This window comes from Serratia sp. PL7, from assembly GCF_945957435.1.
The window spans coordinates 115,343-173,013 of record NZ_CAMFLB010000013.1; the positions used below are offsets into that span (position 1 = coordinate 115,343).

The window sequence follows — 57,671 nt, forward strand, 5'->3', positions numbered from 1 at the left end:
GAGCATCGAGTTCGGCGAGAAAATGAATATTTCCGGATCGATGTGCAACCGTTTCTTCGGCCAGGGCCAGTTAGAGAACGGCGTGCTGACGGTGAAAAACCTCGCCACGACCCGCATGATGTGCGCAGATCCACAACGTAACCAATGGGATCAAACCATCGGCACGCTGTTGGCTAACGGTGCAAAAGTCTCGCTCAATGGCCAACAGCTGACCCTGAGCGGCAGCGATCACCAACTGGTGTATACCCTGAAAGACTGGGTCAATTAAGTTGGCATTACCGGGCTAGCCATTAGCCCGGTACAAACTCAACGGGCACAGGCTCCACGGCCCAGCGCTGACTCTTCGCACTGTTTGCCGTTCGGCATCTGACACATTCTGAGCGTATCGCCGTTGAGCGAATGGGCAATGGTGGTTACTCCGCCCACGCTGGCACAGCTTTCGCTGGTAGGTATCGCACCAATATTGGCACTGGTGGCGATCTGCTGTGGTTCTTGGTTGTTATTGCTGCTGCAGGCAGCCAAAGAGAGTATGGCGCCGGCAAGCAGCCATTTTGCTGTGATCATTATTCGTACCCCTGAACCGAAACGATGCTGTGTAATTTTGCCATTGCTGATAACCCGAGCCACTGGAACGATGGGCCCGTTTGGTTATCTTTGATGTCCACCCGTTGAGCTTCAAGTTGCCGCCTATTCATTTCTTCAACAAGCGGCAACCGGAAAGACAACTTTAGTAATCTAGCTTGTTAGCTTAATAATAGAAATATGATTAGCCATTAATTTGGCTTTTTTTTGACCTGAAAGCATTTTGCTCCCGATCAGTGCCCTGCCGACTTGGACAGCAGATTAATTACCAACACCCCGGCAATAATCAGCCCCATGCCAACCACCGCAGGCAAATCCAGCTTCTGCTGGTAAATAAACACCGCGGCAATCGACACCAGCACGATCCCCAACCCGGACCAGATGGCATAGACAATCCCCAGCGGCATGGTTTTTACCACCATCGAAAGCCCCCAAAATGCTACCGCGTAACCCAACACTACAAACACAGATGGCCACAAGCGGGTAAACCCTTCAGAGGCTTTCAACAAGGTGGTGGCGATCACTTCGGCGATAATCGCCATAGCTAAATAGATAAATGCGGTCATTTTCAACTTCTTCTTTCTGTTTCGCGATACATCAATATGATACGCGGAGATTAAATTAGCGTTACATCGCCGCAACGCTTTACCATTACGCTGCAAATAGTAATTATTTTTTAACGAAATATCACCTTACATCCAGATTTTGTGCGCCACACAAATGCGATAAAGCACAAATAACCCCCTCTGTTAGACTTTGCTGATGATTATAAGAAGCTGACTTTTGCAGCTTTGTGAGCACAGAAAGGTACTGCAGATGATAACTACAGATGGTAATAACGCTGTCGCTTCCGTGGCTTATCGCACCAGTGAAGTGATTGCCATTTACCCAATCACCCCAAGTTCGACCATGGCGGAACAAACCGCTGCCTGGTCCAGTGACGGCAGGAAGAACATTTGGGGCGACGTGCCCCACGTGGTGGAGATGCAGTCCGAAGGCGGAGCCATTGCTACCGTGCACGGCGCGTTGCAAACCGGCGCGCTTTCCACCTCCTTCACCTCGTCCCAGGGATTGCTGTTGATGATCCCTTCGCTGTATAAGCTGGCCGGGGAGCTAACGCCATTCGTCCTCCACGTTGCCGCTCGCACCGTCGCAACTCATGCATTATCCATCTTTGGCGATCACTCCGACGTGATGGCCGTACGCCAGACCGGTTGCGCCATGCTGTGCGCCAGCAACGTGCAGGAAGCGCAGGATTTTGCACTGATCGCCCAGACGGCCACGCTAAACAGCCGCTTGCCGTTCATCCATTTCTTCGATGGATTCCGTACCTCGCATGAAATCAACAAGATCGCCCCGCTGAGCGACGAAACGCTACAGCAGATGATGCCGCAGGACGCCATCGACGCCCACCGTAGCCGGGCTCTCTCACCGGATCATCCCGTCATACGCGGTACGTCAGCCAACCCGGATACCTATTTCCAATCGCGGGAAGCGACCAATCCGTGGTACGACAATACCTACCAACATGTGCAGCAGGCGATGGACAAGTTTGCTGCCATCACCGGCCGCAGCTATCAGCCGTTTGAGTATTACGGCCACCCGCAGGCCGAGCGCGTGGTGATCCTGATGGGGTCAGCCATCGGCACCTGTGAAGAAGCTATCGACCACCTGCTTACGCGCGGTGAAAAAGTGGGCGTTCTTAAAGTCCGGCTTTATCGTCCCTTCTCCGCCAAACATCTGCTCGCCGTTCTGCCGGAAAGCGCACAAAAAATTGCGGTGCTTGACCGTACCAAAGAGCCGGGTGCTCTAGCCGAGCCTTTATACCTGGATGTGATGACTGCGCTGGCAGAAGCCTTTAGCCGTGGCGAACGCGCCAGCATGCCGAGGGTGATTGGCGGGCGCTATGGGTTGTCTTCCAAGGAGTTTGGCCCAGACTGCGCGTTGGCCATTTTCCGTGAGCTGATGCTGGATAAGCCTCGCCCACGCTTTACCGTGGGCATTTTCGACGATATTACCGGTCTTTCACTACCGCTCCACGAAGAAACTCTCCCTCAGCGGGCCTCACTGGAAGCCCTGTTCTACGGTTTGGGTAGCGATGGTTCGGTCTCTGCCACCAAGAACAACATCAAAATCATCGGCAACAGCACGCCGATGTTTGCCCAAGGCTACTTTGTCTACGACTCGAAAAAGGCCGGCGGCCTGACCGTGTCACACCTGCGGGTTAGCGATAAGCCGATCAATTCGGCGTACCTTATCGACCGCGCCGACTTTGTCGGTTGCCACCAGTGGCAGTTTATCGACAAGTATCAAATGGTGGAGCGGCTAAAACCTGGCGGCATTTTCCTGCTCAATACCCCTTATAGCGCGGATGAAGTCTGGTCGCGCCTGCCGCAAGAGGTCCAGGCGATCCTGCATCAGCGCCAGGCAAAACTGTATATCATCAACGCGGCCAAGCTGGCGCGCGAATGTCATTTGGGTGCCCGCATCAATACCGTGATGCAGATGGCCTTCTTCCATCTGACAAAGATCCTGCCGGGTGAAGTGGCGTTGCAGGAACTACAGGGAGCGATTGCCCGCAGCTACAGCAACAAGGGCCAAGAGGTGGTCGAACGTAACTGGCAAGCCTTGGGTGCCACGCTGAGTGAGCTGACGGAAATCCCACTGCGCCCACTCGACAGCAACAGTCCAATACGTCCACCGGTGGTTTCCGACGCCGCACCGTATTTTGTCAAAACCGTTACCGCTGTGATGCTGGCCGGGCTGGGCGATACCCTGCCGGTTTCGGCTTTCCCCCCAGACGGCACCTGGCCTGTGGGCACCACGCAGTGGGAAAAACGCAATATCGCCGAAGAAGTGCCGATCTGGCAGCCGGACCTGTGTACCCAGTGCAACCACTGCGTCGCGGCCTGTCCGCATTCAGCCATTCGTGCCAAGGTGGTTCCGCCAGAAGCCATGGAGTACGCCCCTGCCACGCTGCAATCGCTGGATGTAAAATCCCGTGATATGCGCGGTCAGAAATATGTATTGCAGGTCGCCCCTGAAGATTGCACCGGCTGTAACCTGTGCGTAGAGGTTTGCCCGGCGAAAGATCGCCAGAATCCGGAAATCAAGGCGATCAATATGGCATCTCGCCTCGATCACCTGGCAGAGGAAAAGGCTCATTATGACTTCTTCCTGCAACTGCCAGAGATCGACGCATCGCAGTTGGAACGTATCGATATCCGCACCTCGCAGCTGATTTCTCCGCTGTTTGAATATTCGGGTGCCTGTTCCGGCTGTGGCGAAACGCCATATATCAAGCTGCTGACCCAGCTGTATGGCGACCGGTTACTGATTGCCAACGCCACCGGTTGTTCTTCTATCTATGGCGGTAACCTGCCCACCACGCCTTACACCACCAACGCCGACGGCCGTGGCCCAGCCTGGGCAAACTCGCTGTTTGAGGATAATGCCGAATTTGGTCTGGGCTTCCGCCTGACGGTGGATCAGCACCGCCGCCGCGTATTGCGCCTGCTCGACACGTTGGCACCGCAATTACCCGCTCAGTTGGTGGCCTCATTGCAAGCAGACGAGATCGCCACCGGCCCGCGCCGCCAGCAGATCGCCGAATTACGTAGCCTGTTGGCTAACGTGACAGGCAACGACGCTCGTCAACTAGCCACCGATGCCGATTATCTGGTGGATAAGTCTATCTGGCTGATTGGCGGTGACGGCTGGGCTTACGATATCGGCTTCGGCGGTCTGGATCATGTGCTGAGCCTGACGGAAAACGTCAACGTGCTGGTGCTGGATACGCAGTGCTACTCCAATACCGGCGGGCAGCAATCCAAGGCCACTCCGCTGGGGGCCGTGACCAAGTTTGGTGAGCACGGCAAGCGCAAGGCCCGTAAGGATCTTGGCGTCAGCATGATGATGTACGGCCATGTGTATGTTGCGCAGATCTCGTTGGGTGCGCAGCTTAACCAGACGGTGAAAGCGATTCAGGAGGCAGAAGCCTACCCTGGCCCTTCCCTGATCATCGCCTACAGCCCTTGCGAGGAACACGGTTACGATCTGGCACTGAGCCACGACCAGATGCGGCAGCTAACCGCGACCGGCTTCTGGCCGCTGTATCGCTTCGATCCACGTCGTACTGCGGAAGGCAAAGCTGCGTTGGCGCTGGACTCCCGGCCACCGAACAGTGAGCTGACGGCGACCTTGAACAAGGAACAGCGTTTCCGCCGCCTCAATACGCAGCAGCCTGAGGTTGCCGCTGCGTTGTATGAAGCAGCAGAAAAAGAGCTGAAGGAGAAATACGATTTCCTTAGCCTGCTGGCAGGAAAGTCGGAGAAGGCAGGTTCGGAGTAGGTATGTTGAGGGCGCGGGAACGCGCCCTTTTTTGCTCTGGTTCACTATGTTGAGGCGTTGTATGTGCTACGCCCATCCAAATGATCGTGGCCACCTGAACACTTACGAACTGTTTTTTAATATCAGCGAGCAAGTGTATTCGCACTCTAAGAGCCAGAAAAAGCGCTTTGCGGTTTCCCTTATGTAATCACACTGTTTTTGACGTGGAATGTCGAAGTGTCTTGGGAACATAACATGTAAATAACCATACTCCTCATCAAAGCAATCAACGAAATCGCTTCGGACTCCATTCCAATAGTTAACAACTCGACTTAACATTGGGCTGTCAAATTCATACCAGCGATCGAACGTGTCGATTAACGTGCCCCAAACGACGTTTTCATCCTCAGACCAGGCCAAAATCTTAAAGCACCGTCGAAAATAGTAGACCGTGGCCTCCAAACTATCCGGATAGGGCTTACCGATATCTTTAAGATATGCTGCAAAGTAAGTTTGCACCTCTTCCCTGACTAAATCTTTGTCTAGCCCTAGTGAAGCCAATATCAGCAGATTATCAGAGTATTCTCCAGCTAATACCCTCTGTTCAGCCCAGTCAGTGAAGTCACGTAAGTTTTGAATGGTAAAATCAGGACGCGTCTTTGCAAGGAGATCCTTTAAATCTGTTGAGTTGCCAACCACAATCTGTCCTTGAATGGCTATGAACCTTGAACTGACATTACCACAGCTCAAACGAATAATGACCAAATCCTCCCAGAGAATGCTAAACTTGCCCGCTAAAAGTGTTATACCGCCGTAGCGCCCCCAAATGAGAACGAGCACGATTTAAATGTCAGAAAATCAAACAATTAGCCAAAAAGCTCAGTACAACCTGAATGTAAAACAGACACCATCAAAACTCATTGATAATTAATAATTTATTTTTATCGTCGCATTACCTTCATGATTGAAATACACCAAGCAATAGTGAACTTGAGACTTAGTGTGATCATTACTCAGCCTTGTTTGTCAGTTCAATGACCCGATCGACCGACGCTATTGTGGTTTCACGGTGGGCAATGATCACCCGCGTAATGCTGAGCGCCTTTATTGCCTGATTTACCACCGCTTCACTGTCCTTGTCCAGAGCACTAGTGGCCTCATCCAGGAACAAAATTGCCGGTTTCTTGTAGATTGCACGGGCAATAAACAGCCGTTGCTTTTGCCCGCCGGACAATCCTTCACCCAGTTCCCCTATCAAGGTTTCGTATCCCATAGGCATGCGCATGATCACGTCATGTAGATAGCTGGCACGGGCACACTCCTGCATCCACGCATCATCCACCTCGTCCGCAAACCCACAGATATTTTCCCGGATCGAACCAGAGAACAACTTGTCGTCCTGCATCACGCAGGCGATCATCTTATGGTAGTTGTTGATACCAAGCTGCTGAATATCGATACCGTTCACCTCAACACGACCAGAATCAGAGGGGAACAGCCCGCACAGCACTTTCATCAACGTGGTTTTGCCTGATCCAGATGGGCCTACGATGGCCACACTCTCGCCCGGCGCAACAGTCATCTCTAGGGCATCAAAGATGACCGGTGACTGGCTGTCGTAGCGATAGCTCAGATCATGGGTTGTCAAGCTCACCGATTGTAGTCCCGGCTCGTAAGGGAGATCGGGTTTGCGATTTTCTCGCGGATGCAGAGCAATATCGGCAATGCGTTCGTTATGCAGGCTCATCATGCGCAACTGCAGTAAAAACTCCGTCAGCGATCCAATGCGGTCAGAGAACTGCCCCCGGAAGGCACCGAACGCTACGAACATCCCGATGGTCATCTGGTTATCGATCACAAGGCTGGTTCCCAACCACAGGACGGCAACCTGATCACAGGCGGCAACCAGAGTTTTGATGCCGCCAAACAGCATGTCCATTTTGGTAACCCGGATACCCGTATTGATAGTGTCGATTTCGAGGTTGAGCCAGTGGGCAATGCGGCGTTTCGCCATGCCCTGCATCTTGACGGTGGCGATGCCGTAGAGCGTCTCCATAAAATACGAACCGGCCCGGGCATTTCTCACCAGAACCTCCTCGGACAGTTGTCGGTAATACCCGTAGGTCAGCATGCGCATCAGTACGTAGAATGCGGTGAAAGCGATCACTACCCAAGTTAGCCAGCCGCCATACAGCACTATCATCACCAGAACGCCAATGACCATGATGGAATCCATGATGGCGCCGACAATACTGCTGGTGAAGGTGCTGCGCAGCTCATCCAGTGAGCCGAAGCGTGACTGAATATCACCCAACTTACGCCGCTCAAAGTAGCCCAGAGGCAAGTGCAATAGATGGGTAAACAGGCCAGACAGCCACTGCACATGGATGAGCGTCGCCATCACCAGTCCGGACCAGGCGCGTACCATACCGATGGCAGCCCGCAACAGAATGAATATCATCAGTCCGACGCAAATGAGTGCCAACAATCCGCGATCCCCGGCGGGAATGGCGTGATCCATAACCAGTTGTGTGCCGACCGGCATCACCAGATTGATAGTTTCGAACACTAGAGACAAACAAAAGATCTTGCCAAGCGTCCTATTGAGGCCATGCACGCTGCCAATCAGTGTGCGGAGGCGAATTCGGTGGCTGACACTGTCTGCGATGAATTCGCTGCCGGGCCACGCTTCGAGCGCCACGCCAGTGAAACTGTGCGACAGCTCCGTAAGACTGACGGTCCGGTGGCCGCGCGCTGGATCATGCAGCACCACATGGTTGCGTTTGACGCTAACCAGCACCACGAAGTGGTTGAATTCCCAATGCAATATGCAGGGTATTTTTAGGGCGCCAAGCTCGTTCAGATCCAGTGACAGGGGGCGGGTGGCCAGCCCCAACTGTTCGGCGATACTGGTCAGCCCGGCCAGCGTGGCGCCACGACTCGATAGGTTGAACTCCCGGCGCAGCGCTATCAGGTCGATGTTTTTGCCGTAATGGCCACAAATCATCGCCAGGCTGGCGAGTCCGCACTCCGAGGACTCTGTTTGGTGAACCATCGGAACCCGATGACGCCACCGCAGGTCCAACTGGCTGACTAGCTGTTTGAAAGCGAGCTTACTCATTGACCGGCCCCGTCGCGCTGTGTGTCATGTCGTAGAACGGTGACAACATCCATTGATAAATTTTCCTTTTCTCGAGAAATAGGGTGCTTTGTGCTTTCATGCCGTTTTCCAGGCTAAGATGCTTACCGTCATAGTCAATGGCCTGTTTCTCCGGTCTGACGATAACCTTGTAATACGGCTCGGAGGCGGTCAACGCGGCTTTTGGAGCCCCCTGGTAAGTCAGCATTTCCTGCGGCGAAGCCGGGGCTTTAGAGATGACGGACACAGTGCCTGCGAACTGGCCAAATTTCTCCGCAGGAAAGGCGTCATAGCGCAGATTGACCTGATCACCGGCGTCAATATAGGGAATGGCGTCGTTGGGCACCCAAAGCACCAGAACATAGTGATCGATTTCGTGCGGGACCACCTGCAGCAGACTGTCACCGACGTTAACCATTTGGCCGACCGTGACGCTTAGCGAGTCGATGCGACCTTCGGCCAAGGCACGGACGATGATTGCCCCGCCAGCATCGATGTTTAGCCGTTCCTTTTGCAGCTCGTAACGCTGCAGCTGCATCTGGTAAATCTTGTTGTCGAATTCGGCGGCCTGGGTGTAGATCTGACTTTCCAGCGCGGTGATCTGCAAGGCGTTTTGCTCGTTTTGGCCGGACAAGCCCAGCAGGTTGTTCTGATGCTGATAATACAGCGCCACCTGGTTGGTAAGTTGATCCTTGTTAATCAATCCTTTGGTCTGATAGTGCCGGTAGTTCTCCATGTTATCTTTCATGATGCGAATCCCTTCCTGAGCCAGTCGGAGTATCTCCGTAGAGCGCGCGAACGCGGTGATATACTGCGTCTTTTGTTTTTCCAGCATTGCGAGTGTGACCTGCTTGCTGCTTTCCAGTCGGCTGACAATTTGCGCAATACGCGCCAACTGGCCATCGATATCCCGGCGCTGGTTGTCGCTGACCACACCGCTGTGGGTACTCTTGCTGACATCGATCTGGTAAATGGGCGCACCAGCGGTGATCACCTGTCCCTCTGTGACGAATTGTTTGACCACCACTCCCTGGACGGTGGAATAGACGTTGGCGGCGCGCGGATAGGTGCTGATCTCGCCGGTCACATTGACCCGCCGGATATAGGTGCCGGCGATAATGAATGAGAGAAACGCAATGAGAAAAAATAGGCACATTCCCAACATGAGCCAAAAGGAAATACCGGGCAACAGCAATGCCCGGCCGCACCATTTTATTTTATGATTATCAATCGCTTCCTGGCGAAACACCGTTTTCTTCCTTAAAAAGATGGAGATAGCATCAGCAGCCATATATCGCGCATTCGATATCGCATATCAAATCCAGGTTATTTCAATGGTGAAAACACCAGCCGAACGCCGTATAGCACAGAAGTGAACCCTATTGAGATAACGGAGTCTTTGCAAAAGATAGACTTGCCGTGCAATATTCTCGCTGTCCCTAACGAACCCAATAACGGGCGCAGCATGCTGCGCCCTTGCATGGTGAATCGGTTAATATATTACCGCCAACTATTTTGGATAGTAGTGGTTTACTAGGCGAGATACCAATTTGATCACAACAAACGTACACGCGAGTGAAACCAAAATTTTTGAAATATCTGATGGAGCAGCATACCACCATGATGGCCATACTCCGGCCCCATTTAGTAATGCATTTGACAAAAACAGGGATAGCAAAATAGAAAGAATATTTACAAGTTTCTTCATGAAATTGGCCTAAACGAGTATAACCGACATATTTTATTTAAAACGTAAATTTTGGCCGACTACCAAGAACATGAGCCGCCAGAGCCAGAACCGCAGTTGCTTCCACCTGTCCCCCCTCCGTTACCGTTGCCTCTATTTGGGGTATCGAGACACCCAGAGTTAATTCCGCCATTGAGCGCATTCGCTAGTGCAATGCCGGGGCCACCGATGGCACCTGTTATTGCACCACCAACTACACCAGTGAAACAGCCTGGATCAGCATATTTATCATAAAACCCACCAGAGCTATTCCCGTTCCCTTTGTTACTATTGCCATTGGTCCTACCACCGTTATCAACACGATCGCCGCCATTATTCCCCCGGCCACCAGAGATAGTACCTAATAATGATGGATCAATAATTTTCATAAACAACTCCTTTTGATTTAATGATGATACTGCCCTATGTAAAATTGCGTAAAGCGATTAATTAGTAACCTACATGTAAGTACTTTTCAATAACTTTGATTATAAAATTTAATACTTATTGAGTTAGCATTAACTTTTATAGATGTGAAATTTTATTTTATGATTCAAAATCAATGCATTATCTACCAACCGTATTATCATAATGACAATACTACTTTATGTTGTTAATGATTAGGGGCACAAAAGATAGATTTCTTTCGTGAATGATAAGGAAAGAAAGTATGGACGGGATCTCTGCCAGCCTTGAGGATTATTCCTTGGATCCTTCGTCCTGTTCCATATCACCCGCTGTGCGCCGGTTCCAATTTAGGTACTGGATCTTCTACCGCAGGCGTGCCAGCACGCAGATCGATGTAATCCGGTATGTGGCTACGTATAGCCGTAAGTGAAATATCAGAACTCCACGGAACAGGCTGAAGCCTTTGATAAATGGAGTTATTCGGCTTTATGGCATAGTTCCCTGGTAATGCCTGGTCAATTCGAAATCCGGCGTTTTCGCCTCCTTTTATGCCAAGAGCCAAAATATCAGTAAGAACACGAGTCTCGTTCGTCAGTATGCACTTAACATTTTCATCCCCAATAGCCCCCTACACTTAGGTACCGACTATGGGAAAATAGATAAGAAATAGACAGCTAAATCATGAGGAAGATTCACCTGGGTATTTGCCCTGCGCGCCCCAAAAAATTCCTCATCCAGCAGCCGCGCAATACACCAAGCGTTATAGCACTGCTCGTCTGTTAGCGGCTTAACATCGCAGTGAGCCTCAGCTAGCCCAAATCGATCACTTGTTTGGATGGTGTGCATCGGTGCCGCTACATCAATCCCATCTTTTTCATTGCCGACATACTTCTGCAGGAAAGCTTGAACATCGCCTGTGTGCTGACTTCCAGACGTAACCATTGGAGCTGGTTCCGTGGTTTTCCTGACGTGCTTGTAACTGCCGTATAACTGTACCAAGTACGACATGAAAATCGCGTGATGATCGACTTGCGTAATAGTGTCCATCGGCTCATCTATGCCCAGGACTGCGCCAGTGTAGCTGCCTCCGTAATACTTCAGTTACAGTCCCGAGCGGAACGTCAACCTTATGGCCAGTGCTGTTGCATCCCAAAATGGAGGTTACCTTTCACCACCGTGAATATGGAAAAACTGAAAGGCAGCGGCTACATTTCGTTTTTAGGCCACGCCCGGCCAAAGAACAGCAAAAAACAGACTATTAGCTGTCGTCTATCGGTGCGCGCTGGAACGCCGCTGTAAAACGCGCTGGTATTCGGCGTCGTAATCCGTACCATACGCGACATACTTTCGCGTGCTGGCTGTTATCGGCCGGTGCCAACCCGTCCTTCATCGCGGATCAGATGGGACACGATAATGCACAAATGGTCTACGAGATATACGGAAAGTGGATCGGAGAGATGAACGGGGAGCAGGTGAACATGCTAAATGACAGGCTGGCTATCTAGAATATTTTGCCTCAATTTTGCCCCTTTTGATGTTTCACGGAAAATATAATGCAAGAAAATCAATCAATTAACCCTAAAGAGCAGTACAACCTGAACAAACTGCAAAAACGCCTGCGCCGCAACGTGGGTGAAGCTATCGCCGCCTACAACATGATTGAGGAAGGCGATCGCATCATGGTTTGCCTGTCCGGCGGGAAAGACAGCTACACCATGCTGGAGATCCTGCGCAATCTGCAAAAAAGCGCTCCGGTGAACTTCTCACTGGTCGCGGTGAATCTGGATCAGAAACAGCCCGGCTTCCCCGAGCACATCCTGCCAGCCTATCTGGAAAGCCTGGGTGTGGAATATAAGATCGTTGAAGAAAACACCTACAGCATCGTGAAGGATAAGATCCCGGAAGGCAAAACCACCTGCTCCCTGTGTTCACGTCTGCGCCGCGGCATCCTTTACCGTACCGCCACCGAGCTGAGTGCCACCAAAATTGCCCTTGGCCACCACCGTGACGATATCCTGCAAACGCTGTTCCTCAACATGTTCTACGGCGGCAAGCTGAAAGGTATGCCACCCAAGTTGATGAGCGACGATGGTAAACACGTGGTGATCCGCCCGCTGGCCTATTGCCGTGAGAAAGACATCGAGCGTTTCTCGGTAGCGAAAGCATTCCCGATAATCCCGTGCAACCTGTGTGGCTCACAGCCAAACCTGCAACGCCAGGTGATTGGCGATATGCTGCGCGACTGGGACAAACGCTACCCAGGCCGTATCGAAACCATGTTCAGCGCCATGCAGAACGTGGTGCCTTCGCATCTGTGCGATACCGAACTGTTTGACTTCAAAGGTATTCACCACGGCAGCGAAGTGGTTGATGGCGGTGATTTGGCATTTGACCGTGAAGATATTCCACTGCAACCGGTGGGTTGGCAGCCGGAAGACGCAGATGACAACGGCTCGCCCGCGTTTGAACGCCTGAACGTACTGGAAATCAAATAGTCCTTCTCTCCGCCTGTGCCCGCAGGCGGAGGTTTTTCCCCCGCTAAATGTTAGATCCTGTTCACAATTCACGCATAAAGTGCCTGACAGTGCGGTTTTAACCTTATACTGTTTATTTATACAGTCAAAGGAGACCAACGATGAATATCACCCCCTGCCTTTCCCACGTCTCGCTGGGAACCAACAATTTCGATGCCGCCGCACAGTTTTATGACCGGGTTCTCGGTGCGCTAGGCTGCCGTCGCGTGCTGGAACACCCTGGCGCTATCGGCTATGGCCGAGACTATCCTGAATTTTGGTTGCAACTGCCGATAGACGGCAAACCCGCAGGCACCGCGAACGGCGTGCATATCGGCTTCTTCGCCACCAGCAAGCAGCAGGTTGATGCGTTTTATCAGCAGGCGGTAGCCGCTGGGGCACAAGAAGACGGTGCTCCGGGCTCACGGCCACATTACGGTGCCGCCTATTACGGCTGTTTCGTCCGCGATCTGGATGGCCACAAGATAGAGGCCAGCTTCTGGGACGAAAGCGCGGCTTAACGCCGCCCCACAGAAGCCGGAGGCAGGTGGGGATCTTGCAGGTTAGCCGGCCGTTGAGCGCATGGACAAGCGATACGAGCCCCCAGGGACGGATTCACGGCGTGTCGGCGTTCTGCACGATCCCCGCCTGTAAGCACTATCCGGTGAAGCGACTTAGTCCGAACGTGAATAACAATAGTGGAAATCTTCACTCAAGCGTTTGAATGCAGGAAGGATTAGCCGAAGGGAAAAAGCATAAAAAAATGCCGGTGGTTAAACCGGCATCGTATTGAATTAAATGTGCTATGCAATAATTCTAAAAATAAGTAAATAAAACAATTATGGAGCGCAACGCCCATCGCTTGACGTTGCATTCACCTGCAAGAGCAAGAATGCCGTAGTTCGCGCGAGCAAATGTTGATACTGCTCAACTTTACTCGCGTTTTCGCCACTATTTGTCGTTATAGCCAGCGGCTCCGCCTCAACCACCAGGCAACGCCCCCAACCAAAGCCAACAGCATGAAGCAGAAAGAGGCAAATGCCAGTGGGCTACCGCTGCCAGGGATCCCTCCAAGGTTGACCCCGAACAGCCCGGTCAGGAAAGTGGTAGGCAGGAAGACCATCGCCATCAGCGACATAGTGTAAGTACGGCGGTTCATGGCGTCGGCCATCACGGTAGTGATCTCATCGGACAGGATCGCCGTACGGGCAATGCTGCCATCAAGATCATCTAATCCGCGCCCCAGGCGATCGGCAATGTCCTGCATGCGGCGACGTTCGTCATCATTCATCCACGGCAGGCGGTCACTCGCTAAACGTGAGAAAACATCGCGCTGTGGTGCCATGTAACGGCGTAGCACAATCAACTGTTTGCGGATCAGCGCCAATTGCCCACGTTCAGGGATTTGCTGCTCTAACAGCGCATCTTCCAGATCGATGATCTTGTCGTGTAGATCTTCGATGAATTCACTGGTGTGGTCGGTGAGCGCATCAGCGATTTCTACCAGCCAGTTACCGCTATTAATCGGCCCCTGGCCATTGCGCAATTCATTGACCACCTCATCGATCGAGTAAACCTTGCGATGGCGGGTGGATATAATCATCTTATCGGTGATGTACACGCGGAACGTCACCAGTTGGTCTGGCCGTGAGTCCGTGTTGAAATTGATGCCGCGCAGCGTGATCAGCGTCCCGTCGCCCAATCGGGTGACGCGTGGCCGCGTGCTTTCCCCCGCCAGCGCTTCTCTGACCAGATCGGGCAGCAACGGTGTATTTGCCAGCCACTCGGCGCTGGCCGGATGGGCATAGTCCAGATGCAGCCAGCATGGTTCCTCGCTGGTGATCTTATCGTCATCCTCAATTGGCGTGGTGCCACCCTTGCCGTCGAGTTGATAGGCATAGACCGCGTCGGGCACCTGCAGTTCGCGCCCCTCAATGACATCCATTAAAAACCCTCATTATTTTGCCGTTGATACAGAGTCTAGCGTTATTGCCTTAGGGATAAAAGTGGCACCGCCATAACGGGATTTTAAAGTAAAAAGCCCCCGCGTTGGCGAGGGCTTGGGCAGGCGTCAGGACTCTGAACATCAATGTTTCAGAATGTACATTTCCTGGCTGTAGGCGACATCTTCAGGGTTAGTGATTGGGTAACCCTTCACCCAAGGCTTGATCAGTCGCCCGTTGGTATATTGATAGATCGGGGCGATCGGAGCCTCGGCCGCAATCATCTGCTCGGCCTTGTTATAATCGGCGGTTAACGCCGTTGGATTAGTCTCGCGACTGGCGTCGGCCAACAGACGGTCGTATTGCGGGCTGTTAAATTTGGCGATATTCCCGGTGTGTGAAGAGGTCAGCAGCGACAGGAAGGTCGAGGCCTCGTTGTAATCCCCCACCCAGGAGGCACGAACCACGTCGAAATTGCCGGTGTTACGGCTGTCGATATAGGTTTTCCACTCCTGATTTTGCAGTTTAACGTCAACACCCAAGGTTTGCTTCCACATTGACGCCACCGCAATGGCAATCTTTTGGTGACTCTCTGAGGTGTTATACAGCAGGGTCAATTTCAGAGGATGGTTCGGACCATAACCCGCCGCCTGCATCAGCGCCTTGGCTTGCTCGTTCAACTCTTCCTGGGACTGTTGCTGCAGCAGGCTGGTTTCCGGCTTAAAGCCCGCAGTGACATCCGGCGTGAAATGGTAGGCCGGCTTCTCGCCGGTACCCAGCACTTTCTCGGCAATGATCTTGCGATCGATAGCGTAAGACAAGGCTTTGCGCACTCTTACGTCATTGGTTGGCGCACGTTGGGTATTGAACGCGTAGTAATAGGTGCCGAGTTGATCAGGCGTGTAAACCTGGTCTGGGATATCCTTCAACAGCTTTTGGTACATGTTTTTCGGGAAGGATTCGGTAATATCGATGTCACCAGCCTGATAACGCTTGGTGGCGTTGGATTCCTGGTTAATGGGTACAAAGGTCACCTTGGTTAACACGGTGTGTTTATGGTCCCAATAATGGTCGTTCGGCACCAATACCAGCTTTTCGTTAACCACTCGCTCTTGCAGTTTGAATGCGCCATTACCTACCAGATTGCCCACTTTGGTCCAATCGTTGCCGTATTGCTCAACCACGGCTTTTGGTACCGGGAACAGGCTGAAATTGGCCGTCAGGCTGACAAAATAGGGCACAGGCTTGTTCAGCTGCACTTTTAGCGTATGGTCATCCACTGCCACCACGCCAAGCTTATCGATGGGCAGCTTACCGGCGATAATCTCTTCGGCATTCTGGATCCCGGCTAGCTGAGCAAACCAGGCAAACGGCGACAGGCTTTTCGGATCGACCAGCCGTTGCCAGCTATAAACGAAGTCTTTCGCCGTGACAGGGTCACCGTTGGACCAGCGGGCATCTTTGCGCAGCGTGAAGATATAGGTCTGGTTATCCGCGGTCTGCCAGCGCGTAGCGACACCGGGGATCACTTTACCATGCGCGTCCTGATTCACCAGCCCTTCAAACAGATCGCGTGCCACCTGCGCTTCTGGCAGGCCCACGGCTTTAATCGGATCGAGTGACGCCGGCTCATCTTTGATGTGCCGGACGATCTCCTGTTTCTCCGCCAGAGCGGTACCTGGGGGAACCTGAGCAGCCATAGCACCACTAATACCCGCGCTGATGGTGAGCGCGCAAAGCGTTAAACGAAAACTCGCCAGAATTTTTCTTCTCGTCATGTTAGATATGCCCCAGTTAACCCCATGAATTTTTTATCATATAGCACAAAGATGCCCGCCACCTATAGCCTGGCGTAACAAGAATGTAAAAAGTGGATGTTTGATCCAAAAAAAAGCCCGCCGCCATTATCGGCACTGCGGGCTGTTTGCTTAGGCAGGATCAGTCGTAAAGATGAATACTGGCGATCTTATAGCTGAACTCTTCCCCTTCTTCTTCATCGAAAATGGTGAAATAGCCTTTCTCTACCAGCGGGTTGAGCTGGATGTCGGTCTTTTGCAACTGGCGTGATTCGGCGTCGTCAAAACCATAGTCGAGGAAGAACTCCCCTTTCTGATGATCCACGTGCAAGGTGAACGGATAGTTGGATTCGTCCCCACGCCCATCGTCATTTTTCACTACGCCAAACCACTCACCCTGACGGATCTGGTTTTCTGCATCCACGCCGCACAGTAGGGTGATGGTGTCTTTTTCGTTTTCGCTGTAACACGCGACTATTCTGGCAACTGGCATGATAAATCCTCTTTGTCGTTAGCACTCTGCCGATAGTATAACAATAGACATCACTTTATTCGCTTAACAGACTGGGAAAGATGAGCGAAAGCGTAATACACTCAATAACATCACAATTATTTCTGACTTTGGCTTAAAGGGAAACCCCATGACCCAACACAGACCGCGCAGTGAGCGTGGCCAGCTGGCAGTTGCAGGTGAAACTTACGGTAAATCGATGTTAGGCGCCCCGCTGCTGTATTTCCCAGCGGCCAAAAGCGGCCCGGATACCGGGTTGGTGATTGCAGGCACCCATGGGGATGAAACTGCCGCGGTAGTGACGTTATCCTGCGCATTACGCAGTATCGCCCCCGTCCAACTGCGCCATCATGTGATCCTGGCGGTCAATCCAGATGGTTGCCAGCTTGGGTTACGCTCCAATGCCAACGGCGTCGATCTGAACCGCAATTTCCCGGCGGCCAACTGGCGCTCTGGCGATACGGTCTACCGTTGGAACAGTGCGGCAGAGGCTCGTGACGTGCGGCTCTCCACCGGCGGCAGGCCCGGCTCAGAACCGGAAACTCAGGGATTGTGCCATTTGATCCATCGCCTGAAGCCACGCTGGGTGGTGTCCTTCCATGAGCCATTGGCCTGTATAGAAGATCCGGAAAGCTCCGCTTTGGGCGTTTGGCTGGCACATAAGTTTGCCCTGCCGCTGGTGACCAGCGTCGGCTATGAAACGCCAGGGTCCTTCGGCAGTTGGTGTGCCGACTTGTCCTTACCCTGCATCACCGCCGAGTTCCCGCCGATCTCAGCCGACGCCGCCAGTGAAAACTATCTGGCCGCCATGGTCGAGTTGCTGACCTACGCTGACTAGCGTGAAAGCTCAATAGCGCCGCACTCAAAGGCCAAACCTGGCACGACGTCTTTTGCCAGCCAGGTTGGGCCATCGAGATCCACAAAACGGGCGCCGGGCACCAACGGCAGCGCCGAAGTAATGGCTCTTGAGGTACAGAGCATACAGCCGAGCATGATCTCGAAGCCCTGCGCCCGCGCCTGTGCGGCAAGCTGTAACCCTTCGGTCAGCCCACCGGTTTTATCCAGCTTGATATTGACCATCTGATAGCGCCCCGCCAAACGAGGCAAATCGCCGCTGGTATGGCAACTCTCGTCGGCGCAAATCGGTAATGGATGGATGAAGTTTTCCAGGGCGCTGTCGTCGCCGGCCGGTAAGGGTTGCTCCAGCATCGCCACGCCTAAATCCGCCAGCAGTTGGCAACGCGATGCCAACCCTTCCGCTTGCCAGGACTCATTGGCATCAACGATCAACGTCATCTGCGGCACCGCCGTGCGGATCGCCACCAGCCTTTCGCTGATCAGGTGATCGTCTAGCTTGATTTTCAGCAACGTCGCGCCCTGTTGTTCCAGCTCTTTAGCGGCAAACGCCATCGCTTCCGGCGAGCCGATGCTGAGCGTTTGCGCCATCACTATGCGTTCCGGTGCGGTAATGCCGCTCAATTGCCACAGATCTTTGCCAGCCAGGCGGCATTCCAAATCCCACAATGCCGAATCGACCGCGTTACGAGCCGCCCCTGCGGGCATCAGGCGTTGCAACTCCTGCCGGGTCACCCCTTGTGCGATGGCCGCAGACACGTCGGCCAACTGCTCCATCACTGAGGTTTCGCTCTCGCCATAGCGCGGATAAGGGGTGCATTCACCGACACCACGCATACCCTGCTGTTCAATCTCGACCACCACGACTTTGGCTTCGGTCCGGCTACCGCGTGCGATCACAAAGGCGGTATGCAATGGCCAGGCTTCAGGGTAAAAACGCATGCTTCTCATAACGGCTCCCGAGCGAAAAAAGCGCATAAAGTCAGTCCACTATACCTGCAGTTTATAAACTTTATCTATCCAAGGTGCGATTGTTGCCTTAAACTGCTTCGAGATTGTGAACCCGGTGTTAATCGGCTTCACATCTTTGTATAAACATCGTTGAAAGGAACCGAGCAATGACTCAGACCGTACATTTTCAAGGCAACCCTGTCACTGTAGCAGGCAAACTGCCACAGCAGGGCGAGCAGGCAAAAAGCTTTACCCTGGTTGCCAAAGACCTGTCAGACGTTGCCCTGAGCAGCTTCGTGGGTAAACGCAAAGTCCTGAACATCTTCCCAAGCATTGATACCGGCGTCTGTGCCGCATCGGTGCGTAAATTCAACCAGTTGGCAAGTGGCCTGGATAACACCATGGTCCTGTGTATCTCTTCCGACATGCCGTTCGCCCAGTCACGCTTCTGCGGTGCAGAAGGCCTGAACAACGTGGTTACCCTGTCTACCCTGCGCGGCGGTGATTTCAAGCAGGCGTATGGTGTAGAGATTGCCGAAGGCCCATTGGCCGGTCTGACCGCGCGCGCCGTGGTGGTGCTGGATGGCCAAGACAACGTGCTGTATAGCGAGCTGGTAAATGAAATTACCACCGAGCCAGATTACGATGCCGCGCTTGCCGCGCTGAAATAAGCCTGTAGAGACCAAAAAGCCCGGTTTTTTAAGCCGGGCTTTTTTATGCCTGAAATAAAGTAGCGCTATTCTTCGCTGTCGTCGGTAAGCTTACGATTGCTCAGCCCGTATTCCCGTAGCTTATTGGCAATTGCCGTATGCGAGACGCCCAAGCGCTTGGCCAGTTTGCGGGTGCTGGGATAAGTGCGATACAGACGAGTCAGCACCGAGCGTTCAAAACGCTTGCTGATATCATCCAGCGAGCCTTCCATCACTTCATCCCCTAGCGCTATCTCCACCTCAAAATCCGGCAGAATGATATCTTGCGGGCGCAACTCGTAGCCGTCCGTTTGGGTCAGTGCACGATAGATGGCGTTCTTCAGTTGGCGCACGTTGCCCGGCCAACCGTACTTGCAGAGGAAGCTACTGAGATCGTTGGCCAGTTTCGGCCTGGCGACCCCTTGTTCATCGGCAAAGCGCGCCACAAACAGCTCGGTGAGCGGCATGATATCCTGCGGGCGTTCGCGCAGCGGCGGGATGGTGATGGTCAGCACGTTCAAACGGTAATAGAGATCTTCACGGAATTCACCGCGCTGCACCAGTTCGGTCAGGTTTTTCTGCGTGGCGCAGATCACCCGGACGTCCACATGCACCTCATGCTCTTCCCCTACCCGGCGGAACGTACCGTCGTTGAGGAAACGCAGCAGTTTGGTTTGCATGCGCGGCGACATCTCGCCAATCTCATCCAGCAACACCGAGCCACCGTTGGCCTGCTCAAAGAAGCCCTTCTTACCTTCCAACGCATTCGGATAAGCACCCGGCGCATGGCCAAACAGTTCGCTCTCCACCACATCGTCCGGCAAGGCGGCACAGTTCAGCGCCAGGAACGGCTGTTTGCCACGTGGACTGCGCAGATGGCAGGCCCGCGCTAAAATATCTTTCCCCGTGCCGGTATCGCCCACAATCAGCAATGGGGCATCCAGCATGGCCAACTTGCGCGCCTGCTCCAGCACGTGGCGCATTTTCGGGCTGACGGCGACAATATGGTCAAACTCGGTATCATCATTCACCGACAGGTTCTGCAGCTGGCGGCCCATGCGGGCGGTGGATTTGAGCATGACCACGGCGCCCACAGGAGCATTCTGCTGTTGCTCATCTTCCAGATAGATCGGGGTGATATCCATCAGGAAATCCTGGCTGCGGATCACCACCCGTTCGGAATGCGGCTTAGTGTCTTCACTCTCCAGCCAGCGGCCAAAGTTATAGCCACCAATCAGCTGGCTCGCCGTTTGATTGCGGATCTTGTCTTCGCTGAAGTTGAACAGCGTCTGAGCCGCCGGGTTTGTCAGTTCCACCTTGCCTTTCATATCGATGGAAAATACCGGTTCCGGCATCGACTCCAGCAGCGCACGTAACGCACGGTGTTCACGTTCGGAAGGCATAAAGTTAACGGTGCGCACATCGGTCACACCGCTGATGCGCCGGATCTCCGCCATCAGCGCGCGGAAGGTATCAAAATCCAGCTGGGAAAAATTGAGGTAAATACGGCCGATAGGATCAATTTCGATGCCGCGTAGGTCGATACCGCGCGATACCAAAAGATCGAGTAATTCTCGAGTGAGACCGAGACGGTCTTCGCAAAATACTTCCAAACGCATCAGTATTGGCCTTATCTCTGCAGGTGCGGGGATGTCTGGTGATGATGATAACCTCTCCCCCCGGAAGGTAGAAGCGATCTGTCAGCAAAAGTTGACAGAGCTCCAGTTTATCACTGCTATTAGCGGTTTTAAACGCCACCCAATAACACCATCGGCGTAATTTTAGCTTATTTCTAGAGAGTTATCACATTCAGCATTATTTTGGCAGCGGATTATCATGCGGTCACAGGGGGATGTTCTTTCGTCAATCTGCGGTTACAAACCGAGAAAATGGCCCTTACCGGTTACAAATGATAGTAATTCTCGTCTGACTATTTTATAGTTGCGTGGCGTAACTATTAAAGAGAGATTGACCATGCCTAGAAAGCATACACTGGCGGCATTCTGCTGCGCCACGCTGTTGTTGAGCGCCCCAACCCTGGCGCTGGACCTATCCTACAAGGCGCCGGAACCCAGCATCAAAGCCGCCCCCGCCCCCAAAGCCGCGCCTGGGCCCGCGGAAAAAACCGCCAAGGCGCCAGTGGTCTGGTCAGAATCAGAAGATAAAACCGGCTTCAGTGCCAATCTAGAATGCGATCATCCCAGCTGCAGCCGCCCGCGCGACAAATCGTATTCGACGCTAAATCGCCCAGTGAAAAAAACCGATCGCCTTCGCCAATCCGATCCCTACTCCACCAATCAGGATCCTGACTACAGCGTGAACATGGGCTATAAGTGGTAATGGCGCTTTAACCGTCTCTGATAGAAGACGTGTTCAGCCGCAAGATCGTGGGTGATGAAGTGACCTGGATTACCCAAAAGAGCAGCCCCTCTCACTAAATGAGAGGGTTGCACCGGAAGGTCATTAATTGAGCGGAGCCTGGCTGGTTTCCTTGATATACAGGAAGGCGAACAGCGATAAAACACAGCCGGCAATCACGTAAAACGCCGGAGCCGTGGTATTACCGGTTAACTTGATCAGATAGGAAGCCACCGATAATGAGAAGCCGCCAAAAATCCCCACGGCAACGCTATAAACCAGCGACAACCCGGTAGTTCTTACCCGCCTTGGGAATATTTCTGGCAAAATGGTGATGGAAGGCGAAGCACCGATAATATTGATAATGCTCAGTACAATCATCACCGCAAACAGCATTTCAACACTGGGGTAGGTGCTGAGTAAATAAAACGCCGGATAAATCAGCACAACAATCGCTATTCTCGCCCAGGCAATCAACCGGACCCTGCCAACGTTATCTGACCACATCCCCGCCAGCGGCCCGCCAATCAACGTAATCAAACCGGCGATGGCACCGATTAACATGCTATAGCTGGTATCCAGTTTTAATATGCTGATGGCATAGTTGGGAATATAAAACATGATGATCATATGTGGAATGGTTCCCCCCATCGTCAGCAAAATTCCCGCCAAGGTTTCTTTATAGTAGGTAGTTATCACTTCCAGCAGGGGTATTTTGCTGACGCTTTCGGTAGCCGTTGGTAAGGTGTGAGTGGCGGTTTCTTCCAGCTTAAAGCGAATATACAGCCCCACCGGAACAATCACGATGCCAAACAGGAACGGGATGCGCCAGCCCCAGGCTTCCACACTCGCCTCTGGCATACAATTAACCAGGATCACCAACGTCATGGCGGCAAATACGTTGCCCGCACCTTGGCTCGCTACCTGCCATCCCCCGTAAAACCCGCGATTATGGGGTTTGGCATACTCCACCAGCAGTGTAGTGGATGCGCCTAACTCACCGCCTGCGGAGAAGCCTTGCATCAGCCTGGCCAGGGTAATAATGATCGGGGCCGCAGTCCCGATGCTTTCATATGACGGGGTGATACCAATCGTCAGGGTACTGAGCCCCATCAGCAGGAACGTCAACGTCATGGCAGGCTTGCGCCCTTTTTTATCGGCATAATGGCCGATGACCAGCGCCCCCAGCGGCCTGGCAAGATAACCCATCCCAAAGATCAGGAAGGTCATCGTCATGCTCACCAAAGGGTCTGTCGCGGGGAAATAAGCTTTTGCTATATAGGTCGCAAAAAATGCGTAAAGCACCAGATCAAAAAACTCTAAGCCATTGCCTAACGTGGTAGCCACAATGGCCCTTGCCGGGGATTTTCTTTCCTTGACGCTATCCATGGCCGGTCCTTAATTTAATTTGTCGGGGCGCCACATGCTGCACCCGTCCAGATAATCGATGTTATGCAGGGATCGAACATTTTCGACCCCAACAAATTCAGGAGCATCACCAACTTATTAAAGACCGAGGTTTATTCCTTCAGGAATTCCTGCGTTAATGCAGACCAATATGCGATCCCTCTGAGTATAATTGCATCATTAAAATCATAGCCGGGGTTGTGTACCATGCAGCTATTTTCCCCCTGGCCGTTACCTAATAATAAATAACTGCCCGGGCACTGGTTCAGCATAAAGGCAAAATCTTCGCTGCCCATTAACGGTTCCGGGATATCAATCACCTGCTGCGGATGGCCCTCACCCATTAAATTTTGCGCCACCTGTTTGGCAAAGCGGGTCATCTCCGGTTGGTTGACCAATACGGGATAGGTGTGATCATAGTCAATATCGATCCTGGCACCATATGACGCCGCCTGGGCCGCCACTAACGTCTTGATACGCTCTTCCAACCATTCCCTGACTTGCGGATCCAACGCACGCACGCTTAACTTTAATACCGCTGAGTCGGCGATGACATTACTGGCCATGCCTGACTGGAACGAGCCCACGGTGATAACACCCGGCTCTTGTGCCCCCAGATTACGCGCGACTATCGTCTGCAATGCCATCACAATACTGGCCCCGACGACCACGGCATCAACGGTGCCCTTCGGCATCGCGCCATGTCCTCCCTTGCCGTGGATGGTGAGGGTGACCGTATCACTGGAAGCCATAAACGCCCCCTCACCAAAGACAAATTGCCCCTGCGGGAAGCCTGGCATGTTGTGCATGGCAAAAACGGCGTCACAAGGGAAGCGTTTAAACAGGCCGTCGTCGATCATCTTCTGGGCACCGGCCAACCCCTCTTCTGCGGGTTGAAAAATGAGGTGCAAGGTGCCATCGAAACAGGCGTGATCGGCCAGATAATGTGCCGCGCCAAGCAGCATCGCGGTGTGGCCGTCATGCCCACAGGCATGCATGATACCTTCGTGCTGGCTGCTGTAAGGGAGTTGCGTATTTTCCAGGATCGGCAAAGCATCCATATCTGCCCGAATACCTAACGTGCGGGGGCTGTTGCCCCTTTTCAACGTCCCAACCAGGCCGGTGATACCGAGCCCACGTGTCACCTGATACCCCCACTCCTCAAGCTTTCTCGCTACCAGATCGGCGGTTTGTCGTTCTTCGAATCCCAGTTCAGGGTACTGATGAATATGTCGACGGAGGGTTTGACTTTCATCGGCATAGGGTTGGAAGGCCTCTAAGTTCGGCTCACGGTGCGGCATGTTCATTACCTCCTGTCCTTGGGATTGATGTCTTGGTGCCGAAGCGGCGAGTGAATACTGCACGATTCTCCGCTGGCGTAGTCAGACATTCAGATTAATTGTTGATCAAATATACCGTCTTCTTTGCCGCTGTCCGTGGGATTTTTCGTGACCAAGACCGCAAAACAAACACTTGATTAACTTATCATTAACAATTAATGGGTATTGCAGAGACGTACGAAAGGAAGGCATTTTTGGCGGGGCGGCTATAAGGCTGCGTCTGATTGACGCAGCCTGGCTGAGTCAGACTTTGCTTTGACCTTTTTTCATCGTGTCTTTCAGCTGGTTTATCAATTGACCACGGAAATCACCCAGTTTTGGCTTATCGCCTTCTAACCAGGGTAACGGGCGGCACAGTTCCATGGCCTTGATGCCCAACCGCGCCGTCAACAAACCGGCCCCTATCCCCTGCGCGGCACGCGCAGACAACCGCGCCGCAATATCCTGCGACATCCAGTCCATGCCCACTTCCCGCACCAGTTCAGATGCGCCAGCAAAGGCGATATTCAGCAACACCAGGCGGAACAGACGGATGCGGCTGAAATAGCCCAGTTCGATGCCATACAAGGCCGCAATGCGGTTAATCAGGCGGATATTGCGCCAGGCGATAAAGGCCATGTCCACCAAGGCCAGCGGGCTGACAGCAATCATCAGCGTCGACTCTGCCGCCGAGCGGCTGATTTCGCGCCGCGCCTGATTATCCAGCACCGGCTGCACCAGCTTGGCATACAGCGCAACCACTTCGCGGTCGTTCTGGGTTTCATGTAATGAAGCTTGCCAGCGTTGCAATGCAGGGTGCCCTTGATCCAACCCGGCCTGACGCGCCAGCTTTTCACAAAACTCGCGCCCTCTCCCCAGGCCGTGGCTGTGCAGCAGTTCCCGAGCTTCGTCACGCTCTTCAGCACGTTGGCGTAGGCGGTATAGCCTGCGCCATTCCCCCACCACCGAACCGATACCGGCGAAGACGATCAGCCCACCAGCGATCCCACCACCCAGCGCGATCCAATCCTGCTGCACCCAGGAGGTATGCACCCACTGGACACCTTGAGCCACCACGCTGACGCCAAACAGCATCAATCCGGCGTTAACCATTTTGCGCCACAGGCTGCGCTTGGGTTTCAACGCGGCGTTAACAATGCCTTCAGCGCGCCCTTCCTCTTCTTCCTGCTCCATCTCTGGCGCTGCCGGATAGAATTTCTCGGCCTGCTGTTCGTCAAACTCCAAGCCTGCGCGCAACACCGGTTCCTGTGGTGGCTGCAACGGCTCGGCAAAATCGATACGCGGTTTTAACGGCTCGCTCATCGCAATTTATCTCCCAATAAAAACTCCATCACCGCGTCCAGACGGATATGCGGTAACGGACTATCAACGCTCATCATACGTGGGCGGAACTGATCAAAATGGAAACCTTGCTGCTGCCAGAATGCTGGACCAGGCAGGCGCGCAGGCACTTCGCCAGGGAAGACCGTCAGCGGCGCGCCATCGTCCAGACGGTGACCTTTCAATGCCGGGATCGGCTGCCCATGATGATCGACAATGCCGCTTTCGGTCGCCTGTACCGAAGCCAGGCCGACACAGTCCATGCTGATGCCTTCAAATGCGGCATTCTGCCAGGCCTCCTGCACCAGTTGCTGTAACAGCGAAACCAGATTGGCGTGCTGATCGGCGGTGATATGGTCCGCCTTGGTTGCCGCGAACATCAGTTTGTCGATGGTCGGCGAAAACAGGCGGCGAAACAGCGTACGCTTACCGTAGTGGAAACTTTGCATCAATTGGGTCAGCGCCAGACGCATATCATTAAACGCCTGCGGCCCGCTGTTGAGCGGTTGCAGGCAGTCCACCAGCACGATCTGGCGATCGAAACGCACAAAGTGCTCTTTATAAAATGCCTTGACGATCGACTGGCAGTAATAGTTAAAACGGGCGCGCAGCATGCCCGCATTGGTATGTTTGTCCGCCTGCGCCAGGCGAGATTCCCCTGCCGCATCGACGTTTGGCCACGGGAAGAACTGCAACGCGGGCGCGCCAGCCATATCGCCAGGCAGCACAAAGCGCCCAGGCTGAATAAAGTGCAACCCTTCGGCCTTACAGCGCAGCAGGTAGTCGGTATAAGCCTGAGCGATCGCCGCCAGCTTGTTTTCATCCGCCGGGGCCAACGGATCGAGATCTTTGCACAATGCCAGCCAAGGCTCAGCCCAGCGCGCGCGGTCGCCCTGCAACAACCCAGCCATCTTACGTGACCAGGCCAGGTAGTCCTGTTCCAGCATCGGCAAATCCAGCAGCCATTCGCCAGGATAGTCGACGATTTCCAGATACAGCGTGGAGGTTTCTTTAAAATGGCGCAGCAGTGAATCATTAGAACGGTAGCGCAGCGCCAGACGGATTTCGCTGACGCCACGGGTTGGTGTTGGCCAACTTGGCGGATTGCCATACAGCTGCGCCAGGCCTTCGTCGTAGGTGAAACGTTGGATACCGAGGTCGCGTTGAGGAATGCGTTTTACACCCAACAACCTTTCTTCCCGCACAGGGGAAAACAGCGGCATACGCGCGCCGCTGTGAACATGGAGTAATTGATTGACCAATCCGGTGATAAACGCCGTCTTACCGCTGCGGCTCAAGCCGGTTACTGCCAGACGCAGATGGCGATCCATTCCGCGATTGACCAGCGAAGTTAACTCATTTTGCAGTCGTTTCATTGTTCTCCTTGGCATAGCGCCCGAACGCCTTGTTCAGCCCTTTGCGAAACAACGGTTCCAGCAACAGGGCCAACACGTAACGCAGCGGTTTGCGGCTGACGGTTTTCAGCAACCACGCGGTTGCCCCCGCCGGGCCATAACTCATTAGCGCTATGATGATGACTTTAGACAAGGTCTTCAACAATGCACTTACTCCCCATTTTGGTGAAGCGGTTTTTGGGGCATTAATCGCATAGGTTTTGCTCATGGTTTCTGCCCTCCGGCAAATATTGGGGAAAATGTAGGTGCAATGCCTGACCTGCGGCGTACGCAGGCCCGTGCATCGTTAAAAGAGATTACAGGTGGCGAAAGCGGCTCTGCACACCAAAGGTGTCAGACGTGACGTAACGTTCGACCTTGCGCAACTGCTCCTCTCCACTGCTCAATTCATATTCCAGCTTATCAAGCAACTGGCGCGGTGTGGCCTGATGTTCATCCTGATAACGGCTGGCTGGAGCCTCCTCAAGCACGAAGACCAAGGCGATATAGGCGACCACCGTAATGAAAAACAGCCCGAAGAACAGCGACAGCACGGCAATCACTCGGATCAAACGCACTGGCACGTCAAAATAGTGGGCAAGACCAGCGCAAACGCCCTTCAGCATGCCTTCTTCAGGCACACGGTACAGTTTTTTACTGCCTAAGGTGTTGCCCTTGTATGAACCGCTGTCGTCGTTGTAGTAAGAACGATCGCGACGATCGCCATACTTTCCTCTGTCCTGGTCTCTACGCATTACGACTGCCTCCAATTCGGGTGTTCCGCATCAAGAATGTCTTCCAACGCCTGAATACGATCGCGCATGCGTGAGGCCTGCTCCCCCAGTTGCGTCAGACGTTGCATCTCCTGATGACTCAGTTGAACGCCGCTCTGTTGCCGGTTGCTGTAATGCAACCAAAGCCAAATCGGTGCGACAAACAACACAAAGATTGTCAACGGGATGGCAAGTAATAGAGCACTCATCTCAATTCCTTCTTATTGGCCGTAGTGTGGCGGCCACGCTGGGTGGCCGCTTAAGCATTATTCCGGGCGGTTCATCTTGGCTTTCATTGCCGCCAGTTGCTCACTGATGGCATCGTCTGCCTGCAGTTCGGCAAACTCCTGATGCAGGCTTTTCTTTTTGCCAATGCTGACGCTTTCCGCTTCGGCTTCCATATGGTCGATACGGCGCTCAAACTGTTCAAAACGCGCCATTGCCTCATCCAGTTTACCGCTGTCCAGCTGGCGACGCACATCCCGTGAAGAAGAAGCCGCCTGATGGCGCAGCGTTAATGCCTGCTGGCGTGCCCGGGTTTCGGTCAGCTTGTTTTCCAGCTCGCCAATTTCACTCTTCATGCGGGCCAGCGTCTCTTCTACGGTAGCCACTTCCTGGCTCAGCGTAGCAAGCAGATCGGCCACTTTCTGTTTTTCGATCAACGCCGCACGGGCCAGATCTTCTTTATCTTTACGCAGCGCCAGTTCGGCTTTGTCCTGCCAGTCATTGATCTGGTTTTCACCCTGTTCAATGCGGCGCAGCAGCTGCTTTTTCTCTGCCAGGGCACGCGCTGAAGTGGAGCGTACTTCAACCAGCGTGTCTTCCATTTCCTGGATCATCAAACGCACCAGCTTTTGCGGGTCTTCTGCTTTATCGAGCAGAGTATTGATGTTGGCGTTCACGATGTCGGCAAAACGAGAAAAGATACCCATAATTTACTTCCTCTTGGTTCTGAAGGCGTCTGAAGCGCCGAGTTAAGTTATACAACTTGCCCAAAGAGTTAATCAAGAAGCGTGCCAACTTTTATTTCATTGAAATACAAAGGTTATTTATTTTTGACTCTCGCGACGCTTGCTGTAGAGTGAGTGTTTTCACCAAACATTGGCGAATTTCATCATGAGCGAACCGTTAGAGAACCTGTTGGGCGAGGCCAACGCCTTTGTGGAAGTGCTGGAGCAAGTTTCACAGTTGGCCAAGCTCAACAAACCGGTGCTGGTGATCGGTGAGCGCGGCACGGGTAAGGAGCTGATCGCTCACCGTTTGCACTACCTTTCCAATCGTTGGCAAGGGCCGTTTATCTCCCTCAACTGTGCGGCGCTGAATGAAAACCTGCTGGACTCGGAGCTGTTTGGCCATGAGGCTGGCGCGTTTACCGGCGCACAAAAACGCCACCTTGGCCGTTTTGAACGTGCCGATGGCGGCACCCTGTTTCTGGATGAATTGGCAACCGCGCCAATGCTGGTGCAAGAAAAGCTGCTGCGGGTGATTGAATACGGCCATCTGGAGCGCGTAGGGGGCAGCCAACCGCTGCGGGTGGATGTCCGGCTGGTGTGTGCCACCAATGACGATCTGCCCGCGCTGGCCGCCGCCGGTAAATTCCGTGCCGATCTGCTGGACCGCCTGGCGTTCGACGTGGTGCAACTGCCGCCGCTGCGCCAACGCCAGCAAGACATCATGCTGTTGGCCGAGCATTTCGCCATTCAGATGTGCCGCGAGCTGTCACTGCCGTTGTTCCCCGGCTTCAGTGAACATGCGCGTTCGACGTTGCTTGACTACTCCTGGCCGGGTAACGTACGTGAGCTGAAAAACGTGGTGGAGCGTTCCGTTTACCGCCATGGTTCAGACCAGGATGAACTTGATGAGATCATCATTAACCCCTTTGCCAAGCGTTCGGAGCCGCTTGATGATGAGGTCATCGCGCCGACCGGTGATTTACCAGCATTGCCGCTGGATTTTAAAAGCTGGCAGCACCAGCAGGAGAAAACCCTGTTGGAAATGGCCTTGAAACAAGGTCGTTTCAATCAGCGCAAAGCTGCCGATTTGCTGGGGCTGACCTATCATCAGCTACGCGGCATGTTGAAAAAGCATGCGCTGCTGCAAGGTAGCGAACCAGAGGGAAGTTAAACCGACTGGGCGATCAATTCGCGTAACCATTGATGGGCGGGATCGCGATGCGAACGCTCATCCCACAGCATTGCCAGCTCATAGCCTGGGATCTCCACTGGCGGCTCGGCAATCTGTACTTCAGGGCTGTCACGTACCAGGCGTTCAGGCAGCATAGCAACCAAATCCGTCTTGCCGATCACCGATTTCACAAACAGAAAATGCGGGACGGAAAGTACCACCCGCCGCGAAAGCCCAACCTGCTCCAGCGTGTGATCGGTGATGCCACTAAATCCCCCGCCGTTTGGCGAAACCACCACGTGCTCCAGTTGGCTAAATTGCGCCAGCGTTGGGCGAGCCGTCAACGCAGGATGACCGATGCGGCCCACCAACACATACTTTTCCTTGAATAACACGCGTTGACGCATCCCCGGTGGTGCGCAGTCCTGAGTGTGAAAGGCCAGATCGATCTCCCCCATCTCCGCCTGTCGGGCAATCTTGGTCGGTGTCAGTTCCAACACCGCCAACCGGCTGTTGGGGGCGGCCTGACGAAGCCGTGCCAATGCGGGCAACAGCACCGTGGATTCGCCATAATCGGATGCGACAACACGCCAGGTGATATTCGCGCTAGCCGCCTCAAAAGGGCTGACAGGTGAAACGGTGTGTTCCAGCACTTCCAACGCCTGCCGCAAAGGTTCACGTAAAGCCTCGGCCCTGGCCGTTGGCCGCATTCCTCTTGGGCCCGGTAGCAGCAGAGGATCGTCGAAAAACGCTCTCAGCTTGGCCAGATGGGCGCTTACCGAAGGTTGCGACAGCGATAACCGCTCCGCCGCGCGCGTAACGTTCAATTCCATCAGTAACACATCCAACGTCACCAGGAGATTGAGATCCAGCCTGCCGAAATTACTCATGCAAATACCTGTAATCATCTAAATCAATTTTAACTATACCTGGCGCTAACCTACTCTGTTGATCTCTTTTCAGCAATGGAACTCAATGATGAATATTCTGCTGGTCTACGCTCACCCAGAAGCCCAATCGCTTAATGGCTCACTAAAAAACTTTGCGGTCAAACATCTGCAGGACGCTGGGCATCAGGTACAGGTTTCCGATCTGTACGCCATGAAATGGAAAGCCTCTTTGGATGGCGAAGACCGAACGGATAGGGATAGCACTGCCCGGTTTAATCCGGCGATGGATTCCCGGATCGCTCTGGAACGAGGAACGCAAAGTGAAGATATTGCGCTGGAACAAGAGAAGTTACTCTGGGCGGATACCGTTATCCTACAGTTTCCGCTGTGGTGGTTCTCCATGCCAGCCATCCTCAAAGGTTGGGTAGAACGCGTGTATGCCTATGGCTTTGCGTACGGGGTTGGCGAGCATTCCGATACACATTGGGGAGATCGTTATGGCGAAGGTACGCTGGCAGGGAAACGGGCTATGTTGCTGGTTACCGCTGGCGGTTGGGAGTCTCATTACAGCCCGCGCGGTATCAACGGCCCGATAGAGGATATTCTGTTCCCTATTCACCATGGCATTCTGTATTACCCCGGTTTTGATGTGCTACCACCGTTTGTGGCGTACCGCACCGATCGCTTCGACGAGGCAAAATTCCCCGATCTATGCTCGGCGCTGGGGAAACGGCTGGACGCGCTGGCCAGTACCGAGCCTTTGCCATTCCGTAAGCAAAATTTTGGCGATTATGCTATTCCACAGTTAACGCTGCGAGAAGACATTGCCCCAGGCCGCTCCGGCTTTGCGGTTCACCTGAAATAGAGGCAAAAAAAAGCCAGCACCCGAGCTGGCTAAGTAAACACTGGAAGCAATGTGAGCAATGTCGTGCCTTCCACAAAGGGCCACAAGGTGTGGCCTTCCGTGAACTGCCAAGTGATGATAATGGTTCTCAGTATCATCTGTAAAGCAATTTGTTGAGAATTTTTCTCATTACCACACTAAGCTTGGGTAATTATCCACCAGCACTGATTGCAGGGTTAGGCCGGCCCGCCAGAAAACAGCAGCAAGCTTAACCAAACCGCCGAAATTTCAGCCATTTTGCTCAAGGAATTGGGCTGTTGGTCAGAGTGCGATACACTATCGTTATTGCTTAATAACCCATGAAGCGTCTATGCGTGGTTTACCTCTTTGGATAATGTCGCTCGGCTGCCTGGCAACGTCTGCCCTGGCCGCGACACCGGCTGTGCCCAGCGCAGCACCACCGCCAGCAGACATCCGCCAGAGCGGCTTTGTCTATTGCGTGAGCGGCATTCTGAACACCTTCAATCCGCAGATGGCCAGTAGCGGCCTGACGGTCGATACCCTGGCCGCCCAGCTTTACGATCGGCTGCTGGATGTCGACCCCTACACTTACCGCCTGATCCCAGAACTGGCGGAAAGTTGGGAAGTGCTGGACAACGGTGCTACCTACCGCTTCCACCTGCGCCGGGACGTGCCTTTCCAGACCACTGCCTGGTTCCAACCCACCCGCAAAATGAACGCCGACGATGTGGTGTTCAGCTTCCAGCGGGTGTTTGACCAGAAGCATCCGTTCCACAATGTTAACGGCGGTGAATACCCGTACTTCGACAGTTTGCAGTTTGCCGACTCCGTGCAAAGCGTAAAAAAACTGGACCAATACACCGTCGAGTTCCGCTTGCAGGCGCCGGATGCGTCCTTTTTGTGGCATCTGGCGACCCATTATGCGCCGGTGCTATCGGCTGAATATGCCGACAACCTGACGCTGGATGGCACCCAGGAAATGATCGATCGTGAACCGGTCGGCACCGGCCCATTCTTGTTGAACGAATACCGTTCCGGGCAATATATCCGTCTGGCACGCAATGACGTTTACTGGAAAGGGAAACCGCGCATGCCGCAGGTGGTGATCGACATGGGGGCCGGGGGCACGGGCCGCCTGTCCAAATTGCTTACCGGCGAGTGCGATGTGCTGGCCTACCCCGCCGCCAGCCAGCTTTCGATCCTGCGCGACGATCCGCGTTTACGCCTGACGCTGCGCCCAGGGATGAATATCGCCTATCTGGCCTTCAACACCCGCAAGCCGCCGCTGGATAACCTAAAAGTGCGCCAGGCTATTGCGTTAGCCATTAACAACCAGCGCCTGATGCAATCGATCTATTACGGCACGGCAGAGACCGCCGCGTCGATCCTGCCGCGCGCCTCCTGGGCCTATGATAATGATGCTCACGTTACTGAATACGATCCGGCCAAGGCGAGAGAAATGCTGCGCGAAGCTGGCGTGGGGCCGCTGGACCTGAAGCTGTGGGTGCCTACCGCATCGCAATCCTATAACCCCAGCCCGTTGAAAACGGCGGAGTTGCTACAGGCGGATTTGGCTCAGGTCGGCATTAATCTCACCATTGTTCCGGTAGAAGGCCGCTTCCAGGAAGCCCGGCTGATGGAGATGAACCACGATCTGACGCTCACCGGTTGGTCAACCGACAGTAACGATCCGGACAGCTTCTTCCGCCCGCTGCTCAGCTGTGCGGCAATCCGTTCGCAAACCAACTATGCTCACTGGTGCGATCCCGCTTTTGATGAACAGTTGCAGGACGCCTTGTTGTCACAGCAGTTATCACAGCGTATCGAGCATTATCAGCAGGCGCAGAAAATCCTCGAACAGCAGTTGCCGGTATTGCCGCTGGCCTCCTCTTTGCGTTTGCAGGCCTACCGTTATGATATTAAAGGGCTGGTGTTGAGCCCGTTCGGCAACTCATCATTTGCCGGGGTGTACCGTGAACCGGCGGAGGCCGCGAAAAAGTGATTATCTTTACCTTACGCCGCATCCTGTTGCTGCTGATCACGCTGTTTTTCCTGACGCTGGTCAGCTTCAGCCTGAGCTACTTCACCCCGCGCGCGCCGCTAAACGGTGCCGCCTTGTTGGACGCCTACCAGTTCTATTTCGTCAGCCTGCTGCACTGGGACTTTGGTGTCTCCAGCATCAATGGCCAGGCGATCAGCGAACAGCTGCGCGAAGTGTTCCCGGCCACCATGGAACTGTGCATTTTAGCCTTCACGCTGGCCCTGTTTATCGGCATTCCGCTGGGCATTATTGCCGGTGTGATGCGCGGCAAGTGGCAGGATACCGCCATCAGTACCTTTGCCCTGCTGGGCTTTTCCATCCCGGTGTTCTGGCTGGCGCTGCTGCTGATGCTCTATTTTTCACTGCATCTTGGCTGGCTGCCGGTGTCGGGCCGTTTCGATCTGCTGTATCAGGTCAAGCAGGTCACCGGTTTGGCGCTGGTTGACGCCTGGCTGTCTGACTCGCCTTATCGCAACGAGATGATTGCCAGTGCCCTGCGCCATATGGTGCTGCCGATTGCCGCTCTGGCAGTGGCCCCAATCACCGAGGTGATCCGCTTGATGCGCATCAGCACCGACGATGTTCTCAGCCAGAACTACATCAAGGCTGCCGCAACCCGTGGCCTGTCGCGCTTTACCATTATCCGCCGTCACGTGCTGCACAACGCGTTACCGCCGATCATCCCGAAGCTCGGTCTACAATTTTCTACCATGCTCACGCTGGCCATGATCACCGAGGTGGTGTTCAGTTGGCCAGGGCTGGGGCGCTGGCTGATCAATGCCATCCGCCAACAGGACTATGCGGCCATCTCCGCAGGCGTGATGGTGATCGGCACGCTGGTGATCACCATTAACGTGCTGGCCGACATTCTGGGCGCGGCGACCAACCCGCTGAAACATAAGGAATGGTATGCCCTTCGATAACGTATACCGCGAAAAGAAAATGCCTAGCCCGCTGCTCTATACCTGGCGGATTTTCTACGGCGACACTTTGGCGATGATTGGTTTTTATGGGGTGATCGGCCTGCTGCTGCTTTCCCTGTTCGGCAGCCTGCTGGCACCTTACGCCCTCGATCAGCAATTCTTGGGATATCAGTTGCTACCGCCCTCCTGGTCACGCTACGGCAACGTGTCGTTCTTCCTGGGCACCGACGATCTGGGCCGCGATATCCTCAGCCGTTTGCTGACTGGCACCGCTGCCACCTATGGTTCGGCACTGATTGTGACCATCGCCGCCGCCCTTTGTGGCGTGATCCTCGGTGTGTTTGCCGGGGTCACCCATGGCCTGCTGTCTGCGATGCTCAACCATATTCTCGATACCCTGCTCTCCATCCCTTCACTGCTGCTGGCGATTATCGTGGTGGCATTCCTCGGGCCGAAGCTGGAACACGCCATGCTGGCCGTTTGGCTGGCGCTGTTGCCACGGATGGTGCGTACCATCTACAGCGCAGTGCACGATGAGCTGGAAAAAGAGTACGTAGTCGCAGCCCGTCTGGATGGCGCTTCGACAATGCAGATCCTGTGGTACGCCGTGGTGCCGAACATTGCCGCCGTACTGATCACCGAATTCACCCGCGCGTTGTCGATGGCCATTCTCGACATCGCGGCGTTGGGCTTCCTCGATCTGGGGGCGCAGTTGCCTTCCCCGGAATGGGGAGCCATGTTAGGCGATTCGTTGGAGTTGGTGTATGTCGCACCTTGGACCGTGATGCTGCCCGGTGCTGCTATTCTGATCAGCGTGTTGCTGGTTAACCTGTTGGGCGACGGAATACGCCGTGCGATCAATGCGGGAGTGGAATAATGCCGTTACTCGATATCCGCAATCTGACGATTGAATTTATGACCGCCGAAGGGCCGGTGAAGGCCGTCGATCGCGTCAGCATGACGCTGACCGAAGGTGAAGTGCGCGGCCTGGTAGGCGAATCCGGCTCAGGAAAAAGCCTGATCGCCAAAGCCATATGCGGCGTGACCAAAGATAACTGGCGCGTCACCGCCGACCGCTTCCGCTTTAACGATATCGATCTGTTGCAGCTCAGCCCGCGTGAACGACGCAAACTGGTGGGCCACAACGTTTCGATGATCTTCCAGGAGCCTCAATCCTGTCTTGATCCTTCCGAAAGCATTGGCCGCCAGTTGGCACAGGCCATTCCCGGCTGGACTTACAAGGGCCGTTGGTGGCAGCGCTTTAACTGGCGCAAACGGCGGGCGATTGAGCTGTTGCACCGCGTCGGTATCAAGGATCACCTCGATATCATGGGCAGCTTCCCTTACGAGCTCACCGAAGGGGAATGCCAGAAAGTGATGATCGCCATAGCGTTGGCCAATCAGCCAAGATTGCTGATTGCCGATGAGCCAACCAACGCCATGGAACCCACCACGCAGGCACAGATCTTCCGCCTGCTGGCGCGCCTGAACCAAAACAACAACACGACCATCCTACTGATCAGCCATGATTTGCAGATGATGAGCAAATGGGCTGACAGGGTTAACGTGCTGTACTGCGGCCAGACGGTGGAAAGTGCGCAATGTGAAGATCTGCTTGCCGCCCCTCATCATCCTTATACCCAGGCGCTGATCCGCGCCATGCCGGACTTTGGCCGCTCACTGCCACATAAGAGCCGCCTGAATACGCTGCCGGGAGCGATCCCCTCATTGGAACATCTGCCGATCGGCTGCCGCCTGGGGCCACGCTGCCCGTATGCGCAAAAGCAATGCATTGAAACCCCGCGCCTGCGCCCGGTGAAGAATCACCTGTTCGCCTGCCACTTCCCGCTGAACATGGAGGAGCAATAACATGGAAACGCTATTGGAAGTGCGCAACCTGACCAAAACCTACCGCTATCGCACCGGGCTGTTCCGCCGCCAGCATGTGGAGGCGGTCAAGTCTGTCAGCTTTACCCTGCGTGAGGGCCAGACGCTGGCGATCATCGGTGAAAACGGCTCGGGTAAGTCAACTCTGGCGAAGATGCTTTCCGGCATGGTGGAACCCTCTTCGGGTGAAGTGCTGATCGACGACCATGCGTTGGCCTATGGCGATTATCGCTACCGTAGCCAGCGTATCCGCATGATTTTCCAGGATCCGAGCACCTCGCTCAACCCACGTCAGCGCATCGGTCAGTTGCTTGATGCACCGCTACGTTTGAATACCGAGTTGGAAGCCGCAGAGCGCGAGGTACGCATCAACCAGACCCTGCGCCAGGTGGGGATGCTGCCAGACCACGCTTATTATTATCCGCACATGCTGGCCTCCGGGCAGAAACAGCGCGTGGCATTGGCACGGGCGTTGATCCTGCAGCCAAAGGTAATTGTTGCCGATGAAGCGCTGGCTTCGCTGGATATGTCGATGCGTTCGCAGATCATCAACCTGATGCTGGAGCTCCAGGAAAAACACGGGATTGCCTATATTTATGTGACGCAGCATCTGGGCATGATGAAGCATATCAGCGACCAGGTGATGGTGATGCATGAAGGGGAAATCGTGGAACGTGGCAGCACCGCCGAAGTGCTGGCTGCACCGCTACACGATCTCACCAAGCGGCTGATTGCCAGCCACTTTGGCGAAGCGCTCACTGCCGATGCCTGGCGACGTGACGGCGGCAGGTTTTAGATAACTATCTTTGCGGGCTAGATTACGCCCCTTCCCCGTAAGAAAAAGGGACCTAACGTGCTTCATATTTGCACCTATATCTAATCACCACTCTGGGCCCTCTCTTTTTAAAGGAGAAGGCTCAGAGTGAAGGGAGATAGCGATAACTGATGTTCCATCCAGTTACTAATTAGTGCTCAATGCCCAATAAATAACCTGACACTTCCATGAGGATAATTGACAGTCTTTTTAAGCAATGATAAGGTGCATAAAATATGCCAAAGGATTGGGCTTTATCTTTAACCACATACCGGGATTATCCATTCACAATATCAATGTAACTCCGGTTTTTAATTCTTAATAAATCCAAACAATTCGTGTTGGACGCTATATGATTGCAGATAAAGTAAGACTAGGCGGTATCCTAATTATATTGTCGCTATTTTTCAGCGGAACATCATTCGCCAAAGCGCCATCCCACACAGAGAGTGAACTAAGTATGCAAAGTACGTTCTCTCTCGGCAACAATGGGTTCATTGGCTCTATCAGCGAAGCTGAAAAGCTATATCTTGCTATATTACAACAAGATAATGGCGGTGATATCTTTATGCGTCTAGCAATATCCAGCACGTCAACCCCAGAAAGTAAGCTCTACGCAATCTGCGGTTTGAAAAAGCTGGGTCGGGAACCTCCGTCTTCAGCGGCGCTTAGCAAGATTTTAAACCAAGATATCACCATGCTAAAAGGAGACATCTTAAGAAAGGTGAAATTTAGCGAAGTATATGATTCAATCAAAATTAATGGATGTTAAATTGATAAGGAGACAGTAATGAGAAACCTCAGTACAGAAGAAATCACTTTAATCTGCGGCAGCATGAAATTAGACGGCATGCGCGAATCTACTAACGTCATCGATCAAAGAGGCTCAGACAAAGGTTCTTATATTGATGCTAACGGTACTTGTTGGGCACCTGGGACAAATTCATCAACCATGTTCCCCAATGGTGGCAGCTCAAATAATACGAGTAACAATCCCATCTTCGGTAATTAAGACTATAGCCACTTGCTTGTAAGCTGCTAGTGGCTTCTTCCCCACTAGCAGCAAATGCATATCACATTCTTGCAATATGAAAGCATATTTTATTCCATCCAGTTATTAATTAGCACTTAACATTATTTTATCTCGCCAATCGAATCGGTGAAGATATCCCCTACGTTGAACCTTACAAACAACAGGATATCGCGCTGATGAACCACACCCGCCACCAACGCTTCTCGCAACTGATGCTTATCCTTGCCGCTGGCTTCGCTATTTATGGCCATGGTCTATGCAGCCATGACTGATGCCTGCCCCGTGGTTTTTTACCCTGCCACCGTTGCCAACTGTAACGGTGGCTTGTTGTATTGATGAAGGATTTTATCCGATGGAACATCGCCTAACCCCTTTCCAGTGGTACCACGAAACCCAGCGAAGCTCAGGCGACAGTTCGCCACTTGAGCCTGCCGCAGCAAGCTTGCGGGAGCGTTTTTTGTTAGGCCTGGGCTCATTTACCGACGAGGGATTGAATGCCGCCCTCAGCGATCGTATTGACGTTTTTACCGCGTCTTCGGCCTGCTATCCAGTACTGTTCCCCGATCGGGTCAGCGTTTCGCGAGAAGTGACGTTGTCACCTTACGATCGTCTGTCGACGGCCTTGACGGTGGCACAGGTCACCGGCGTGCAATCGCTTTGTAGCCATTACGCTGCTCGCCTCGCCCCTCTGGACAGCCCGGATGCTACGCGGGAAAGCAATGTCCGCCTGGCACAAATCACCCAATACGCCCGCCAACTCGCCAGCCAACCTACACTGATTTGCCCCAAGGCGTTACAACAGCTCGGCGAAGTTGGCCTGAGCACGCAAGATATTGTGACGTTTTCGCAAATCATCGGTTTCGTTAGCTATCAGGCACGGGTGGTCGCCGGTATTGCAGCGCTGGCAGGCAGACCCGCCGTGGTGTTACCAGGTTTCCCTCAAATCGAAGATGCCAACGCGGCAGGATTTTCCTGTGCGACACGCTTATGGCAAACTCGCCTGCCGGAGATCGTAGTCGAGCAGGCCCAGGCTCGGCAGCTCGACATTCTGGACCAAAGCCACCCGGACGCCCGCAGCGAGTCTTATTACTTGCTGTTAGCCCACGACGCGCCTGCCCTGCATGAGCGCAATGCGGTATTTAACAGTATTACCCACCACGCTGACGGGCTATCCCCACGCCTGAAGGCTTTGGTTGCTCTGGTGACATCACGTATTAATGGCAGCCATTATTGTGCCGCCACGCTAGCCAATAACATTGCCGATCGGGAGTTGGCACTGGCATTAGTGGCTGGGATTGATAACGCGCTTGAGGTTGCCGGCGATCCGGTGACCGCAGCCGTGATAGGCGTGACGGCCGAGCTGACGCGAACGCCTGAGAAATTCACGGCACAAAGCGTGCAGCCGCTGCTCAACAGCGGGCTGGATCGGTCGCAGGCATTGGACGTGATTTTAACCAGCGCGCTGTACGCTTGGGAAAACCGGCTGCGTTACAGTCTTGGCGATACGGTGGCAGCCGATCTAGTTCAGTAACCAAGCCTGAGCCGCATCAAAAAAGTGTTGCGCCAGCGGCGTGGCCCTTGCTGGCTCGGCGATCACCAAGGCGGCATGACGAGACATCGGCGCAATGGCAACGCTGCGCCGTTGCAGCTGCGGCATCATTTCCATCTGCAAGTTACCTCCGGGGAATAACCCGCAACCCAAGCCGACAAAAATCCCCTGTAGCAGTTGGAAGATCGAGGTGGTTTCCATCCGGGTATGCTGCGTCAAGCCCACCTCACGAAATTGTTGATCCAGGTAACGGCGGAAGTAACGCGTCGGCTCTGCCAGGCATAATGGCAACTCCGCCACGGCTGCCAGCGTGAGTGGGCTTTCCCCCACCAGCTCAGGGAAATGCTGCGGATGAAATACCAGGTCAATGCCGCTGTCAGCCAAAGACTGCGACTGAAAATGCAGTTCCTTGAGCGTTGGTAACTCAAAGAAACCGATGCCGATATCCACCGTGTGCGCAGTCAGCGCTTCCAACAACTGATCGGCGCTCAATACCGCTACGCGATAGTCCAACTGCGGGTAACGCTCACTGACCGCCTTCAACATCTGCGCTAACGAAATACTGCACTGCGGCACGGTGCCGATACGCAACGTCCCGTTCAACCCGTGTTTCAGCGACTCCACTTCCAGCTTCAGCCCCTGATAAACGGAAACAATTTCCCGTGCCCAGGCCAAGACCCGCTCACCTTCTGCGGTGAAGCCCTCAAAATTGTTGCCACGGTTGATCAGCGAGACACCTAGTTCTTTTTCCAGGTTTTTCAGCCGCATGGATAAGGTCGGCTGGCTGACAAAGCTGGCCTCTGCGGCGCGGCCAAAATGGCGTTCCCGCTCAAGATTACACAGGTAGATCAGTTGCTTAATATCCATGTATTGGCCCGGAAAATGGTTTCTGCGTGAAGTATATCATTTGCTACAGCCTTGCTGGCAGCGGCGATAAGTGTCGTCTATCCCATCATTGCTCTATTCGATTAGACGCCTGGCCTTTCCCCCCCTAGACTTGCCACATAAATACTCAAAATGCTTAAAAAAGCATTTACCTTTTAGCTACATTAATCACCTGCGAAGAAAATCATGAAATTTAAACCGTCAATCAAGCCTTATCGCGGCGCGGCGGGCGGCTGGGGCTCATTAGAAGCCACCACCCGCTATGTGTTCGACAGCAAACAGGCGCTGAAAAATCTGCGCAACCTGATGCGCGTTAACAAGGCGCGTGGTTTCGACTGCCCCGGCTGTGCCTGGGGTGATGACAACCACAGCACTTTCAGCTTCTGCGAGAACGGAGCCAAAGCCGTCAGTTGGGAAGCCACTCGCAATGCGGTTGAACCGGCCTTCTTTGCGGCCCACAGCGTCAGTACCCTGCGTGAGCAAAGCGACTACTTTCTGGAGTATCAAGGCCGGTTGACACACCCGATGCGCTACGACGCCAAAACCGATCGCTATCAGCCCATCACCTGGCCGGATGCCTTAAAACTTATCGCCAGCCATATCCAGGCAATGGATAACCCTAACCAGATTGAGCTGTACACCTCAGGCCGCGCCAGCAATGAAGCCTCCTACCTTTATCAGCTGTTTGGCCGGATGCTGGGCACCAGCAACTTCCCGGACTGTTCCAATATGTGCCACGAAGCCAGTGGCGTTGGCCTCAAGCAGAGCATCGGCGTCGGCAAAGGCACCATCCGTATGGATGACTTCGAGCATGCCGACGCGATTTTTGTGTTTGGCCAGAACCCCGGTACCAACCATCCACGCATGCTGCACAGCTTAAAACACGCGGCCAGCCGCGGCGCGCGTATCGTCAGTTTCAATACCCTACGCGAACGAGGGTTGGAAAGGTTTGCCGACCCGCAAAACCCGATCCAGATGCTGACGCCCAAGTCCTCTCCTATCAGTTCGGCCTACTTCCAGCCCAACCTGGGTGGCGATATGGCGGCGGTGCGCGGCATGGTGAAGGCGCTACTGGAAACCCACCGCCAGCGGATAGCCGCCAATGAGCCAGGTCTGTTCGACCAGCCGTTTATCGATCGGCATTGTGTGGGCATCGAAGAGTATCTGGCTCAGGTGGATGCCACCTCATGGCAACAAATCACCACGCAATCCGGGTTGAGTGAAACCCAACTGCGCCATGCGGCTGCGATTTACCAAGGCGCAAAGCGTGTTATCTGCACCTGGGCGATGGGCGTCACGCAGCATAAGCACTCTGTACCAACGGTGCGCGAGATCACCAACCTGCAGTTGTTGTTCGGCCAGTTGGGCAAACCAGGCGCGGGCCTGTGCCCGGTACGCGGCCACAGCAACGTGCAAGGCAACCGCACCATGGGCATCGATGAAAAAGCACCCAAGGCGCTGCTGGATAGTTTGGAGCAGCATTTTGGCTTTAGCCCCCGCCGCGAGATGGGCCACAATACGGTCGAAGCCATTGAAGCGATGCTGCGGGGTGAGGTCAAGGTGCTGATTGCGCTTGGAGGCAACCTTGCAGCAGCGGCACCGGATACCGAGCGTACCGCTCAAGCCTTGCGCCGTTGTGATTTGACGGTGCATATCAGCACCAAGCTGAACCGCAGCCACCTGATCACCGGTAAAGATGCTTTGATCTTGCCGACGCTGGGGCGTACCGAGTTGGATATGCAGGCCAGCGGCCCGCAATACATCACGGTGGAAGATTCCTTCAGCATGGTGCACGCTTCCGAGGGCATCGGCAAACCGCTGACAGACACCCAGCGTTCTGAAACCGCGATTGTCTGCGGCATTGCCGACGCGGTGCTGGGCAACCAAAAGTTGGATTGGCTGGAGCTGGCCGACGATTATTCACTGATCCGCCAGCATATCCAGGCCACCATTCCCGGCTTTGACGATTTTAACCAGCGCTGTGAGCAACCAGGAGGGTTCTATCTGGGCAACGCCGCTGCCGAATTGCGCTTTGCAACTCAAAGCGGCAAAGCCGAGTTCAGTGCCGCTCCGCTACCCGATACATTGTTCCCGCAAATCGGGGCGGAAAAAGCACCGTTCGTGCTGCAAACCCTGCGTTCACACGATCAGTACAACACCACCATCTATGGACTGGACGATCGCTATCGCGGCGTTTACGGCCAGCGCGAGGTGCTGTTTATTCACCCTGAAGATTTGGCCGATCTTGGCCTGCAAGATGGAGAGTTGGTGGAAATCGAAACCTTATGGAACGATGGCATAACCAGAAAGGTCAGCGGTTTCAAGCTGGTCAGCTACGATATCCCACGCGGTAATCTGGCAGCCTACTATCCTGAAACCAACCCGCTGGTGCCGCTGGCCAGTTTTGGTGATGGCACCGGCACGCCGACCTCCAAATCGATTCCCGTCGCCATCCGCCGCTGCGCTCAGACACCTACATTGCGTATTGTTTAGTCTATTAAGAAAAGTTCTAGATACTCAGTCTCAACCCTACTTCATCAGATGGTTGAGACTGAAAATGTTCATTTTTAAATGACACAACAGCTAACGCTCAGGGAATGCATTCACGCCGGTAAGCTTGGCCGTGAAGGACCATAATTTTAATGCCTCTGCAGGATCAATCGCATATTCGCAAACGCCCACAAATGGCTCATCATAATCAGATGCCAGACCGGCTACATCACAATCCTCACAGTAAAGTCCTCCAAGACCGTCCAGCAAAGGACTTGTAGCGGCCCATACCTCAGTGGCAGCCCCTTGTGCTGGGGACTTAAAACTGGGATCGATGGGGTTACCCTCCAAATCCAGCCAACCTTCTCCGATCATTTCCTCATTTGTCAGGTGACGCTGCAGTGGTGTGAATATTTTACCTGGGTGCAGTGAGAAAGCATGAATATCCCGACTTTTACCATAATTATCCAGTTGAAGCGCAAATAGAATATTGGCCGTTTTTGACTGACCATATGCGAGCCATTTGTCGTAACCTTTAGTAAACTGAATATCGTCCCATCGGATGGGTGAATTATGATGGCCAGCGGATGAAACGCAAACCACCCTGCCGCCGGGACGTATGTTATTCCAAATGAGATTTACCAGAACATAGTGTCCAACGTGGTTGGTTGCAAACTGGCATTCCCACCCCGGGCCGACTCGACGTTCTGGACAGGCCATAATACCTGCATTGCAAATGACATAGTCAAAGGCATAGCCGTTAGCAGCAATGATAGAGGCCAGATTTCTAACCGATAAAAGGTCTGAAAGCTCGAGTGGCAATAGTGTAATATTGGCAAGCTCATTGAGCGCTTTTGCTGCGTTATCGACGTTGCGAGCAGCCACAAAAACGTGCACACCTGCGGAAGAAAGCGCTTTAGTCGCTTCCAAACCCAAGCCTGAGTGCCCGCCAGTAATTAGCGCCGTCTTACCCTTGAGATTAAGACCGGAAAGAACATCAACAGCGGTAGTTAACTTACCGAACCCTGATTGGATTGATTCTTGTACTCTCATGCTCCCTCCTTACCCTTAGTAGTCTGATGAAGGTAACACCCACGGCCTTTGCACTACGGCTTTTTCTTGCGGACTGCATAATTATCGCGAGCCATCGTCGGAAAAGCGTGACGTTTGGCTTGCCCGCAAGGAGTGATTCGCGTAAAACTGTCAGCCGCAAATCTTGCCACTCACAACCCATTCACTGGACGATATGTTTCAAGATAACCCGCTGCTGGCGCAGCTTAAACAGCAACTTCACTCTCAAACCCCGCGTGTTGAAGGCGTAGTAAAAGGGACTGAGAAAGGTTTTGGCTTTTTAGAAGTCGACGGGCAGAAAAGTTACTTTATTCCGCCGCCGTACATGAAAAAAGTCATGCATGGGGATCGTATCGTCGCCACCCTGCATACCGAAAAAGAGCGCGAAATCGCTGAACCGGAAAACCTGGTTGAGCCTTTCCTGTCGCGTTTTGTTGGCCGGGTGCAGAAAAAAGACGATCGCCTGTCGATTATCCCCGATCATCCGTTGCTGAAAGACGCGATCCCATGCCGTCCGGCGCGTGATGTGACCCATAACTTCCAGGCCGGTGACTGGGCCGTCGCAGAAATGCGCCGTCATCCGCTGAAAGGCGACCGCACTTTCAATGCCGATCTGACTCAGTTCATCACCGACGGTGAAGATCACTTCGCGCCGTGGTGGGTCACGCTGGCTCGCCATAATCTTGAAAAAGAAGCACCAGACATGGTCACGATCTCCGAACAAGAGACTTCGCTGGTCCGTGAGGACCTGACCGCGCTGGACTTCGTCACCATTGATAGCGCCAGCACCGAAGATATGGACGATGCGCTGCACGTGCAAGACAACGGTGACGGCTCGCTGCTGTTGACCATCGCCATTGCCGATCCTACCGCCTATGTCGAGCAAGGCAGCAAACTGGATGATATCGCCCGCAAGCGCGCGTTCACCAACTACCTGCCGGGCTTCAATATTCCGATGTTGCCACGCGATCTATCCGACAACCTGTGCTCGCTGCGTCCAAATGAGCGCCGCTCGGTGCTGGCTTGCCGCGTGACTATCGCCGCAGACGGTGCACTGGGCAACGATATCCATTTCTTCGCCGCCGAAATCGAGTCCAAAGCCAAACTGGTTTATGACGAGGTTTCTGACTGGCTGGACGGCGTCGCTGGCTGGCAGCCACCGAGCGAGAGCATCGCACAGCAGATCACTTTGCTTAAACAGGTTTGCGATGCACGCAGCGCCTGGCGCCATCAGCATGCGCTGGTGTTCAAGGATCGCCCTGACTACCGCTTTGTCCTCGGCGAGAAAGGCGAAGTGCTGGACATTGTTACCGAACAGCGTCGTACCGCCAACCGTATCGTTGAAGAGTGCATGATCGCCGCCAACGTCTGTGCCGCGCTGGTGCTGCGCGATCGTCTGGGCTTTGGCATCTATAACGTGCATAACGGCTTTGATCCCGCCCTGGTTGAGCAGGCGGTTACCGTGTTGCAGGCCAACGGCGTTGAAGCCGATGCCGAGAAGCTGCTGACCCTGGAAGGATTCTGTGAACTGCGCCGTCACCTCGACTCGCAGCCAACCCAGTTCCTGGACAGCCGCATCCGCCGCTTCCAGACCTTTGCCGAGATCAGCACCACGCCTGGCCCGCACTTCGGTCTGGGGCTGGAGGCGTACGCCACCTGGACCTCTCCGATCCGTAAGTATGGCGATATGGTCAACCATCGTCTGCTGAAAGCCATTATCAGCGAGCAGGCGGCGGAAAAACCGCAGGACGATGTCACCGTGCAACTGACCGAGCGCCGCCGTTTGAACCGCATGGCAGAGCGAGACGTTGGTGACTGGTTGTATGCCCGTTTCCTCAAGGATAAAGCTGGAACCGATGAGCGCTTCAACGCCGAGATCATCGACGTAACCCGCGGTGGCCTGCGCGTACGCCTGCTGGACAACGGCGCGATGGCCTTTATCCCTGCCCCGTTCATCCACGCGGTTCGCGACGAGATGGTGTGTAGCCAAGAGACCGGCACCGTGCAGGTGAAGGGCGAAGTCATCTATCGCCAAAGCGATAGTTTGCAAGTGAACATTGCCGAAGTGCGTATGGAAACCCGTAGCGTAATCGCCAGACCGGTGGCCTAACGTTATCCTTGTTCGATCAAGGCGATACTTCGGTATCGCCTTTTTTATGCCTGCAATAACCTATTCTGCCCCCGTATGGCACGCTTCTTTCAGCAAACTCCAACTGAGTTCACATTTCTGATCCGACCAGCCACCGCCCGCGTTTAAACCTCCTACGTTTAATGAGTCGTTAACTTTTTGACGTACTCACAAACTAAAAAAATCACCTTTCTACCTCTGCACAACAAGGAGTTGCGGAACATGAAAAACGTCAAGTCGGCCATCATCTGGCTCGCGGTGGCGCTGGTCGGTGCCTTCGCTTTTGGCATGCTGGCTTTGAGCCGCGGGGAGCACGTCAACGCTGTCTGGCTGGTGGTGGCCTCCGTCGCCTGCTACAGCATTGCCTACCGCTTCTATAGCCGGTTTATTGCCAAGAACGTCTTTGAACTCGATGACCGTCGGTTAACGCCAGCGGAGCGCCATAACGATGGCCTGGACTATGTCCCCACCAACAAATGGGTGCTGTTTGGTCACCACTTTGCCGCCATTGCCGGTGCTGGCCCGCTGGTAGGGCCTATCCTGGCAGCGCAGATGGGCTTCCTGCCTGGCACCATCTGGATATTGGTTGGGGTGATGCTGGCTGGTGCGGTGCAAGATTTCCTGATCCTCTTTATTTCCACTCGCCGCGACGGACGCTCGCTGGGGGAAATGGCCAAGCAGGAGTTAGGCGCTTTTGCCGGTGTGGTAACCATGCTGGGCGCACTTGGGGTGATGATCATCATCCTCTCGGCGCTGGCGTTGGTGGTCGTTAAAGCGCTGGCAGACAGCCCTTGGGGTCTCTTCACCATTGCTGCCACCATCCCGATTGCGCTGTTTATGGGCGTTTACATGCGCTTTATCCGCCCAGGCAAGATTGCCGAGGTTTCGCTGATCGGCTTTGTGCTGATGATGATGGCGATCGTCTACGGGGGTAATATCGCCATGCACCCATACTGGGGGCCGTTCTTTACCCTGCACGGCACCACCCTGACCTGGGTGCTGGTGATTTATGGTTTTGTCGCCTCGGTGCTGCCGGTGTGGTTGCTGCTGGCTCCGCGTGACTATCTTTCTACCTTCCTGAAAATCGGTGTGATCGTGGGGCTGGCGGTAGGCATCGTGTTCGCGATGCCGGAAATGAGAATGCCGGCGGTGTCACGCTTTATCGATGGCAGCGGCCCGGTGTTTGCCGGTTCACTGTTCCCGTTCCTGTTTATCACCATTGCCTGTGGCGCGATTTCCGGGTTCCACGCCCTGGTCTCCAGTGGCACCACACCGAAGCTGGTTGAGCGTGAGAGCCATATCCGCTTTATTGGCTACGGCGGCATGCTGATGGAGTCCTTCGTGGCCATCATGGCGCTGATTTGCGCTTCAGTGATCGACCCAGGCGTCTACTTTGCAATGAACTCACCGGCGGCGCTGATCGGCACCACGGTGGAGAGCGCATCGCAGATGATCAACAGTTGGGGCTTTATGGTCACTCCGGAAACGCTGACGCAGATTGCCCATGATGTGGGCGAGAAGTCGGTGCTGTCCAGGGCGGGTGGCGCACCAACCTTTGCCGTCGGCATGGCCCATATCATTAGCGAGGTGTTTAACAGCCGGGCGATGATGGCCTTCTGGTATCACTTTGCCATCCTGTTTGAAGCTCTGTTTATCCTCACAGCGGTGGATGCGGGCACCCGTGCCTGTCGCTTTATGGTGCAGGATCTGGTTGGCGTCGCCGTTCCGCGCTTGGCGAACAACCGTTCCTGGTTCGGCAACCTGGCCGGCTCCACCGTGGCCGTCGCCGGTTGGGGCTTCTTCGTTTATCAGGGCGTCGTTGACCCGTTAGGTGGGATCAATACGCTGTGGCCGCTGTTCGGCATTGGTAACCAGATGTTGGCTTCAATGGCGCTAATCCTGGGCACCGTGGTGCTGTTCAAAATGAAGAAACAGCGTTACGCCTGGGTGACCATACTGCCCACGATCTGGCTGTTTATCACCTCAATGACGGCGGGCTGGCAGAAGATTTTCCATGAGAAACCCAGCATCGGCTTCCTGGCGCAGGCGAAGAAATTCTCTGCCGGGATTGAATCGAACACGGTTATCGCCCCGGCCAAATCCATTGCGGATATGCAGACCATCGTGTTTGCCAATCAGATTAACGCCGCGTTGTGCGCCTTCTTTATGCTGGTTGCGGTGACGATGCTGGTTTCGGCCTTCTTCGTGGTGCGCCGCGCGTTGAGTTCCAAAACGCCTACGGTACGTGAAAGCACGATCGTGTTGCGTGAGGAAACCGGGCGTATCTAACTGAACGGGTGCCCTACAGGATGAGCCGGTTGAAACTGGCTCATCGAATGCCTGCAAGGGCGGCCAGGTGCCGCCCTTTTCAATGCACTTTAGCTGATCAGCGTCGTGCCGAAAGCCCCCAGCCAATCCTGTTCAAACTTCTCTACCGCCGCCTGAACCGCCGGGGTGGAAATAAACTGTTCTGCCACATCCACCGGTAAAGTGATCGACTGACAGCCTGCCAACAGACACTCCAACGCCTGACGTGGCGTTTTGAAGCTGGCCGCCAGCACCTTGGCATGAGGAGCATGCAGCGATAACAGCTGTTGCAACTCGTGCACCATTTCAACGCCGTCGCCACCCTGTGCGTCCAAACGGTTAACGTAAGGTGCTACATACTCTGCCCCGGCCAACGCCGCCAGCAGCCCCTGACCAGCGCCGTAAACGGCGGTACCCAAGGTTGGGATCGACATGGATTTCAGCTTCTTGATTGCCGCCAGCCCCTCTGCGGTGGTGGGGATCTTCACTACCAGGCCCGGCACGCGTTGACTCAGCAGGACGGCTTCGGCAACCATACGTTCCGCGTCGTTGGCCATCACCTGGGCAAACAGCTTGCCGGTACCGCCTAACGCATCACGCAAGGCCGGGAGAACCTCCCAGATCGGCTTGCCTTCTTTGGCAACAATGCTTGGGTTGGTGGTCACACCGTGCAGCGGCAAGACGCGCGCCAAACGTTTCACTGCGCTGACGTCGGCAGTATCGAGATACAGTTCCATAACCTTCTCCTGATTCTTTTGTGGGCAGATTCAAACTCTGAACATAATAAGCGAAAAAAGCCCTTATCATTTGATTAAAATCAAATCAACTTTCATTCGAAACCTATTTAATTTACGTAAGAAGATTTTGGACTTCGCAGGTGACGAATGCTTTTCAATCTACAGCGCTACTCAACACATGACGGCCCAGGCATCCGCAGCGTGGTATTCCTTAAGGGCTGCTCACTTGGCTGCCGCTGGTGCCAGAACCCGGAAAGCCGTTCGCGCCAGCAGGAGCTGCTGTTTGACGAGCGCCTGTGTCTGGCGGCCTGTACCCTGTGCAGTGAGAGTTGCCCGCACGCGATCACCCGCGTCGACGACAAGACTCTGAGCCTGCAACGTTCATTACTCACTGCCGCCGATTATGACGCATTAAACGGCTGTTGCCCAACCGGGGCGCTGAGCGTCTGCGGTACGGCGCTCGACCTTGATGCGGTAATGGCCGAAGTGATGCGCGATAAACCTTACTATTTGCGTACCGGCGGTGGCCTGACGCTGTCCGGCGGTGAGCCGTTTATGCAGCCAGAGGTTGCGGCTGAACTGCTCAAACGCGGGCGCGAGGCCGGTATCCATACCGCTGTAGAATCTTGCCTGCATACGCCTTGGTCCTATATCGAGCCATCTCTGCCCTGGCTAGATCTGATGCTGGCAGATCTGAAGCACGTCGACCAGGTTCGCTTCAAGCAATGGACCGAAGGCTCCGCCAAACGGGTGATGGATAACTTTCGCCGCTTGGCCGCCGCTGGCACTCAGATCACCGTGCGGGTGCCGTTAATCCCCGAATTCAACGCCGATCGCGACTCGATCCGCGCCATTACCGACTTTGCTGCCGATGAGATCGGCGTCAAAGAGATCCATTTTTTACCGTACCACACGCTGGGGATGAATAAATACCATCTGCTCGGCGCGCCTTACTACGCTTCCCGTACCCCACTAGACGACCCCGAACTGCTGGCCTATGCCGAAGATTACGCCAGCGCCAAAGGTCTGACCGCCATTTTGCGAGGATAACACCATGACAACGCTGGATCTGACTACCCTGACCGAACGCACGCTAGCGCATAAAAACGCGCTGATCCATATCGTCAAGCCACCGGTCTGCACCGAACGCGCCCAGCACTACACCGAAACATACCAGCAGCATCAGGATAAGCCGCTGCCGGTAAGGCGTGCCATGGCGTTGGCTAACCACTTGGCCAAACGGAGCATCTGGATCAAGAATGATGAGCTGATTATCGGTAACCAGGCTAGCCAGCTTCGCGCCGCGCCGATCTTCCCGGAATACACCGTCAGTTGGATCGAAAGCGAAATTGACGAGTTGGCCGATCGCCCCGGCGCTGGTTTCTCCGTCAGCGAACAGGATAAAAAGATATTGCACACCCTGTGTCCATGGTGGCGTGGTCAGACCGTGCAGGATCGCTGCTACGGTATGTTCACCGATGAGCAGAAAGCCCTGTTGGCTACTGGGATCATCAAGGCCGAAGGTAACATGACGTCTGGCGATGCGCACCTGGCGGTCAACTTCCCGCTGTTGCTGGAAAAAGGTCTGGATGGCCTGCGTGAGAAAGTGGCTGAGCGCCGTGAGCGCCTGCACCTGACGGACTGGGACGACCTGCATAAGGAACAGTTCCTCAAGGCCATCGACATCTCGCTAGACGCCCTCAGCGAGCATATCCTGCGCTTTGCCCAGTTGGCCCGTGAAATGGCCCAGGAAGAGCAACGCATCTGGCGGCGTGAAGAACTGTTAACCATGGCGGCCAACTGCGAACTGATCGCCCATCAACCGCCACAGACCTTCTGGCAGGCGCTGCAACTGTGTTACTTCATTCAGCTGTTCCTGCAGATCGAATCCAACGGTCACTCCGTATCCTTTGGCCGCCTCGACCAATATCTGTATCCTTGGTATCGCCGTGACGTGGAGTTGGAGCAAAGCCTGCCGCGCGAAAAAGCCATCGAAATGCTGCACAGCTGCTGGCTGAAATTGCTGGAAGTGAACAAGATCCGCTCCGGCTCGCACTCCAAAGCTTCCGCCGGTAGCCCGCTGTACCAGAACGTCACCATCGGCGGCCAGAAGTTGGTCAATGGCCAGCCTTGTGACGCGGTCAACCCACTCTCTTACACCATTCTGGAATCCTGTGGCCGTCTGCGTTCAACGCAGCCTAACCTCAGCGTGCGGTATCACGCCGGGATCAGTAATGATTTCCTCGACGCCTGCGTGCAGGTGATCCGCTGCGGCTTCGGCATGCCGGCGTTTAACAACGATGAGATCGTGATCCCCGAGTTTATCAAGCTGGGCGTCGAACCACAGGATGCCTACGATTACGCCGCTATCGGTTGTATCGAAACCGCCGTTGGCGGCAAGTGGGGCTATCGCTGTACCGGGATGAGCTTTATCAACTTTGCCCGCGTGATGTTGGCAGCACTGGAGCAAGGGCGCGACGCCACCTCCGGCAAGATTTTCCTACCGCAGGAGCTGGGACTGTCTCAGGGCAACTTTAGCCAGTTTGACCAGGTGCTGGAGGCCTGGGATACGCAGATCCGCTATTACACCCGCAAATCGATTGAGATTGAGTGCGTAGTCGATACCGTACTGGAAGAAAATGCCCACGACATCGTGTGCTCGGCCTTGGTGGATGATTGCATCGAGCGCGGCAAGAGCGTCAAACAAGGCGGTGCGAAATATGACTGGGTGTCCGGCCTGCAGGTTGGGATCGCCAACCTGGGTAACAGCCTGGAAGCGGTACGCAAGCTGGTGTTCGATCAGGGAATTATTGGTCAGCAACAGCTGGCTCAGGCTCTTGCTAACGATTTTGCTGGCCTGGACGGCGAACAACTGCGCCAACGCTTGATCAACGCGGCACCAAAATACGGCAACGATGTGGATGATGTCGATCAACTGCTGGTACGTGCCTATCAGACCTATATCGACGAACTGAAGCAGTATCACAACACCCGCTTTGGCCGTGGCCCGATCGGTGGTACCTACTATGCGGGCACCTCCTCCATTTCGGCCAACGTCCCGTTTGGTGCTGCCACCATGGCTACTCCAGACGGCCGTAAAGCGCATACGCCATTGGCAGAAGGGGCTAGCCCGGCCTCCGGCACCGACCATCTAGGCCCAACGGCGGTGTTCAACTCGCTGAGCAAACTGCCCACCGAGTCGATTCTGGGTGGCGTGTTGCTGAACCAGAAGCTGAACCCGTCAACGCTCGAGAACCCGCGTGACCGCGAAAAACTGATGCTGATGCTGCGCACTTTCTTCGAGGCTTACCATGGCTGGCACGTGCAGTATAATATTGTGTCACGGGAAACGCTGTTGGCCGCCAAGCAACATCCTGACCAATATCGCGATTTAGTGGTACGCGTAGCTGGATATTCTGCCTTCTTTACCGCATTATCCCCAGATGCGCAGGATGACATTATCGCGCGTACCGAACATACTCTTTAACCAGTGAATCGTTGCGGTCACCCTTTGGTGGCCGCCTATCAGGCCGCTATGAATTCAAGACAACAAACCATTTTGCAGTTGGTGAATGACCGCAGGCGCATCAGCGTTGGCGAGCTGGCGCGCGCCTCTGGCGTTTCTGAGGTGACGATCCGTCAGGATCTCAATCTGTTAGAAAAACGCAGCTATCTGAAACGCGTTCACGGTTCTGCCGTTGCGCTGGAAAGCGACGACGTTGATGCCCGCATGATGTCCAACTTCACGCTTAAGCAGAAGCTGGCACAATATGCTGCATCGCTGGTCAACGATGGCGAAACCATCTTTATCGAGAGCGGTAGTGCCAACGCCTTACTAGCCCGCTATCTGGCCGAGCGCAAGCGCGTTACGCTGATCACCGTCAGCCATTACATCGCCCATCTGCTTAAAGAGACCGACTGCGATGTGATCGTACTCGGCGGCATGTATCAGAAAAAGAGTGAAACCGTGGTTGGCCCGTTAACCCGCCTGTGTATCCAGCAGGTGCACTTCAGCAAGGCGTTTATCGGGGTGGATGGCTATCACGCGGAAACCGGCTTCACCGGCCGGGATATGATGCGTGCCGACGTGGTCAATGCGGTATTAGCCAAAGGCGTAGAGAACATTGTGCTGACCGACTCGTCAAAATTTGGCCAGATCCAACCTAATCCATTGGAACCAATGAGCCAGATTGGGCGGGTGATCACCGATTCACGTATCGCCAACGACTACCAGCAATTGCTCAAACGGCAAGGTATCAAGTTGGATCTGGTTAACGAATAACGGCTACGGGGCCCTTCGGCCCCGTGGTAAGGTTACTGCCCGTAGTAGGCATGCGCACCGTGCTTGCGCAGATAGTGCTTGTCCAGCAGGGTCTGCTGCATATTGCCCAACCCAGGCGCTAACTGGCGCGAGAAGATCCCCATATAAGCCAACTCTTCCAATACGACGGCATTATGTACAGCGCTGTCAGCGTCTTTGCCCCAGGCAAATGGGCCATGGGAATGCACCAGCACCGCCGGTATCTGGGCAGCATCCAACCCGCGCTCTTTGAAGGTTTCGACGATCACCTGCCCGGTTTCCCATTCATAACGGCCGTTGATCTCTTCGTCCCGCATTAGCCTGGTACAGGGAATATCACCATAGAAGTAGTCTGCATGTGTCGTTCCCCACGCCGGGATCGCTAACCCGGCCTGTGCCCAAATGGTGGCATGGCGCGAGTGGGTGTGAACGATCCCACCCGCGTCAGCAAAGTTCAGGTACAGTACCCGGTGGGTATCCGTATCGGAAGAAGGCTTTTTACTCCCCTCCACCACCTTGCCGCTCTCCAGTTCCACCACCACCATATCGTCACGGGTCATGGCATCATACTCAACGCCGGAAGGTTTGATCACCATCAGCCCCTGCTGGCGGTCTACGGCGCTGACATTGCCCCAGGTAAAGGTCACCAGATGATGGCGCGGAAGTTGAAGGTTGGCTTCCAGCACCTGTTGTTTCAGTTCGTTGAGCATGATCTTGTCCTTGTGGCTTGGTCTGCGACTATTGTCAGCAGGCATGCCACTGGGCGGTATGGGATAGATCGCTAAAGACCACGTAGAGTTCTGCTGGATACACAAAGATGTGTGCCGGCTGATTCGGAATAATCGCCTGCCGACCCGGGCTAAATTAAGACTATTTCCCTATTTATCCCCCGTCAGAGATTTATACTGAAACAAGGCGAAAAAACCGCCCTGATTTTTTAATTGCCCTATTTTGTGCAATAAATGCCATTTTTTATTTCAAGGTTGTCTGGAAGGCAGCGCCAGGCCAGTTTGCTGATTACTGCCTATACTAAAGCTGTACTAAGCCAGCAAAGTAGTTCCATATAGCCGATGCTAAGGAGAACTCATTATGATCATTAATCAACGTTTTGCCACCGCCGCCGTGGTGATTACCCTGGCCCTGTCGCTGAGTGCCTGTTCGAATATGTCTAAACGTGACCGCAACACGGCGATTGGTGCCGGTGCAGGTGCGGTAGGTGGTGCAGTGCTGACTAACGGTAGCGCGTTGGGGACCGTCGGCGGTGCCGCTGTTGGTGGCATCATCGGTCACCAGGTGAGCAAATAAGCCACGGCTTGCCGATACCTCTGCCAATAGGCTAGCAAAAGCTTTACGCTTTGACGTCTAATCGAAAATACTTTCAGGTCTATTCACACGTTGTTTTTACGAGCGCTGCCGCAGTAACCTCACTACGGCAGCGTTTATCCGTATGATTAACCACCAGCCAGTTTTACCTTCATCCCCTTGGCTTCCAACAGTTGCTTAAGCAGGTCCCGTTTGTCGCCCTGGATCTCGATCACGCCATCCTTCACCGAGCCGCCACAGCCGCATTTCTTTTTCAGTTCAGCAGCCAGTTTATCCAGTGCCGCATCATCCAGATCGACACCGGTGATCAGGCAAACCCCCTTGCCTTTTCTGCCGCTGGTCTGGCGTTGAATACGCACGATGCCATCGCCTTTGGCGCGCTCTGGCTTGACTTCTTCCTGCTTGATACGCCCGCTGTCGGTGGAGTACACCAGGCGGCTATTATCATCATTCATGCTGGGTTCCTTACGCCAATGAGGCTCGAATAGCGCTGAGCGCTGCCGCTGGATCGGCGGATTGCGTAATCGGACGGCCAATCACCATATAATCAACTCCAGCGGCCAGGGCCTGCACCGGCGTCATTACGCGGCGCTGGTCGCCAGCGGCACTGCCTTCAGGGCGAATACCTGGAGTAACCAGTTGGAACTGATTGCCACAGGCAGCTTTCAGGCGTGAAGCTTCCTGTGCAGAACAGACCACGCCGTCCAGGCCACAATCTCGCGTCAGGCGAGCCAATCTTTCCGCCTGCTCTGCCGGGCTGAGTTCGATACCAATAGCGCGCAGATCTTCCGCCTCCATACTGGTGAGAACGGTTACGGCAATCAATAGCGGTGCATCCGCGCCATAAGGCAGCAGCGCCTCTTTGGCCGCGTTCATCATGCGAGCACCACCGCTGGCATGTACGTTCACCATCCATACGCCCAACTCCGCCGCAGCGGCTACGGCATGTGCCGTGGTGTTAGGAATATCGTGGAATTTCAAATCGAGGAAAACCTCAAATCCGCGCTGATGCAGATCGCGAACGATCTCAGGCCCGAACAGGGTGAACATCTCTTTACCCACTTTTAGCCGACAATCTTGCGGATCGATGCGGTCGGCAAAGGCCAATGCGGCGGAACGGTCAGCGTAATCCAATGCCACGATGATGGGCGATGATTTTAAGTCATTGTTATTTGAATTATTTTCAGACTTCATAGCTTCTACCTTGTGTGAAATGGACATGATGAGTAAGCCGCCAGCAAAACTGACCGCCGCATTCTACATGCCAGACAGCGGAAATCCCAGTCACGCAACCCGTTGCCGTTACGTAATGTTAACGCAGCGTTGGTCATCGACTGTCAATAACCCCCTACGCCCTTAACTCAGGGTGAGTAAAACGCGGTAAAGAAGCGTAAATTGTTAATCAAATAATTTGATTAACATACTCAAGCCTATCCGATTTCATCCGTTTATAAATGCTCTATTATTCAAGACATCGAAAGCGGAAACACTTTCACCCTCAAAACTAAATTGGAGATACTCATGAAAGGCATCAAATATTTTGCAGCAGCTACCGTTCTGGCCCTAACCTCATTTGCCAGCGTTGCCGCTGAGCCGGTCAGCCAGCAACAGGCACAGAAACTGACAGAAGTTGGCGTAGTTTCTGCTGGTGGAGCCACCACATTGAGCAGCCTGGAAGCCAAACTGGCGGCCAAAGCCGAAGCCCAAGGCGCTAGCAGCTACCGCATTGTCGCCGCCGGTGGTAACAACATGCTGCATGGCAACGCGGTTATCTATAAATAAGTTCGAGCCACCCTCTAGATTATCTGAACGGGCGCTGCATTCGGCGCCCATCCTCTACGACACCACACCTCACCTGTTTTTATTCTGGTACCAACTTGCGGCAGACATTCAGTACCAATTGCCGCAGCCAACGATGAGCCGGATCCGCCTCGGCACGTGGGTGCCACAGCTGCGATATCGTAATCGGGCTGGTGGTTACCGGCAGTTCAAAAGCCCAGAGTGTCGCTACGCCCCCATCAATATTGGTCACCGGTTGATTGATCAGGAATGAGGCAGGCACCAACGCCACCAGATCAGATTCCTGAGCTACGGCCAAGGCAGCTGGAAAACTCGGCACCATGGCGGCAATGTTGCGCCGCAAACCTAGTTCAGCCAATGCTTCGTCTACCGGCCCATAGGTGTGCTCCCGTCGGGAAGCGACAACGTGGCCCAAAGCGGCATACTGGCTGGCCGTCACCTCGAATTCCCGCGTCAGCGGATGCCCCGCT

At 54.2% G+C, this 57,671-nt stretch carries 53 protein-coding genes and 2 pseudogenes (2 of these 55 running past the window's edge); 26 read left to right on the top strand and 29 right to left on the bottom strand.

Annotation, left to right across the window (positions count from 1 at the left end; translation table 11 throughout):
- On the top strand, positions 1–268 hold the 3' portion of the coding sequence (gene hslJ / locus N6G83_RS34920; RefSeq protein WP_074029168.1) for a heat shock protein HslJ. It extends 164 nt beyond the left edge of the window; only the last 268 of its 432 coding nucleotides appear in the window; the start codon falls outside the window, past its left edge; its stop codon occupies positions 266–268.
- Positions 269–306: 38 nt separating this feature from the next.
- Here hslJ and N6G83_RS34925 read toward each other — a convergent pair whose 3' ends face one another.
- Both N6G83_RS34925 and N6G83_RS34930 read right to left on the bottom strand, forming a co-directional pair.
- Positions 307–564 carry a DUF333 domain-containing protein gene (locus N6G83_RS34925; protein WP_074029170.1) on the bottom strand — a complete coding sequence of 86 codons (258 nt, stop codon included), beginning with the start codon at positions 562–564 and terminating at the stop codon, positions 307–309.
- Between the two features lie 251 nt (positions 565–815).
- Complete coding sequence (locus N6G83_RS34930) at positions 816–1,148, bottom strand: SMR family transporter (protein ID WP_021806525.1); 333 nt, start codon at positions 1,146–1,148, stop codon at positions 816–818.
- 250 nt (positions 1,149–1,398) lie between these two features.
- Here N6G83_RS34930 and nifJ point away from each other — a divergent pair, with 250 nt between their 5' ends.
- Complete coding sequence (gene nifJ / locus N6G83_RS34935; protein ID WP_186580384.1) at positions 1,399–4,932, top strand: pyruvate:ferredoxin (flavodoxin) oxidoreductase; 3,534 nt, start codon at positions 1,399–1,401, stop codon at positions 4,930–4,932.
- Positions 4,933–5,034: 102 nt separating this feature from the next.
- Here nifJ and N6G83_RS34940 read toward each other — a convergent pair whose 3' ends face one another.
- From N6G83_RS34940 to N6G83_RS34960, 5 genes are all read right to left on the bottom strand, one after another.
- Positions 5,035–5,751 (bottom strand): hypothetical protein, encoded by a 717-nt coding sequence (locus N6G83_RS34940; RefSeq protein ID WP_211136689.1) that lies wholly within the window; start codon positions 5,749–5,751, stop codon positions 5,035–5,037.
- A gap of 169 nt (positions 5,752–5,920) precedes the next feature.
- A complete protein-coding gene (locus N6G83_RS34945) occupies positions 5,921–8,032 on the bottom strand; it encodes a peptidase domain-containing ABC transporter (protein WP_211136690.1) in 2,112 nt (703 codons plus the stop codon).
- Positions 8,025–9,299 carry an HlyD family secretion protein gene (locus N6G83_RS34950; RefSeq protein ID WP_074029383.1) on the bottom strand — a complete coding sequence of 425 codons (1,275 nt, stop codon included), beginning with the start codon at positions 9,297–9,299 and terminating at the stop codon, positions 8,025–8,027. Before N6G83_RS34950 ends, N6G83_RS34945 begins: the two co-directional genes overlap by 8 nt.
- Positions 9,300–9,817: 518 nt before the next feature.
- Positions 9,818–10,165 carry a hypothetical protein gene (locus tag N6G83_RS34955; protein ID WP_074029178.1) on the bottom strand — a complete coding sequence of 116 codons (348 nt, stop codon included), beginning with the start codon at positions 10,163–10,165 and terminating at the stop codon, positions 9,818–9,820.
- 664 nt (positions 10,166–10,829) lie between these two features.
- Entirely contained in the window at positions 10,830–11,231 is a 402-nt protein-coding gene (locus N6G83_RS34960) for a hypothetical protein (RefSeq protein ID WP_211134673.1), read from the bottom strand.
- Between the two features lie 98 nt (positions 11,232–11,329).
- Between N6G83_RS34960 and N6G83_RS34965 the strand changes: the two are divergent.
- The 3 genes and pseudogenes from N6G83_RS34965 to N6G83_RS34975 all read left to right on the top strand — a co-directional run.
- Positions 11,330–11,689, top strand: a pseudogene (locus N6G83_RS34965) (tyrosine-type recombinase/integrase); the annotation flags it as partial.
- 48 nt (positions 11,690–11,737) lie between these two features.
- Positions 11,738–12,679, top strand: coding sequence for a tRNA 2-thiocytidine(32) synthetase TtcA (gene ttcA / locus N6G83_RS34970; RefSeq protein WP_211134674.1), 942 nt, complete (start codon positions 11,738–11,740; stop codon positions 12,677–12,679).
- 140 nt (positions 12,680–12,819) lie between these two features.
- Complete coding sequence (locus tag N6G83_RS34975; protein ID WP_024531194.1) at positions 12,820–13,218, top strand: VOC family protein; 399 nt, start codon at positions 12,820–12,822, stop codon at positions 13,216–13,218.
- Between the two features lie 440 nt (positions 13,219–13,658).
- On the opposite strand, the gene zntB is transcribed toward N6G83_RS34975, so the two are convergent.
- The 3 genes from zntB to N6G83_RS34990 form a co-directional block, all read right to left on the bottom strand.
- Positions 13,659–14,642 carry a zinc transporter ZntB gene (gene zntB, locus N6G83_RS34980; RefSeq protein ID WP_024531193.1) on the bottom strand — a complete coding sequence of 328 codons (984 nt, stop codon included), beginning with the start codon at positions 14,640–14,642 and terminating at the stop codon, positions 13,659–13,661.
- A 141-nt stretch (positions 14,643–14,783) separates the two neighbouring features.
- Positions 14,784–16,418: an ABC transporter substrate-binding protein gene (locus N6G83_RS34985; protein WP_074029183.1), complete on the bottom strand. Its 1,635-nt coding sequence runs from the start codon at positions 16,416–16,418 to the stop codon at positions 14,784–14,786.
- A gap of 160 nt (positions 16,419–16,578) precedes the next feature.
- The gene (locus N6G83_RS34990) at positions 16,579–16,929 is read right to left on the bottom strand and encodes a hypothetical protein (RefSeq protein WP_024531191.1); all 351 of its coding nucleotides are present in this window, start codon (positions 16,927–16,929) and stop codon (positions 16,579–16,581) included.
- Positions 16,930–17,077: 148 nt separating this feature from the next.
- On the opposite strand from N6G83_RS34990, the gene mpaA reads away from it, so the two are divergent.
- Positions 17,078–17,785: a murein tripeptide amidase MpaA gene (mpaA, locus tag N6G83_RS34995; RefSeq protein ID WP_211134675.1), complete on the top strand. Its 708-nt coding sequence runs from the start codon at positions 17,078–17,080 to the stop codon at positions 17,783–17,785.
- On the opposite strand, the gene ycjG is transcribed toward mpaA, so the two are convergent.
- Positions 17,782–18,753: an L-Ala-D/L-Glu epimerase gene (gene ycjG / locus N6G83_RS35000; RefSeq protein WP_211134676.1), complete on the bottom strand. Its 972-nt coding sequence runs from the start codon at positions 18,751–18,753 to the stop codon at positions 17,782–17,784. The two genes, mpaA and ycjG, sit on opposite strands and share 4 nt — an antisense overlap.
- Before the next feature lie 167 nt (positions 18,754–18,920).
- Between ycjG and tpx the strand changes: the two genes are divergently transcribed.
- Positions 18,921–19,424 carry a thiol peroxidase gene (tpx, locus tag N6G83_RS35005; RefSeq protein WP_211134677.1) on the top strand — a complete coding sequence of 168 codons (504 nt, stop codon included), beginning with the start codon at positions 18,921–18,923 and terminating at the stop codon, positions 19,422–19,424.
- 65 nt (positions 19,425–19,489) lie between these two features.
- Here the strand turns inward: tpx and tyrR are convergent, their stop codons facing one another.
- Complete coding sequence (tyrR, locus tag N6G83_RS35010; protein ID WP_024531188.1) at positions 19,490–21,061, bottom strand: transcriptional regulator TyrR; 1,572 nt, start codon at positions 21,059–21,061, stop codon at positions 19,490–19,492.
- 355 nt (positions 21,062–21,416) lie between these two features.
- On the opposite strand from tyrR, the gene N6G83_RS35015 reads away from it, so the two are divergent.
- The gene (locus tag N6G83_RS35015; RefSeq protein ID WP_065685732.1) at positions 21,417–21,782 is read left to right on the top strand and encodes a hypothetical protein; all 366 of its coding nucleotides are present in this window, start codon (positions 21,417–21,419) and stop codon (positions 21,780–21,782) included.
- 123 nt (positions 21,783–21,905) lie between these two features.
- Here N6G83_RS35015 and N6G83_RS35020 read toward each other — a convergent pair whose 3' ends face one another.
- From N6G83_RS35020 to pspA, 8 genes are all read right to left on the bottom strand, one after another.
- A complete protein-coding gene (locus N6G83_RS35020) occupies positions 21,906–23,189 on the bottom strand; it encodes an MFS transporter (RefSeq protein ID WP_065685731.1) in 1,284 nt (427 codons plus the stop codon).
- 131 nt (positions 23,190–23,320) lie between these two features.
- Positions 23,321–24,514: a M20 aminoacylase family protein gene (locus N6G83_RS35025; RefSeq protein ID WP_370592611.1), complete on the bottom strand. Its 1,194-nt coding sequence runs from the start codon at positions 24,512–24,514 to the stop codon at positions 23,321–23,323.
- 276 nt (positions 24,515–24,790) lie between these two features.
- Entirely contained in the window at positions 24,791–25,849 is a 1,059-nt protein-coding gene (locus N6G83_RS35030) for a YcjF family protein (protein ID WP_024529301.1), read from the bottom strand.
- Positions 25,846–27,243, bottom strand: coding sequence for a YcjX family protein (locus tag N6G83_RS35035; RefSeq protein ID WP_211134678.1), 1,398 nt, complete (start codon positions 27,241–27,243; stop codon positions 25,846–25,848). The genes N6G83_RS35030 and N6G83_RS35035 overlap by 4 nt, the downstream gene beginning before the upstream one ends.
- Positions 27,224–27,490, bottom strand: coding sequence for a phage shock protein PspD (gene pspD / locus N6G83_RS35040; protein ID WP_024529300.1), 267 nt, complete (start codon positions 27,488–27,490; stop codon positions 27,224–27,226). Before pspD ends, N6G83_RS35035 begins: the two co-directional genes overlap by 20 nt.
- Positions 27,491–27,578: 88 nt before the next feature.
- Positions 27,579–28,016 (bottom strand): envelope stress response membrane protein PspC, encoded by a 438-nt coding sequence (gene pspC / locus N6G83_RS35045; protein ID WP_024529299.1) that lies wholly within the window; start codon positions 28,014–28,016, stop codon positions 27,579–27,581.
- A complete protein-coding gene (gene pspB / locus N6G83_RS35050) occupies positions 28,016–28,243 on the bottom strand; it encodes an envelope stress response membrane protein PspB (RefSeq protein WP_024529298.1) in 228 nt (75 codons plus the stop codon). Before pspB ends, pspC begins: the two co-directional genes overlap by 1 nt.
- Positions 28,244–28,300: 57 nt before the next feature.
- A complete protein-coding gene (pspA, locus tag N6G83_RS35055; RefSeq protein WP_021182065.1) occupies positions 28,301–28,966 on the bottom strand; it encodes a phage shock protein PspA in 666 nt (221 codons plus the stop codon).
- A 184-nt stretch (positions 28,967–29,150) separates the two neighbouring features.
- On the opposite strand from pspA, the gene pspF reads away from it, so the two are divergent.
- Entirely contained in the window at positions 29,151–30,158 is a 1,008-nt protein-coding gene (pspF, locus tag N6G83_RS35060) for a phage shock protein operon transcriptional activator (RefSeq protein WP_024529297.1), read from the top strand.
- Here pspF and N6G83_RS35065 read toward each other — a convergent pair.
- The gene (locus N6G83_RS35065) at positions 30,155–31,048 is read right to left on the bottom strand and encodes a LysR family transcriptional regulator (protein ID WP_211134679.1); all 894 of its coding nucleotides are present in this window, start codon (positions 31,046–31,048) and stop codon (positions 30,155–30,157) included. The genes pspF and N6G83_RS35065 overlap by 4 nt on opposite strands.
- Positions 31,049–31,136: 88 nt before the next feature.
- Between N6G83_RS35065 and N6G83_RS35070 the strand changes: the two genes are divergently transcribed.
- From N6G83_RS35070 to N6G83_RS35105, 8 genes are all read left to right on the top strand, one after another.
- The gene (locus N6G83_RS35070; protein ID WP_211134683.1) at positions 31,137–31,913 is read left to right on the top strand and encodes an NAD(P)H-dependent oxidoreductase; all 777 of its coding nucleotides are present in this window, start codon (positions 31,137–31,139) and stop codon (positions 31,911–31,913) included.
- A 349-nt stretch (positions 31,914–32,262) separates the two neighbouring features.
- On the top strand, positions 32,263–33,915 hold the full coding sequence (gene sapA, locus N6G83_RS35075) for an ABC transporter substrate-binding protein SapA (RefSeq protein ID WP_211134680.1): 1,653 nt from the start codon (positions 32,263–32,265) through the stop codon (positions 33,913–33,915).
- Positions 33,912–34,877 carry a putrescine export ABC transporter permease SapB gene (sapB, locus tag N6G83_RS35080; protein ID WP_021806550.1) on the top strand — a complete coding sequence of 322 codons (966 nt, stop codon included), beginning with the start codon at positions 33,912–33,914 and terminating at the stop codon, positions 34,875–34,877. Before sapA ends, sapB begins: the two co-directional genes overlap by 4 nt.
- Positions 34,864–35,754 carry a putrescine export ABC transporter permease SapC gene (gene sapC / locus N6G83_RS35085; RefSeq protein ID WP_024486758.1) on the top strand — a complete coding sequence of 297 codons (891 nt, stop codon included), beginning with the start codon at positions 34,864–34,866 and terminating at the stop codon, positions 35,752–35,754. The genes sapB and sapC overlap by 14 nt, the downstream gene beginning before the upstream one ends.
- Positions 35,754–36,746: a putrescine export ABC transporter ATP-binding protein SapD gene (sapD, locus tag N6G83_RS35090; RefSeq protein ID WP_024529293.1), complete on the top strand. Its 993-nt coding sequence runs from the start codon at positions 35,754–35,756 to the stop codon at positions 36,744–36,746. Before sapC ends, sapD begins: the two co-directional genes overlap by 1 nt.
- A 1-nt stretch (position 36,747) precedes the next feature.
- A complete protein-coding gene (gene sapF, locus N6G83_RS35095) occupies positions 36,748–37,560 on the top strand; it encodes a putrescine export ABC transporter ATP-binding protein SapF (RefSeq protein ID WP_024529292.1) in 813 nt (270 codons plus the stop codon).
- 370 nt (positions 37,561–37,930) lie between these two features.
- Entirely contained in the window at positions 37,931–38,350 is a 420-nt protein-coding gene (gene mchS3 / locus N6G83_RS35100) for an MchS3 family protein (RefSeq protein WP_211134681.1), read from the top strand.
- 18 nt (positions 38,351–38,368) lie between these two features.
- A complete protein-coding gene (locus tag N6G83_RS35105; protein WP_121606966.1) occupies positions 38,369–38,590 on the top strand; it encodes a hypothetical protein in 222 nt (73 codons plus the stop codon).
- A 122-nt stretch (positions 38,591–38,712) separates the two neighbouring features.
- On the opposite strand, the gene N6G83_RS35110 is transcribed toward N6G83_RS35105, so the two are convergent.
- Complete coding sequence (locus N6G83_RS35110) at positions 38,713–38,862, bottom strand: hypothetical protein (RefSeq protein ID WP_211134682.1); 150 nt, start codon at positions 38,860–38,862, stop codon at positions 38,713–38,715.
- Between the two features lie 101 nt (positions 38,863–38,963).
- On the opposite strand from N6G83_RS35110, the gene N6G83_RS35115 reads away from it, so the two are divergent.
- Positions 38,964–40,142, top strand: a complete 1,179-nt coding sequence (locus N6G83_RS35115; RefSeq protein WP_260524111.1) for a peroxidase-related enzyme — start codon at positions 38,964–38,966, stop codon at positions 40,140–40,142.
- Here the strand turns inward: N6G83_RS35115 and N6G83_RS35120 are convergent.
- Entirely contained in the window at positions 40,131–41,027 is an 897-nt protein-coding gene (locus tag N6G83_RS35120; RefSeq protein WP_260524112.1) for a LysR family transcriptional regulator, read from the bottom strand. The genes N6G83_RS35115 and N6G83_RS35120 overlap by 12 nt on opposite strands.
- Before the next feature lie 204 nt (positions 41,028–41,231).
- On the opposite strand from N6G83_RS35120, the gene N6G83_RS35125 reads away from it, so the two are divergent.
- A complete protein-coding gene (locus N6G83_RS35125) occupies positions 41,232–43,538 on the top strand; it encodes an FdhF/YdeP family oxidoreductase (protein WP_211136052.1) in 2,307 nt (768 codons plus the stop codon).
- Positions 43,539–43,628: 90 nt separating this feature from the next.
- Here N6G83_RS35125 and N6G83_RS35130 read toward each other — a convergent pair whose 3' ends face one another.
- Positions 43,629–44,588, bottom strand: coding sequence for an oxidoreductase (locus N6G83_RS35130; protein WP_024529288.1), 960 nt, complete (start codon positions 44,586–44,588; stop codon positions 43,629–43,631).
- Positions 44,589–44,781: 193 nt separating this feature from the next.
- On the opposite strand from N6G83_RS35130, the gene N6G83_RS35135 reads away from it, so the two are divergent.
- Both N6G83_RS35135 and N6G83_RS35140 read left to right on the top strand, forming a co-directional pair.
- Complete coding sequence (locus N6G83_RS35135) at positions 44,782–46,716, top strand: exoribonuclease II (protein WP_211136051.1); 1,935 nt, start codon at positions 44,782–44,784, stop codon at positions 46,714–46,716.
- A gap of 240 nt (positions 46,717–46,956) precedes the next feature.
- Entirely contained in the window at positions 46,957–49,023 is a 2,067-nt protein-coding gene (locus N6G83_RS35140; protein ID WP_211136050.1) for a carbon starvation CstA family protein, read from the top strand.
- An 89-nt stretch (positions 49,024–49,112) separates the two neighbouring features.
- On the opposite strand, the gene fsa is transcribed toward N6G83_RS35140, so the two are convergent.
- Positions 49,113–49,778 carry a fructose-6-phosphate aldolase gene (gene fsa / locus N6G83_RS35145; protein ID WP_024529285.1) on the bottom strand — a complete coding sequence of 222 codons (666 nt, stop codon included), beginning with the start codon at positions 49,776–49,778 and terminating at the stop codon, positions 49,113–49,115.
- A 147-nt stretch (positions 49,779–49,925) separates the two neighbouring features.
- On the opposite strand from fsa, the gene N6G83_RS35150 reads away from it, so the two are divergent.
- The 3 genes from N6G83_RS35150 to N6G83_RS35160 are packed head-to-tail and all read left to right on the top strand — an operon-like array spanning position 49,926 to position 54,060.
- The gene (locus N6G83_RS35150; RefSeq protein WP_024529284.1) at positions 49,926–50,828 is read left to right on the top strand and encodes a glycyl-radical enzyme activating protein; all 903 of its coding nucleotides are present in this window, start codon (positions 49,926–49,928) and stop codon (positions 50,826–50,828) included.
- Positions 50,829–50,832: 4 nt separating this feature from the next.
- Positions 50,833–53,265, top strand: coding sequence for a formate C-acetyltransferase/glycerol dehydratase family glycyl radical enzyme (locus N6G83_RS35155; protein ID WP_024529283.1), 2,433 nt, complete (start codon positions 50,833–50,835; stop codon positions 53,263–53,265).
- Between the two features lie 48 nt (positions 53,266–53,313).
- A complete protein-coding gene (locus tag N6G83_RS35160; RefSeq protein WP_024529282.1) occupies positions 53,314–54,060 on the top strand; it encodes a DNA-binding transcriptional regulator YciT in 747 nt (248 codons plus the stop codon).
- Positions 54,061–54,092: 32 nt separating this feature from the next.
- On the opposite strand, the gene araD is transcribed toward N6G83_RS35160, so the two are convergent.
- The gene (araD, locus tag N6G83_RS35165) at positions 54,093–54,788 is read right to left on the bottom strand and encodes an L-ribulose-5-phosphate 4-epimerase (RefSeq protein WP_024529281.1); all 696 of its coding nucleotides are present in this window, start codon (positions 54,786–54,788) and stop codon (positions 54,093–54,095) included.
- A 376-nt stretch (positions 54,789–55,164) separates the two neighbouring features.
- Here araD and osmB point away from each other — a divergent pair, with 376 nt between their 5' ends.
- A complete protein-coding gene (gene osmB, locus N6G83_RS35170) occupies positions 55,165–55,383 on the top strand; it encodes an osmotically-inducible lipoprotein OsmB (RefSeq protein ID WP_024529280.1) in 219 nt (72 codons plus the stop codon).
- 146 nt (positions 55,384–55,529) lie between these two features.
- On the opposite strand, the gene yciH is transcribed toward osmB, so the two are convergent.
- Together yciH and pyrF are read right to left on the bottom strand one after the other, a co-directional pair.
- Positions 55,530–55,856 (bottom strand): stress response translation initiation inhibitor YciH, encoded by a 327-nt coding sequence (gene yciH, locus N6G83_RS35175; protein WP_211136049.1) that lies wholly within the window; start codon positions 55,854–55,856, stop codon positions 55,530–55,532.
- A gap of 10 nt (positions 55,857–55,866) precedes the next feature.
- The gene (gene pyrF, locus N6G83_RS35180; RefSeq protein WP_024487003.1) at positions 55,867–56,595 is read right to left on the bottom strand and encodes an orotidine-5'-phosphate decarboxylase; all 729 of its coding nucleotides are present in this window, start codon (positions 56,593–56,595) and stop codon (positions 55,867–55,869) included.
- 327 nt (positions 56,596–56,922) lie between these two features.
- On the opposite strand from pyrF, the gene bhsA reads away from it, so the two are divergent.
- Positions 56,923–57,183 (top strand): multiple stress resistance protein BhsA, encoded by a 261-nt coding sequence (gene bhsA / locus N6G83_RS35185; RefSeq protein WP_024529278.1) that lies wholly within the window; start codon positions 56,923–56,925, stop codon positions 57,181–57,183.
- A gap of 79 nt (positions 57,184–57,262) precedes the next feature.
- Here bhsA and N6G83_RS35190 read toward each other — a convergent pair.
- A pseudogene (locus tag N6G83_RS35190) lies at positions 57,263–57,671 on the bottom strand (LysR family transcriptional regulator); it runs 522 nt beyond the window's last position.

What these genes read in the sequence shown, in the direction of transcription:
- N6G83_RS34925 (WP_074029170.1), bottom strand. Translation starts at nt 564, where the DNA reads ATGATCACAGCAAAATGGCTGCTTGCCGGCGCCATACTCTCTTTGGCT.
- N6G83_RS34930 (WP_021806525.1), bottom strand. Translation starts at nt 1,148, where the DNA reads ATGACCGCATTTATCTATTTAGCTATGGCGATTATCGCCGAAGTGATC.
- nifJ (WP_186580384.1), top strand. Translation starts at nt 1,399, where the DNA reads ATGATAACTACAGATGGTAATAACGCTGTCGCTTCCGTGGCTTATCGC.
- N6G83_RS34945 (WP_211136690.1), bottom strand. Translation starts at nt 8,032, where the DNA reads ATGAGTAAGCTCGCTTTCAAACAGCTAGTCAGCCAGTTGGACCTGCGG.
- N6G83_RS34955 (WP_074029178.1), bottom strand. Translation starts at nt 10,165, where the DNA reads ATGAAAATTATTGATCCATCATTATTAGGTACTATCTCTGGTGGCCGG.
- N6G83_RS34960 (WP_211134673.1), bottom strand. Translation starts at nt 11,231, where the DNA reads ATGGACACTATTACGCAAGTCGATCATCACGCGATTTTCATGTCGTAC.
- ttcA (WP_211134674.1), top strand. Translation starts at nt 11,738, where the DNA reads ATGCAAGAAAATCAATCAATTAACCCTAAAGAGCAGTACAACCTGAAC.
- N6G83_RS34975 (WP_024531194.1), top strand. Translation starts at nt 12,820, where the DNA reads ATGAATATCACCCCCTGCCTTTCCCACGTCTCGCTGGGAACCAACAAT.
- zntB (WP_024531193.1), bottom strand. Translation starts at nt 14,642, where the DNA reads ATGGATGTCATTGAGGGGCGCGAACTGCAGGTGCCCGACGCGGTCTAT.
- N6G83_RS34985 (WP_074029183.1), bottom strand. Translation starts at nt 16,418, where the DNA reads ATGACGAGAAGAAAAATTCTGGCGAGTTTTCGTTTAACGCTTTGCGCG.
- N6G83_RS34990 (WP_024531191.1), bottom strand. Translation starts at nt 16,929, where the DNA reads ATGCCAGTTGCCAGAATAGTCGCGTGTTACAGCGAAAACGAAAAAGAC.
- mpaA (WP_211134675.1), top strand. Translation starts at nt 17,078, where the DNA reads ATGACCCAACACAGACCGCGCAGTGAGCGTGGCCAGCTGGCAGTTGCA.
- ycjG (WP_211134676.1), bottom strand. Translation starts at nt 18,753, where the DNA reads ATGAGAAGCATGCGTTTTTACCCTGAAGCCTGGCCATTGCATACCGCC.
- tpx (WP_211134677.1), top strand. Translation starts at nt 18,921, where the DNA reads ATGACTCAGACCGTACATTTTCAAGGCAACCCTGTCACTGTAGCAGGC.
- tyrR (WP_024531188.1), bottom strand. Translation starts at nt 21,061, where the DNA reads ATGCGTTTGGAAGTATTTTGCGAAGACCGTCTCGGTCTCACTCGAGAA.
- N6G83_RS35015 (WP_065685732.1), top strand. Translation starts at nt 21,417, where the DNA reads ATGCCTAGAAAGCATACACTGGCGGCATTCTGCTGCGCCACGCTGTTG.
- N6G83_RS35020 (WP_065685731.1), bottom strand. Translation starts at nt 23,189, where the DNA reads ATGGATAGCGTCAAGGAAAGAAAATCCCCGGCAAGGGCCATTGTGGCT.
- N6G83_RS35025 (WP_370592611.1), bottom strand. Translation starts at nt 24,514, where the DNA reads ATGAACATGCCGCACCGTGAGCCGAACTTAGAGGCCTTCCAACCCTAT.
- N6G83_RS35030 (WP_024529301.1), bottom strand. Translation starts at nt 25,849, where the DNA reads ATGAGCGAGCCGTTAAAACCGCGTATCGATTTTGCCGAGCCGTTGCAG.
- N6G83_RS35035 (WP_211134678.1), bottom strand. Translation starts at nt 27,243, where the DNA reads ATGAAACGACTGCAAAATGAGTTAACTTCGCTGGTCAATCGCGGAATG.
- pspD (WP_024529300.1), bottom strand. Translation starts at nt 27,490, where the DNA reads ATGAGCAAAACCTATGCGATTAATGCCCCAAAAACCGCTTCACCAAAA.
- pspC (WP_024529299.1), bottom strand. Translation starts at nt 28,016, where the DNA reads ATGCGTAGAGACCAGGACAGAGGAAAGTATGGCGATCGTCGCGATCGT.
- pspB (WP_024529298.1), bottom strand. Translation starts at nt 28,243, where the DNA reads ATGAGTGCTCTATTACTTGCCATCCCGTTGACAATCTTTGTGTTGTTT.
- pspA (WP_021182065.1), bottom strand. Translation starts at nt 28,966, where the DNA reads ATGGGTATCTTTTCTCGTTTTGCCGACATCGTGAACGCCAACATCAAT.
- pspF (WP_024529297.1), top strand. Translation starts at nt 29,151, where the DNA reads ATGAGCGAACCGTTAGAGAACCTGTTGGGCGAGGCCAACGCCTTTGTG.
- N6G83_RS35065 (WP_211134679.1), bottom strand. Translation starts at nt 31,048, where the DNA reads ATGAGTAATTTCGGCAGGCTGGATCTCAATCTCCTGGTGACGTTGGAT.
- N6G83_RS35070 (WP_211134683.1), top strand. Translation starts at nt 31,137, where the DNA reads ATGAATATTCTGCTGGTCTACGCTCACCCAGAAGCCCAATCGCTTAAT.
- sapA (WP_211134680.1), top strand. Translation starts at nt 32,263, where the DNA reads ATGCGTGGTTTACCTCTTTGGATAATGTCGCTCGGCTGCCTGGCAACG.
- sapC (WP_024486758.1), top strand. Translation starts at nt 34,864, where the DNA reads ATGCCCTTCGATAACGTATACCGCGAAAAGAAAATGCCTAGCCCGCTG.
- sapD (WP_024529293.1), top strand. Translation starts at nt 35,754, where the DNA reads ATGCCGTTACTCGATATCCGCAATCTGACGATTGAATTTATGACCGCC.
- sapF (WP_024529292.1), top strand. Translation starts at nt 36,748, where the DNA reads ATGGAAACGCTATTGGAAGTGCGCAACCTGACCAAAACCTACCGCTAT.
- mchS3 (WP_211134681.1), top strand. Translation starts at nt 37,931, where the DNA reads ATGATTGCAGATAAAGTAAGACTAGGCGGTATCCTAATTATATTGTCG.
- N6G83_RS35105 (WP_121606966.1), top strand. Translation starts at nt 38,369, where the DNA reads ATGAGAAACCTCAGTACAGAAGAAATCACTTTAATCTGCGGCAGCATG.
- N6G83_RS35110 (WP_211134682.1), bottom strand. Translation starts at nt 38,862, where the DNA reads ATGGCCATAAATAGCGAAGCCAGCGGCAAGGATAAGCATCAGTTGCGA.
- N6G83_RS35115 (WP_260524111.1), top strand. Translation starts at nt 38,964, where the DNA reads ATGGAACATCGCCTAACCCCTTTCCAGTGGTACCACGAAACCCAGCGA.
- N6G83_RS35120 (WP_260524112.1), bottom strand. Translation starts at nt 41,027, where the DNA reads ATGGATATTAAGCAACTGATCTACCTGTGTAATCTTGAGCGGGAACGC.
- N6G83_RS35125 (WP_211136052.1), top strand. Translation starts at nt 41,232, where the DNA reads ATGAAATTTAAACCGTCAATCAAGCCTTATCGCGGCGCGGCGGGCGGC.
- N6G83_RS35130 (WP_024529288.1), bottom strand. Translation starts at nt 44,588, where the DNA reads ATGAGAGTACAAGAATCAATCCAATCAGGGTTCGGTAAGTTAACTACC.
- N6G83_RS35135 (WP_211136051.1), top strand. Translation starts at nt 44,782, where the DNA reads ATGTTTCAAGATAACCCGCTGCTGGCGCAGCTTAAACAGCAACTTCAC.
- N6G83_RS35140 (WP_211136050.1), top strand. Translation starts at nt 46,957, where the DNA reads ATGAAAAACGTCAAGTCGGCCATCATCTGGCTCGCGGTGGCGCTGGTC.
- fsa (WP_024529285.1), bottom strand. Translation starts at nt 49,778, where the DNA reads ATGGAACTGTATCTCGATACTGCCGACGTCAGCGCAGTGAAACGTTTG.
- N6G83_RS35150 (WP_024529284.1), top strand. Translation starts at nt 49,926, where the DNA reads ATGCTTTTCAATCTACAGCGCTACTCAACACATGACGGCCCAGGCATC.
- N6G83_RS35155 (WP_024529283.1), top strand. Translation starts at nt 50,833, where the DNA reads ATGACAACGCTGGATCTGACTACCCTGACCGAACGCACGCTAGCGCAT.
- N6G83_RS35160 (WP_024529282.1), top strand. Translation starts at nt 53,314, where the DNA reads ATGAATTCAAGACAACAAACCATTTTGCAGTTGGTGAATGACCGCAGG.
- araD (WP_024529281.1), bottom strand. Translation starts at nt 54,788, where the DNA reads ATGCTCAACGAACTGAAACAACAGGTGCTGGAAGCCAACCTTCAACTT.
- yciH (WP_211136049.1), bottom strand. Translation starts at nt 55,856, where the DNA reads ATGAATGATGATAATAGCCGCCTGGTGTACTCCACCGACAGCGGGCGT.
- pyrF (WP_024487003.1), bottom strand. Translation starts at nt 56,595, where the DNA reads ATGAAGTCTGAAAATAATTCAAATAACAATGACTTAAAATCATCGCCC.
- bhsA (WP_024529278.1), top strand. Translation starts at nt 56,923, where the DNA reads ATGAAAGGCATCAAATATTTTGCAGCAGCTACCGTTCTGGCCCTAACC.